The following is a 57,671-nucleotide window of genomic DNA, read 5'->3' on the forward strand; positions in this document are numbered from 1 at the left end:
CGGGGATCGGAATGCCCGAGCAGTGCCATGATCTCGAACAGGCTGGACCCATCTTCGCCCATCGCCGTGGCCACGCCATTTCGGCTGCCATGCTGTGAGTGGGTCACCCTCCCATTCAAATCGACAAGACCTGCCCGCTTGATCCACTTGCGGACGCGATTGTCGAGGCTTCCGGAGTTGGCAGAAGGCTTGCCATGTTCGGTCACAAGAAAGGTTTTACGGCTGAGATCATGGAGGTCGAGTTCACGGGCCAAGGCCTCCTGAACAGGAGCCGAGACCTTTTTCGATCCACGTTTCTGCGGCTGGTAGATTAGGAATGCGTCGCCTTCGATATCCTTCAGGTTCTTCTGTCCCAGGTGATGCATGTCCCCGATCCGCCCGGCGGTCGTGTCCGCTTCGCAGAACCAGAGGCGCGCCATGGTACCCGGTCCATGCGGCCGTAGGAATTACTCGATGTCTTCGGGTTCCCATGGCGTCGCGCCACCTCGGGAGCGATGGATATTCTCGACAGAAAACACGTCGGAACGAGCGTATTTTCCGCGCTCGTGACCCCAAGTATAGGCGGAACGAAGGGACTTGATGCAGTTATCCGCAGCCGCGGTCTTGCTTCAAAAGCTGTCCCGAAAATGAATGAAGGCTTTTCCCGACGAGTGCGGTGCAAATCTGTCTCGCTACGAAAGTGTTATTCGATTGTTTACTGCGCCAAACGACCGGGTTCGTCGAAAGTTTGTTGGATTTGATAGGGTTCGACTGGTCGGTGCCCGACTACAGCACCTTGTGCCGTTGCCAGAAATCTCTGGCCGTGAATAACCCGAATCGACGTTCGAAAGGGCCGCTGCACCTCTAGATCTCTCTCGGGCATTGCTGCGCAATATGGAAGCGAACAAACTGCCGTAGCTGAGGCGCGGAACGAGGCGCTACGCGCATAAGAATTCGTGGGTCGAGCCATCTGGCGACATTGGAGCGGATACCACCGTCGAAGCCGCGTCGAGACGTAGCCACACTGCGTCAAACTGCTGGGACACAGCCTCATGGCGCGGGATTTCGACCCACAGCTCGTTGAGCTCCAAATCCGACACGCCCTAACCGATTGTTAGTGGCTGGCTGCTACCAGTCTTTCATCCTTGTCGCCCGATCCATTGTGCCCATGTGAGTCGAAGCCAAATTCACCAGCCGGGCGCCCCTACTCTGGAATCCTTTATGCTGACTACACTACGGAACCTTTCCTCAAGCATCGTCATCAAAGTCCTGGGAATGCTGCTTTCGATTGGAGGCCTCACGGTCTTTGCTGTCTGGACCGGGTTCACACTCTTCGGCGAAACCTCCTTATCGCTCGACCGGTTTCACACCAAGCTGGTGCCGGCGATGAAGGAAAGCTCCGCCATCATCGAAACCAATGGCGAGCTCAACGAAGCACTTTCCGCCTTGCTGATCGCAGGTAGCGAAGAGGAGATACAGCAAGGCCTCGTGAGTGCCCGCGAACACATGAGCGCTCTGGAGCAATCCGTCGAGCATCTTGGCGGCGAGTTGAAAGACGCCTTCTTGTACAACATCGAGGAGGGATTGGAGCACATCGAGGAGTTGGCGGAAGCACGCAAGGTAGATCTCGCCTTCGATGAAGCCACGCTCGAAGGGTCGGATGCGCTCGGCATCGCGGTGTCGGAGGCAAACACGCACCTTGGACACGACGTCAAGGAGGCGTATCGCGCGGCCAGGACCGCTTCCGGCGACACCATTCAACCTCAGCTATTGCGTCTCGAACAAGCCACAAGTCTCGAACGCCTTATCGGCGAGATCCAGTCGGCTGTTCTCACGGGCGCATCCGCAGACGACGCAGCGGGCGTGGCCGGATCTCAGACTCGCGCCGATGAGATCATGGCAAGCATTTCGACCCTTTCGAAGAACTTCGTCCATGACGCTGACATCATGAGTGCACTCGGCGATATCAGCTCCAGCGTAGAGCAGGAAACCGGCATACTCGCGGCCCGAGGAACTGTGGTTGAAGCGCGAGCGGCCGCAGACGAGGCCGCAATAGAGGCTTCCGAACATGTGCGCGAGATTACCAATCTGGCACGCGATTTTGGCCGCGAGTCGATAGCCGATATCGAAAGTGCCAGCAGCTATCTCGAAGCCTCGTCCATTGACGGTCAGGACACGATGCTGAGCATTGCCTGGATCAGTATTGCGATCCTCGTGCTCGCCACTGCCGGAACGATCTTCCTGATCGTCCGCCCGCTCTATCGGGTGACGGCAGTAACCGAACGCCTCGCCACGGGCGATCTTGCCCCGGTCGAGGGCTTCAAGAACCCGCACGGCGAAATCGGCCGGATGGCAGCAGCGCTCAAGGTTTTCCGTAACGGCATGATCGAACGACAGCGGCTCGAAGAAGAGGAAAGACAGCGGGAGAAGGAAAACCGCGAACGCGCCCTTCGGGAGGAGCAGGAAGCCCATGAACGTGCCGAGGCCGAGCGCAACCGGCAGGCACAGGCTGAAGCCGAAGAACGCGAACGCGAGGCGAAGGCCAAGCAGGAGCGGGACATGTTGCGGGAGCAAGCTGAAGCTGAGCGCCGGGCCCGTGCCGCTGAACAGAAAAAAGTTGTCGACGCTCTTACGCGTTCGTTGAGCGCCATGTCGAGCGGCGATCTGAGTGTCCAGATCGACGAGGTGTTCCCGAAAGAATACGAGCAGCTTCGGCGGGACTTTAATGGAGCCGTTGGAAAGATCGCGACGTTGGTCGGTTCGATCATTGAGACCTCATTGGCCATCCGCAGTGACAGTGATGCATTGGACGAAGCCGCATCGGAAATGTCGCGGCGGACGGAATCCCAGGCGGCTTCGTTGGAGGAGACCGCAGCGGCAATCACCGAATTGACGGCCTCGGTGGAAAACTCGAGTACCGGGGCGAACAACGCTGCGGCCACGGTTGTCCGGGCCCGAGAGAAGTCCGAAACCGGTAGCCAAGTGGTTAGGCGCACCATAGATGCGATGTCCGCAATCGCGGAAAGCTCGAAGAAGATTTCTCAGATCACGAATGTCATTGACGACATTGCCTTCCAGACCAATCTGCTAGCACTCAATGCTGGCGTCGAAGCGGCGCGAGCGGGCGATGCGGGCCGTGGTTTCTCGGTCGTCGCATCCGAAGTGCGGGCACTTGCACAGCGCTCGTCGGATTCCGCTCGGGAGATTGGAGACCTGATTACCGCATCCACTCAGCAGGTCGATGACGGTGCCAAACTTGCCAATGATTCCGGTCGGGCGCTCGACGAAATCGGGAAGATGGTTCTGGATCTTAACGGGCTCGTGGAGTCTATCGCCGACACATCGGCTCAACAATCGACGAGCTTGGCAGAGATTTCCACCGCAGTGAACCGACTTGATCAGGTCACCCAGCAGAACGCGGCCATGTTCGAGGAAACCACCGCTGCAGTTGGCTCTCTCAAATCGCAGGCAGAGACACTGGAACAGAACACCGGCAGTTTCTCGTTGGTCGCCGACCACACCCGCCGAGCCCCTTCGGGGCGCCTTGTTGCAACGAAGCCGGCGCCCAAAACTGCGCTCGTCGCCAGTGCCGGCAAATCAGGCGCGGTGCCGAATCTCGATGAGGGGTGGGAGGACTTTTGAGTTCCGATCAGGCCGGCATCAGTTTGGAACGTCCCACAATTTGATGCCGGCCGGGAACTTCGTGGGATACCGTTGTTCCGACCCATTGATCCTTTCGTGCCGAACTCGGTTTGCCATGAAAGACCTCGATGCGAATTAAGGACCGCCGCCAATGGGTGTGTGACTGCCCCCTAAAACTGGGCCATTGTTTGTACCAAGAAAGGGGGAACGGTAGATGTCTCGGAAACGGTATTCGGACGAGGATGTCCTGAAGCTGCTGCGTGAGATCGAACTGAAGCTGGCGGATGGCAAGGACGTTCGAACGGCCTGTCGTACAGTCGGTGTCAGCGATGCGACTTACTACAACTGGCGGCGTCGGTTCGGCGGGATGGGCAAGTCGCAGTTGTCGGAGATGCGTAACCTTGAGAAAGAAAACGCCCGGCTCAAGAAGATCGTGGCGGAGTTGGAACTGGACAAGCTCATTCGCAAGGAAAGCCTGAACTACCTAAAGCCACGGGCCTGACGACGAGCCAACTTCGTCAGGCCGTCATTCACACTCGCCAGAAGCTCGCCACGTCGGAGCGCCGGACCTGCAGGGTGATCGGCCTGGCGCGAAGTTCCATGCAGTACAGGGCCATCGAAAAAGACGAGAACGCCCTGCGGTTGGCTATGATCCGACTGGCAAAGAGCTATGGCCGGTACGGCTACCGCAAGGTGGCCGAACTGCTTCGCGTCGAAGGCTGGCTTGTGAACCACAAGAAGGTGGAGCGCCTCTGGAGCGAAGAAGGCTTGCAACTTCCCCAGCGGCACAAGAAGAAGCGACGCCTGTATCACAAGGACAGCTCGATCATCCGGCTACGGCCAACGCACCGCAACCACGTCTGGAGCGTTGATCCTCGCCATTGTGGCTCGGGCCAATGGCGCTCCCGATGGCTCGATTCACGACAAGCTCAGCAATGGCCGCAGCTACAAGATGCTGACGGTCCTGGATGAATACACCCGGCAGGCGCTCGCAGTGGAGGTTCGCACCCGTATGGGCTCCGAGGATGTGCTGGAGGTCCTCTACGGCCTCTTCCTGCGTCACGGCAAACCTGAGTTTGTTCGCAGCGACAACGGCCCAGAGTTCGCATCAGAAGCGACACAGAGCTGGCTCGAAAAGGTCGGCATCAGACCCATCCGGATCTATCCAGGATCACCTTGGGAGAACGGCTACAATGAGCGCTTCAACGGCACTCTACGCAGAGAAGTCCTGGACGCCGAATGGTTCACAACAACCAGACAGGCTCAGGTCGTCATCAAAACTTTGGCTCAGAGAGTACAATCACACCCGACCACATCAGGCGCTCGGAATGCGTCCTCCGGTGCCCGAAACTCTACTTGAAAATGGCCCATAGAAATGGGGCTGGACACGTTGATCCAGTAATACCAACCGACCCGCGCCGCCCATTTCGGCCCCACCCCCTGATGGGCCCAGTCATAAACCGCGCCTTCGGCCGGGAAGGCCGTGCCAAGCTCGGAAACCACGAGCAGGTTGGGGATCAGGAACTACAGGATGATTACCGCCCACCAGCCGAACATGGAGGGGCCGACGGCGGCGGTGGCCGACACGCCGTCAAAGCCGACCATCCCCGATATCACGAAGAAGATGATGCCGAAAAGGCCGATGCCCTCGCCTGATGAACCCATGCCGTCTCTCCCTCGCCGATTGTTGTTCGACCTTGTTCCTTGCAGCAGCCTGTCCCGAACCATGCGTTCCCGTCGCCGCCGGTCGGCCACTTCCGCTCGCGGCACGCGCCGCTGACGGTCAGGCTCCGAAAACACAAGATGCCGGGCGCGGGCACCCGACATTTTCATTCGTTTGCTATGCGTTCCGGGCGATCATACCGCCGGGACATGCTGTGTGATGCAATGGACATTGCCGCCACCGAGCAGGATTTCGCGCGCCTGCACGCCTACGATCTCGAAATCCGGGAACGCCTCCTGCAGCACGTCCCGCGCCGGTCCGTCCCATTTCGGGTCCAGCAGCGGCAGGATGATCCGGCCATTGGTGATCAGGAAGTTGGCATAGGACCCGGCCATCCGCTCGCCAGCCTCGCGTTCCATTCCGTCGGACATGTCGATGCCGGCGGCCTCTTCTTCGGTGAAATAGAGCGGGCCGGGGATGTGGACCTTGTGGATCCTGAAGCTGCGGCCCTTCGCATCCGTGGCATTGGACAGGAACTCGTAGGCCCGCTGCGAGATCGCGTATTGCGGGTCGTCCTTGTCCTCGGTCCAGGACAGGATCACCTCGCCGGGGCGCACGACATGGATCAGGTTGTCGATATGGCCGTTGGTCTCGTCGCTATAGAGCCCCTCCGGCAGCCAGAGCACTTTTTCGACCCCGAGATTGTCCTTCAGCGCCTGCTCGATCTCCGCCTTGCTCATGTCGGCATTGCGCGACGGGTGCAGAAGGCATTCCTCGTTGGTAAACAGCGTGCCGTCGCCATCGGTGTGGATCGAACCGCCTTCGAGGATGATGCCCGCGCGGTAGCTGGCGTCGCGGTGAATCTCGCAGATCTTGCCCGCAACCTGGTCGTCACGGTCCCAGGGGAAATAGAGCCCGTCGACAAGACCGCCCCACGCATTGAAATCCCACTGGACGCCACGGCGCTCGCCCCTGCCATTGACGACATAGGTCGGGCCGATATCGCGCATCCAGCTGTCATTGGTCGACATCTCGACGACGCGGATATTGTCCGGCAGGCGGGACCGGGCATTGTCATATTGCGCTGCGGAGACCGTCATCGTGACGGGGGTCGCGCCGGCGATGGCCTTGGCCACCTCGACAAAGCAGCCTTGCGCCGGTTTGGCGCCGTTGCGCCAGTTATCCGGGCGCTCCGGCCAGGCCATCCAGATCTCGGAATGGGGCGCATCTTCGCCCGGCATGTGGAAGCCATCGGCGGCGGGCTTGGTATCGTGCACTTTGGCCATTGTTCTTATCCTGTTTGGAGAGAAGTGCCGCACCGGCCACCGTGACGGCGGCCGGGCGGAGTGTCAAATCACTCGGCGGGTGTCTCCGCCTCCATCTGGCTCATGCGCTTCTCGGCACCCGACAGCAGGTATTCGCCGACACCGATCGTGATCAGCACACCCGCAGCCACCGGCAACGTGTAGGCCCAGTCAACGACGCCCGAAAAGATCTCCGGGAAGATGAAGAGCAGCACGGCCTGCACAACGAAGAGGAAGGCGATGCCGGCCAGCAGGTATTGCACCAGCGAGCCAGCCGGGACCCTGAAGGGACGTTCCGTGCCGGTGTCGATGGCCCGCAGCCGCAGATAGGACGGGAACATGAACGGGTAGGGCAGCAGGAAGATGCAGCTCGAGAAGGCGAAGGCGGTCCAGAAGAGTTCGTCGCCCGTTGCCGAGCCCATCATGGTCAGGACCAGGCCGTAAAGCACGACCACGAAGGTGGATACGATGCCGGTGATGTTGTTGGCACCGGTGGGCGTGCGACACTGGGTGTCTTCCTTGGCGACGGCTGCGGGCAACTCGCCGGTGGTGGCGGCTTCCTGTGCAGCGCGGGAGGCGCCCATAGTCCAGGTCACCATGTTGGAAACGAAAGTGAACAGCGCCAGGATACCGACAGAATAGACCATGAAATTGCCGAAGGCGCCGGTGCCAAAGAGCTTCTGCAGCGGGCTCTGATGCAGAAATCGGTTGATATCGTGAGGTGACCCCAAATGGTGGTCTGGGTTGAATGCTAATGCATGATTGGTCTCTGATCTATCGGTATGAACGCCTCTGGCGCGGGCGGCCTGTAACCGAGTGAACTGTGCGGCCTGGCTGTGTTGTAGTGTTTCCACAAGCGGGCGTTTTTGCGAGGTGGAATGACGGCATCAGCTCCGCGATCCGTCCCTCTCATGCATGCAAACATGCACTGCCGGGCAGTGGATGGCATCGTGGCACTTTCGGGTGGCATATTCTGAACATAATTCCCGAGTTCGGAGTTTGAAAAAAGCTGAATGATCCACGGTCCAGTTTTCGGCATCAACCCGAAGCCATTTTCCAGACGGCTGCATACGGTCCATGCGTTTTCACCGATGAGCAACTCATCTCCGACTTCGAAGGCGGATACTCTGCGTTCGGTGGTCTGCCTTCACAATGATCGCAATCTTGGTGCCGTCTTTCAGAAATGCCCGAAAATCGAATAAATGGGTGCGGGCGACACCGTTCTGATCAACCCACTCGAACGGAACCTAGTTCTCAAAGTTCGCGACATCCCGCCGTCCATCGAGGATCAATGCGACCATCATTTCCGTGTGGCTTTCGACATCGATGATCCATTCGTCGCCGGATTCGCCGATATTCATCTGGCCGGTAAAATGCTCTCGACGGCCTTTCGCGACCTTGCGCAGGTACTTCTTGTGTTTGGGCGGCACCAGGGCGCCATAGTGAGTCATATACATCATGGACTGCCATGCTCCCAGCAGGCGAAGCCGGGCGAATTGCTCAGGCCGCCAGGGCGAACAACGCAGCACGAGGCGGGCGTTGTCCGTGGGTCAGTTCACATTCCGGTCCCGCGGCAGGTTGGCACCGACGATCCCGCCGCGCGCCTGCCGTCGGACAGGATATCCCGTGCCAGGGCGTCGATGCCCGGTCCGGCCAGCATGCGCCCGTGCCTCGTTACTCGAAAACTTGCTGGCGCACTTCGGCCGGACGTTCGATCCAGCGGCGTGCTCGGGGTGCCGTGTCGCCTGCGTGCAGTGCCTCCAACTCACGGTAGTTTTCGGCATCAGCCGTGGTTCGGCGCGCCATGTGCCGATGGTATTCCGCCCAGGTCGAGACGCGGTAGCTCTCATGCCAGAGCCCGGGATCGTTCAGGTCGCGATAGAGCGACCAGCCATTGGCGCCGTCGCGCAGCCGGATAACCCGCCGCGCCGCCATCACTTTCAGGAAGGCATCTGTGTTCTCGGACGGGATGCGGAATTCTACCGAGACCTTGATCGGCCCGCTCTGCATGGTGATGTCGAGTGCGGGCTCGGGCGGGGTGAAGCCCTCGAAGGGATCGAGGTTGCGCCCGTCCTCGTTTGGCAGCGGCATGACGAACCCGACGAGCGTACCCAGCAGGCAGAGCAAGGCCGCCGCGGTCAGCGCGGTCGGGATGTCGGTCTCGCTTGCCAGTCGACCCCAAACATAGCTGCCAAGCGTCATGCCGGAGAAGGTGAAGACCTGCAGGAGCGACATGATCCTCCCAAGCACCCAGCGTGGCGTGGAGAGCTGGGCCGCGACATTGAAAAGCGACATGGCAGATTGCCAGGCGCTGCCGCAGAGAAAGGCAGCCGCCCCTGTCAGCCAGACCGAGCCGGACATGCCGATGACGACGAGGCCCGTGGCCATCAGCGTGAAGGAGCCGCGCACGATCTTTTCGTTGGCAAGGTGCGCGCGCACATGGCGCATCGAGAGCGCCGAGGTCACCGCGCCCATGCCGAAGCTTGCCAGAAGTGTGCCGAAGGTTACCGCGGTGCCGTCCAGAAGCTGACGTGCCACCAAGGGCATGATTGCGAGTACCGCGACGGCCGAGAGGCCGAATATGGCGCCGCGGAACATGATCCGCAGGTGGTCGGCGGAGAGCGCGGCATAGCGCATGCCGGCCCTGAGCGCCGCGCCGATGGGCTCACGCGGCAATGGGTCCGGCGCCCGTTCCGGCTTCCATCCGGCAAGGACGAGCAGCACGGGCACATAGGTGATGGTGTTGACCACGAAGGCCGCAGCGGCACCGAAAACCGCCACGATCACGCCGCCGAGCGCCGGGCCGGCGCTTCGCATCAGGTTGAACCCCATGCCGTTGAGCATCACGGCCTGCGGCAGGTGCTCGCGCGGTACCAGATCTCCGACCGAGGCCTGCCAGGAGGGCAGGTGGATTGCCTGGCCGCAGCCGATGGCGAAAGTGAAGGCAAGCAGCCCCCAAGGGCCAAGCCCGCCGATCCAGGCCAGTGCGGCCAGCAGCGCGGATGCGACCAGCATGAAACCTTGGGCTGCGATCATGACGTTGCGACGTTCGTAGTTGTCGGCAAAGACGCCGCCCAGCAGCGACAGCACTGCCAGCGGCAGCGTCACTGAGCCTTGCACCAGTGCCACCATGACCGGCGCGTCGGAAAGCGAGGTCATCAGCCAGCCAGCGCCGACATTCTGGATAAGACCACCGAGATTGGAGGCGAGTGCTGCGAACCACAGCAGCCGGTAGGTCCGGAAGGTGAATGGCGCAAAGGTACCGCTGGCCATTGCCGCACTCCGTTTCAGGTCGGATTCCGTCCGGGCAGGCAACGCCGAGGGGCGGGGCTGCGTCGGGACACGCCGCAGTTGTGCGCCTGTTCCGGGCAAGGGACAAGCCCCGACCATTCGGGTTCCTGTGGCCCGCAGGTCATGTTTGGCCGATGCCTCATTCGCGGGCCTGGCAGCGTCACAAACCCTGAAACCGTTCTTTCGGACATGGAGGATTTGGGCACACTGCGCCTTCGACGAATGACGGTTCTGGGGAAGCTTCGCTTGGACGACTGAGAGGCTCGCGAATGGCTGCCCAGAGCCGGTTGCGACGATCTTCGAACTCGGTGCCGGGCGGCCAGTGCTGCTGCGCAAAGATTAACAGGGAGGGCGGACAGAAGGCATTCGCCGTGCATTGAACGAATGACGGCTTTACGGATGACGTTTGCGGTTTGCCGCTACGCGTTGAGGATTCGGCTACTATTCTGTCGAGAGCTTCCGATACGGATGCTCGGCGAACCAAGCGACCGTCTTTTGTGAGAGTGGCTGGACACGCAAAGAGAATGCCTTTGTCACCGCCACAAAACAGCCCACGTGCCGGCACTTTGCAAACACGCACGTTTGTGAACTGAGTAGCCAGTGCAAAGACAGCTTTTTCGAAGGAGCAGCAAGTGCAGGATTCAAAGGACCTCCATGATCAACTGAAGAGGCTTCACTTGCACCACGACGTCCATAACGACGGTGTCGTTGATACTGAAAGGGCGCGCCAGGCCTTGGAGCGGCACTTCAACGACCTGCCCTACATTGATCGCCGGGAAGACGGACAGGGCTATGGCGGGTACTACTACGTCAAGCGTTTCGATGCGCGAAACGATCCCGCTGCGTTGGCGTTGCTGGCACTCTACGACAGCGACGAGGAAGCCACTGCCTATCTGCTCCACGTCATTCGGGAGATGCCGCACCCGGTATCCCTGAATGCGCCAGGCTATTGGGACTCGCAGCGCCACCTCAGATTGAAGTTCTGGCTGCCGAAACTGCACGCAGCCTTTCCACCCGACGCCGCGGCGCGCGCGATGGGCAAGCTCTATCAGGCGCTTTTTGCATCCGCTCCAACCGACGAAATCATGACTGTTCTGGCCTTCGCCCTGGTTCATTTGCCGGAAGCTCCCGGAACGATCAACATGTTGCGCCACTTTGTCGGAGCTCTCCCGAAACGCCTCCCGCCCGACGGTTCGGGAACGTGGACGACAGACAAGGGAGTGATTTCGGACTACCTGAATGACCGCTACGAGAAGGGGCACCGGAATCTATGGCCGCTTATCCGCGATTTCTGGGCCGCCTTTCCTCTTCATCGCGATGCCGGCAACCTTGACAAGATGCATCGTCTTTGCCGGAACGAGCCGGAATACCACCGTCTGATCGACACGCTCGTTCGGAGGCTTCTGGCGACCAAGGACGCCCAGTTGGATGCAAGCATCGCCGAGTTCTTTCGTGCGTATTTGGTGTCGAACGTTGATGAAACCCCGTTCGACACCTTGCACGCCCTAACAAGGTTCACCGATGGGAAGCTCAGGGAGGCGGCGCTGTTCTGGCTGGCGATCCGGCGCCGTCATCGCGCTTCAACCTTTGGCGTTCTGATGGACATCGCCGAGGGCGGAAAAGATCTCCAATGGCGCCGGTTTGCTTTCAGGTTGGCGTTCGTCGAGTACCACGACAACGTTGATGCGGTTGGTCGGCTTGCCAGGGCGGCCCACAGAGAGAAGGAAGACAGGAGTGCCTTCATCGACGTGCTGAGCGGGGCCTCCTCCTTCGCGCCATTGCCAGATCTAACCAACGAACGCGCGAAGCAGGCTGCAAGAAACGGCAACGGTCCGAGATGGGCGCGAACCTTTTCCGAAACGTGCCGCAAGGCCGGGATTGATAGCGGAGTCAGACTTCCGACCGGCCCAAAACCGGCATTCAAGGAATTCTTGCTGGACATCATCACACAAAGCCTGCCCGGGATGGTGACGGGATTACTTGTCCATTTCACTCTCAGCCCGGGCGAGCGTGCTTCCCTAAGAAACATCGAATCCATCCAGGAATTCTTTAGAACTCAACGGGCAAAGCTTGAGGGAACTCCACGAAACGACGCTGGCGCCATAGTTTCGTGGATGGAAGACGCGTGGTGGGATGCCCTTTCTTGCTTCGGCTTCAAGGGCCACGCCACAGGCATTACGGACCAGGCATTCGGGCACCTGCTCCCTGAGGACATGTCGGAACCGGCGGAGCGGGTAAGAGAGTTCAGAAGTCGTCTGAAGGACCTCTGGAACCGGGCGTACGATCTGGTATCAGCCGATCCGGATCTAAGCGGTCTGAAGGAGATGGACACAGGAATAGTAATCGAAATTGCAGAACGAGCATTTTTCATCCTGCTGGGGAATCCCGGAAGCACCATTGAATTTGCGTTGAAACGTGCGGGCGAAGACGCGATCCAGAGTGTGGATTGGGATGAACTCTACGGGCAGGTTTGACAAGGTCGAAGCATTGACGCAAACCAGCCGCCAAGCGCTCCGAAACTTCCAAGCCTCGGCAGGCACAAGATTGGTAAATCCATGAGATGATCGCGTGGAGGCCGTACCAACGCTGCTTCCAGTCACCGGTCGTCGGCGATTGAGAAACTGGACCTGCCTTTCGACGGTGTGGCCCGGAATGACCGCAGTGGGCCGGTCGCGACGATCTTCGAACTCGGTGCCGGGCGGCCACTGCTGCTGCGCAACGATTTATAGGGGGGGGGCAGCCGGCATTCGCCGCTCCAGGCACTTAGGTCAGTTAAGCGGAGTCCTGAGAAACTGCTCCTGGTCGAATTATGAAGAGTTCAACGGCATCTTGGATGCTCTTCGCCAGCCCATCGCCCACGCCGCAAGATTAGAAAATATTCGACTCGCCGATGCACATTCTTTGCTTTGGCTGTTCTCGACCCTGTTGCGGATGGAAGCGAAGGGCGAGCATACCAACAGTGCGAGAGCCAGCGAGAGATATTTGGGCGCCCGCGAAAAACCGATCGCCGAGATCAAGTATTCTGTGGGCAAGACTGTTTTCAACTCGAACGATCAAGTGATCGAGACAAAGGTCAAGAACAAGGAACAGCGCATGCCCAACGCGGAACTGGACAAGCTCCTGCGCGAACTGCTGGAAGTTCAGGGCGAACGCTGCGCCATCACGGGCTTGCCGCTGCAATTCCGGGGGGCTCACTCAGACGATAACATGCTGCCATCCCTCGATCGCATCAACACCGGCGGGCACTATGAACGTGGCAATCTTCAGATTGTCTGTCGGTTCATCAACTTCTGCAAGCAGGCGGCCGATGATAGTGAGTTCCGGCGTCTGCGGAATGTGGTCCGCGGCATTGAAGTTTCCGTTTTCTGGCAACCAGAAGGTAACGCAGTGCCTACTAGCCAAGCGGGATTTACCGCCCCGCTCTCACCGTTCGCCGAACAATACCGCCTCGCGGCCAAGGTCGATGCCCTCCTCAAGTTAAAAGTCGGATGCTTAAAAGATCCGGTTTAAGCCGCAGGCGCTGGGAATTTCGATGGTCGGGGTATAGGAATTTCGGCAACCAGTTCCGGTCGGCACTTCGCTGCAAATGCGAGGTTTGATTCGGCGCAATCCGGCGGCCGATATCGATAGGCGTCAAACAGTTTCGGTTCGCGATCTGTTGCACTTCATCGCGCATCGGATGGCGGGTATTTCGTGGGGTAGGGTTTGACTGATTTGCAATTAGTTTTAATTACAACCACTTGCTGGTACAAGTGGTGGGCGACCCTGGAATCGAACCAGGCATGGGTCTCCCCGGCGGAGTTACAGTCCGCTGCCGCACCTTGCAGCACGTCGCCCGACGCTGGGCGGGGATAGCCAAGCCACCAGGCGGGGTCAACCGAAAAATGACAGAAATTCGCGTTCAGGGAGGCCTGGATGTGTGGCCCCACGCGCTAATGGCTCCGGACAGACCAGCGATCCCGGTGGGACAGTTGGATCACCACCCGAGTCAGCCTCAGGCAACGCCAGAGACGGGGGCCGCGCTGACAAGAGAGCGTCGTGTTTCATGGGAAGACCGCCAGACGTCTTTCGCCCAGAGCGAGACGCTTCCTGCCAATGCCGGCCGCCTCGGGCAGCGCCCAGGGACAAGTCGCTCTAGCAGGCACCGCCATCGCGCGCAGGGGCGCAATTTCCCGGATCTTCGGGGCGCCAGGGCAGACCGGCATTCTTCCAACCATTGACGGTCCGCTTGCCGGCCGTCGGCCCGCTCCGTGCACGGTCACCCTCATACCCATCGGTCACGGAATAGACCTGCCGGAAGCCGAGCTGCGCAATTGCGTTAGCCGCTTGGGCGCTGCGATTTCCTGAGCGGCAGATCACGACAATCGGCTGGTCCGCAGCGAGATTGTGGTCCGTCGCCAGCTTGACGATGCCGGGGTAGAAATCGGGATTGGAAATCAGCCCCTTCTTGCGGTCGACAATGGCCAGCGGGATCAGCGCATCGACCTCCTCGGCCAGCCCGGTCTCGGCGATCTCTTCGGGGGTGCGGACGTCGATCATGATCGCATCCGGGGTTTCGGCCAGATACTGAGCGGCCTCCTCCGCGGACAGATAGAGCCCGAGCTTCGTCTGCTTAGAGGCAGGAAGGTCGGCGGCCTGTGCCATCTGCAGGGAGAAGGCAGCGGCACAAAAGGCGATTGTCGAAAAAAACCGTTTCATCTTTCCCTCTCGGCTTTGTCACATTGTTGATAGCGCCGTTCGCCAGACTCGGAAACGCGACCTGATCGACTTCCCGGACTCGTGACCTGCCGTCATTCAGACTTGCAGCAAAGCTCGCGCCGCCGCCCGCGCCTGTTCGGTCACGACATCGCCGGCCAGCATACGCGCCAGTTCGTCAACCCGGGCCGAAGGGTCCAGCGCTGTGACCCGCGACAGGGTCATATCCCCGGCAACCCGCTTCTCGACCCGCCAGTGATGTCCGCCAAGCGCGGCCACTTGCGGCGAGTGGGTTACGACCAGAACCTGTGCGCCCTCGGCCAGCGCCTTGAGCCGCCGCCCGACCGCATCCGCTGTGGCTCCGCCGACACCGCGATCGATCTCGTCGAAGATCATCGTCACGCCGCCGGACTCGCCCATCAGGCAAACCTTGAGCGCCAACAGGAAGCGTGACAGCTCGCCGCCGGAGGCAATTTTTGCCAGCGGTCCGGCCGGCGCCCCGGGATTGGTGGCAACCGTAAAGCTGACCTCGTCGCGCCCCTCCGGCCCGGTCTGGCCGGACGAGATCTGAGTCGAGAAGACTGCCCGCTCCATCTTCAGCGGCGCCAGCTCCTCCGCCATTGCCAAATCCAACCGCGTTGCCGCCGCCCGACGGGTCTCGCTCAGCGCCTCGCAGGCCGCGAGATAGGCCGCATCGGCCGCCGCAGCAGCAGCCTCGAGCGACGAGAGCCCTTCGACACCGGCATCCAGCGCCTCAAGCGCCCCGGCCAGTTCAGCCGCCTTGGCAGGAAGGTCGTCGGGCAGAACCTTATATTTCCGGGCCATCTCGCGCAGCGCAAAAAGCCGCTCGGCCACGCGCTCCAATTCATGCGGATCAAAGGAGAGGCTGTCGAGACATTCCGCGATCTCTTGTTCCGCCTCCCCGAGCGCCTCCAGCGCCCGGGCCAACGCCTCGGCGCCCGCATCCAGACGCCCCTCGACATGCTCGGCCGCCCCGTCGAGCCAACGCATCGCGTCGGAAACCAACCCCTCGGCGCCCGCGCCAGAGATCGCCGCATGAGCCCGGGAGATGTCCTCCCGAACGCGCTCGGCGTTCTGCATCAGCCGACGTCGCGCATCGAGCTCCTCTTCCTCGCCCGGTTCCGGCGCCAGCGCGTCGAGCTCGGACACGGCGTGGCGCAGGAACTCCTCTTCCGCCCGCAGCGCCTCAAGCCGAGCCCGCGCCGCCGCGACGTCCGCGTGCGCGGCTTGCCGTGCGCGCCAGCCGGCCCGAACCTCGCGCAACTGCCCGGTGGCCCCGGCATATTCATCCAGCAAGATCCGGTGCCCACGCGGATTGAGCAAGCCGCGGTCATCGTGCTGCCCATGCAGCTCCACCAATGTCGCCGAAACCTGCCGCAACACCTCGCCCGAACAACGACGGTCGTTGATCCAGGCCGTCTTGCGCCCTTCGGCTGTGTTCACCCGCCGCAGGATCAGCTCGTCGCTTTCGGGGATGCCAGCCTCGCGCAACACGTCGCGGGCCGGATGCGCCGCTGGCAGATCGAACCAGGCGACAACTTCGCCCTGCCCTGCCCCGGCTCGCACAAGCTCCGCCCGTCCGCGCCATCCCAGAACGAATCCGAGCGAATCCAGCAGGATCGACTTCCCGGCCCCGGTCTCGCCGGTCAGCACATTCAGGCCGGGCTGAAATTCCAGCTCCAGCCGATCAATAATCAGAATGTCACGGATATCGAGCCCGCGCAGCATCCCGCACCCCTTCTCCGGGCGCACCCCGCGCCGTCAGCCCCTTCTAACGCGTCGGGCAGGCCAAAGGCCAGCAGGCGAAAGCGCCAAACAGGCAGGTTTCTCTTCATGAAGCGCCGCAAGGTCCAGCCGATGGCAAGCGCAAGACGGCGCCGCCCCGATCTGCCTAGAGCCACTGGCCCTTGACCATCTGGCGATGCACCTGCCTCAGCCAGTTGTCGCCCTTGGCCTGGGTCGTCAGCCCGCGCTGGACCAGAAGCTGGTAGGTGTCCTTGTACCAGACTGTCGACTGGTAGTTATAGGCAAGGATCGCGCCGGCGGTCTGCGCTTCGTCCTCGAGCCCCAGCGAGAGATAGGCCTCGACCAGACGGTGCAGGGCTTCAGCGGTGTGCGAGGTGGTCTGGAACTCCTCGACCACGACACGGAACCGGTTGATCGCCGCCGTGTGATGTTCCCGGCGCAGATAGAATCGCCCAATCTCCATCTCCTTGGCCGCGAGATGGTCGAAGGCGAGGTCGAATTTCAGAATCGCCGACTGCGCATATTCGCTGTCCGGATAGATCTCGATGACCTCGCGCAGCGACTGGAGCGCCTGATAGGTCAGGCCCTGGTCGCGCCCGACCTCGTCGATCTGATCATAATAGCTCAGCGCGAGGAGATACTGCGCATAGGCGGCATCCTCATCGGCCGGGTAGAAGTCGATATAGCGTTGGGCCGACGCGCGGCTGTTCTCGTAGTCACGATCACTGTGGAAGGCAAAAGCCTGCATGATCAGGGCCCGTTTCGCCCATTCCGAGTAGGGATAGAGACGTTCGATCTCTCCGAAGAGCTCCGCCGCATCGTCCGGGTCACCGTTCTCAAGGTCGTATTCGGCACGCTTGAAGATCTCTTCGGCCGTGAAGGTCTCCAGCGGAACCCCGCGACTCGCCGAAATGCCCTTCCGATCGCCGCAAGCGCTCAACATCGCTATGACGGCCAGAGCACCGACCAGCCGGATTGCCACACCACGCACCGCCATGCCTTGATACCCTTGCTCTCTCTTGCCCAGAGCCGGCCTGATTGGCCGGCAGTTGTCACCCTCTAGCACAGAAAAATCCGGTGCAAAACGCCCTGCACCGGATTTCCGTCACGCAATCGCGGGATGTTGTCAGGCCACAGCGCGGAGATCGGCGATACTGACGCCGACACCGGGCAATTTCCGTGCAGTTTCAGATGAGCACGCGACCCGTTCCAACGCGCCAGGCGTCGCGAAAAGCTTGCGCAGAAGCTTGTTTGTAACCGTGTGGCCGGCTCGGTTGCCGACATAACGGCCGAGAATCGGCGCGCCGGCAAGCGCCAGATCGCCAAGCGCATCGAGCATCTTGTGCCGCACCGGCTCGTCGCTATGCCGCAGGCCACCGGGCGTCACCACCTCGGCACCGTCAACCACGACCGCGTTGTCCATCGTGCCGCCAAGGGCCAGCCCATTGGCCCGCATCTTCTCGACATCAGACAGGCGGCAGAAGGTTCGGCTGTCGCAGAGCTCACGGACAAAGGCGCCATTGGCCATGTTCAGGCTGCGATGCTGGCGACCGATCACCGCGTCGGTGAAGTCGATCTCGAAGTCGATCTCCAGCCCCTCGGCCGGTTCCAGCCGTGCCCGCGCGTCGCCATCCACCAGCTCGACCGTTTCGCACACGCGAAGAACCGTCAGCGGTGCGTTCAGTCGCCGCAGGCCCGTCTTGAGGATCGCCGCGACGAAAGGCGCCGAGCTTCCGTCGAGAATCGGCACTTCCGGACCACTGACCTCGATCACTGCGTTGTGCACACCGAGACCGGACAAAGCCGCCATAACATGTTCGATCGTGGAAACCGTCACCCCATCCGCATTGACCAGCATCGTGCAAAGCGGCACATGCACCGTCGCATCCCACCGTGCCGGCAGCAGGTTATCGCCCTCGGAAATATCGCTGCGCCGGAAGGTGATGCCGTTATTGGCAGCGGCGGGCAACAGCGTGATACGCGCAGGACGGCCGGAATGCAGGCCCGAGCCGGTCAAGGTGGTGGCGGTGTTCAGCGTGGTTTGCACGTCGGGGTCTTTCTTATGTCTTGGCGGGGGCAGAGTCCCCGCATCCCGGACATACGAAGCCCGCCACATTTCCTCAATTCAAAGATTGTAACCGTGTGAAACATCGCCTTCTTGGAGATGAGCAAAACCCCGCCGATAGCGTCAATGGAAGAGCCTCACCACTGATAAGAAACAAAAAAAGGGCCGGAGGAACCGGCCCTTTTCGAAATCAGATGTTCGAAAATGTCAATTCGCCTGGCGCCGCAGGAAGGCGGGAATCTCGATCCGCTCCTGTTCAGGATCGACATCCTGCTCGTCTTCATAGGCCTGTGACGGGCTGGCCGTCTGCTGGCGCAACTGCGGCGGCTGCTGGCGCGGCGCGGTTGCGGGGCGCTCCGGAGTCTCGCTTCCGGACATCCTGTGGATCAGGTTGCCGATACCGAAACCGCGCTTCTCCGCGGACGGTTCTGCCGCCTTCTGGATCGCTGTTTCGACGCGCGGCGCGGAGGGGGCCGACGGGGCTGCCTTGCTGACCGCCGCTTGAAGGCGCTGGATGGCTTCCGGGCTCGGCGTACCGGCACGGCGGGGCTGTGGCGCGACATATTCCTCGGCCGGTTCCTCGACCGCATCGACCAGCGGAAGCGGCTCACGGGCGTCAGGTTGCTGGTAGGCCGGCGGCGGCAAGTCACCCTCGGCCTCTTCGATCACCTCGTCCTGCGCCGGTTTCGCGGCAAAGCCGGTGAACAGCGAAGGCTCTTCGGCAGCCTGGGCCATCTCGGTCTGGGCCGGGGTCTCGATCCGGGCGCTGGCAGCGGCGGGTTCGACCGGCGCAGCAGCCGTTTCGGCCTCAGCCGGTGCAGCGGCTGCGATGGCGCGCAGACCGGCGCGGCTGGGGCGCGGAATGTCGTGCTGAACTTCAGACGCATCGATGCCGGTCGCCACGACGGAGACGCGCATGCGGCCTTCCATCGCCGGATCCAGCGTCGAGCCGACGATGATATTGGCGTCCGGATCCACTTCCTCGCGGATGCGGTTGGCGGCTTCATCGAGTTCGAACAATGTCAGGTCGTCAGCACCGGTGATGTTGATCAGCACACCCTTCGCGCCGCGCAGCGAGATCTCGTCGAGCAGCGGGTTGGCGATGGCCTTCTCCGCGGCCTGGATGGCGCGATCTTCGCCTTCGGCCTCGCCGGTGCCCATCATCGCCTTGCCCATCTCGTCCATCACCGAGCGCACGTCGGCGAAGTCGAGATTGATCAGGCCCGGACGGACCATCAGGTCGGTCACGCCCTTGACGCCCTGATAGAGCACGTCATCGGCCAGGGAGAACGCCTCGGTGAAGGTCGTCTTCTCGTTGGCGAGCCGGAACAGGTTCTGGTTCGGGATGATGATCAGCGTGTCCACGACCTTCTGGAGCGACTCGACGCCCTCTTCGGCCTGGCGCATCCGCTTTGCGCCCTCGAACTGGAAGGGTTTGGTGACGACACCAACGGTCAGCACGCCAAGCTCGCGCGCGGCCTGAGCGATGATCGGAGCCGCACCCGTACCGGTGCCGCCACCCATGCCGGCGGTGATGAAGCACATGTGGGCACCGGCCAGGTGGTCGACGATCTCTTCGATGGTCTCTTCGGCAGCCGCCGCACCGACCGGAGGACGCGCGCCAGCGCCGAGGCCTTCGGTCACCTTCACACCCATCTGGATGCGGCTTTCGGCATTGCTCTGTTGGAGCGCCTGGGCGTCTGTGTTTGCCGTGACGAATTCAACACCTTCGAGTTGCTTCTCGATCATGTTGTTGACGGCGTTGCCGCCAGCACCGCCGACACCGAACACGGTGATACGGGGCTTGAGGTCGTCCTGCTCCTGGGGGATGCCGAGGTTCAAAGCCATGTCTTCTCCGCCTGTATTTGCGCCACCCTGTCCCCGGGTGACTTGCTGTCTGTCCCTATTGAGGCATTTTTGCCCCGATATTCGATTTGTTTCATTCGAGCATACGCCCTGGCCACGGTCGCGTCATCAGAAAATTGCAATAAACCCACAAAATATGGGAATTCCCTACCCGGGAAAGCGGATATTTGCTCGATATGGCCAGATATAGGGGGTGGCATCACAATCAGCACAAAAGCCTTGCAAAATATTCGAATTCTGCAAGGCGCTCGCGTGAATTTCGAGCCATGTCATTTATGTCTGGGCGGCTGCTCGGCCTGCCGAATGCCGGTTCGTCCCGGCCTTTTTTCGTGGTCGCGAATGTCGCACAGGCCTGACCGAACTTCCAGCCTTTTCCACACCCTGTGGAAAACTTTTTTCGGCCGTCCCGGAAAAAACGCGAAACCCGCCATCCGGGGGGATGGCGGGCACCGGTCTTGCTTCAGGTCGGTTTCAGAATTTCCAGCGAATGCCGGCCATGGTCGCGGACGCATCCTGGTAGGAAACGCCGGTATCGTCCTCGAGCGTATAGACTTCGTAGGCGAGGTAAGCTTCGAGATTCAGATCGGAGAAATACTGGACCGCGTGGACACCCCATTTCCCGGATTCAACGCCCTCGTAGGCTGTATCTCGACCTTCGTAGTAGTCGACGCCAAACCCGGTCGCGCCGACACTCACGAGATCCCGCGCCAACCACCCGGCCTTGGTATAGAAGAAGGTTCCACCAGTGCCGGGATCGCTGCCGCCGGCAATCGTGCCGTTCAACCCGGTAGGCAGGTGGATGGTCGACACCGCGCCGCTCCAGTATTCCGAGGTATCGGAATCGTCCTCGATCCAGCCGTAGCCAATGCTAGCCTTCAGGCCCCAATCGCCGAGCTTGTCATCAAAGCGCGCTGCAATGTCATAATAGGTGTTGTCGTTCTCGTCATCGAGCGCTTCCACGCCGTAGGACGTGGACAGGTAGAACCCCTTATCCCCATCCGTCCCACCGAAGCGCGGCGTGTCATAGCGGACGCGCAATCGCCGTGAGCCGTCCCATTTGCGGTGGCTTTGGGAAATCTTTACGTCGGACAGTTCCCCATCCTTGGTGCGGAAAAAATAGCCGCCTGCCGTATCGGCGACCGTCCGACTGGAAGCGATGGTTACCTCGGAGAGATTCGCGGAACTGGCGCCGTCCGTGGCCATTTCCCCTTGCCCGATCCAGAGAGCGCCCCAGCTATCGGAGTATTTCACCTCGATCTTGCGGAGCTTTGTCTTGTCCCATTCCCAGACCGGATCAAACTCCTGGCTGAATGCGGCTGAACTCGGCAGGCCAAGCGCGGTTTCGAAATTGAACCGCAGCGCCGCGCCATTGGCGAAATCCTGGTCGATGAAAATGCCGACCCGCGTGTTGGAATGCGCATTGTCGGTCAGGTTGGAATAGGTCTCCTCCCCATCGTCGAATCCGACCCAGGCAGGGGAAAGCTGTCCATAGGCGAGCACAGAGCCGCCGCCATCATTCTCATAGGCGAGCGGATTGGCGATCACCTGCGGGGCGATACCAAGAGCACCGACACATAATATGGCGAGACGGGAAACTGCAGGCATCTTTTCAATCCCTTCCTGACGAGTGGCCTTCCTTCCGTTGCAATCACGGCAGTGGAAGCGAGCGCAGGATAGGACAGTTCGCCTCAATCGGAGAGAGCGGCCCGAACGCGCCGCTCAGACTGTTGCGGATTCACCAGTTGTCGCGGAACCACTTCACCGCGCGCTTGAGCGAGCGGGCCGGGTACCGGTCGGCCGGCACGTCGAAATCCCACCACTCGTCTTGCGGATGCGCCGCGAAAAGGCACAGGCCGACAGCCGAGGAGAAGGCCGGTCCGGTCGCCGCCTGCGGCAAACCCTGCACCCGCAGCGGTCGGCCAAGCCGGACCTGCTGGCCGAGGATGCGCGAGGCCAGCCCGTCGAGACCGGGGATCTGGCTGCCGCCGCCCGTCAGCACGATCTGCTGCGCGGGAAGCTGGTCGAATCCCGCGCCGTCGAGCCGGACACGCACCTCTTCGAGGATCTCCTCGACACGCGGGCGCATGATCCCGATCAGCTCGGCGCGGCTGACAGTGCGCCGGTCCAACTCCCAGTCGCCGGTATCGCCGCCGATCTCGATCATCTCGCGATCATCCATCCCGGTGGCCATGACGCCGCCATAGAAGGTCTTGATCCGTTCCGCCACGTTCAACGGCACCTTCAACCCCTTGGAAATATCCTGGGTGATGTGGTCGCCGCCAATCCGCACGGAATCGGAGAAGATCATGTGCTTCTTGATGAAGATCGACACGCCGGTCGCCCCGCCGCCGAGATCGACACAGGCCGCGCCCAGCTCCTGCTCGTCTTCGACCAGCGCGGAAATACCGGACACATAAGAAGAGGAGGCAAGCCCCGCAAGTTCGAGATCGCACCGTTTGATGCAATACAGAAGGTTCTGGACCGCCGAGCTATCGACGGTCAGCAGGTGCATGTCGACCGCCAGCGAATTGCCCATCTGGCCGCGTGGATCGCTGAGGCCGGAACGGTGGTCGATGGCGAAATTGACCGGCTGCGCGTGCAGCACTTCCCGCTCGCGCCCGTAATCGGGCACGTCGCAGGCGGCGAGAACACGCGCGACGTCATTTTCCGTCACGATGCTGTCGGCCAACTCGGTCTGTCCGTCCAGCCCGTAGCTGCGCGGCCGCGCGCCGGCAAAACAGGCGATGACATGGTCGACGCGGACATTGGCCATCTTCTGCGCGGCCTGCACGGCGGTGCGAATGGCGCGCTCGGTCTCCTGCATGGCGTCGATCTCGCCGAAGGTGACACCGCGCGACCGAGTCGTTGCCGCGCCAATCACCCGGAAGCTCGACTGCCCGGCCAGCGAGCCGACACCGTCAGCGCCGAGAAACTTCTCGGAGCCGTCAAACCGAAGCACAAGGCACCCGATCTTCGAGGTGCCAACATCGAGGATCGCGATCACGCCGCGATCCATCGCCTGTTTGCGCATGCGGCGCATGCTGCGTTGGGTCTGGTACAGCTCGGTCATCTTGCCAGGTCTCCGGACTCTATGTCTCTTATCGTTTGCAGTTCATGGATGGCGTTCGTGTTCAGCCGCACCGTCGGGCGACGCGGATTTCGAAAGTCGACCACGGTTATGTCGCGTTGCAGCATGGATCGGCCCGCATTGAGCGCGATGAGCCGCTCCAAGGCCTCGACCGGTTCCGCCTCGGGCAGAAGCAAACGCTGACCGCGATCCAGAACAACGTCCCAACGGCGCTCGCCCATCCGGACCAGCCCGCGCAGGCGCGCCTTCAGCGGCGCAGCGGCCGCGATCAACTCCAACGCCTCCGGCACGGCCGCCTCCGCGCCGATCCCCGCGACCACCGGAAGATCCGGCCAATCCGCCCGCAGCGACGCGCCGGCCACCATGTGCCCGCCCGCGTCGAGCAGGGTTAGCCCGTCGGCATGGCGCCAAAGAACCGCCGGCTGCCGCTCCGTGATTTCCACGGCAAGGACACCGCCAGACCGGATCCGCAATGTGGCGCTGGCCACGGCATTGAACGCCTCGACATTCAGCCGCATCGCGTCGAGATCCATCTCGAAGCTCGACATCGGCAGTCGCAACGCCAATTCGTTGCGCACCGCCGCCGCGAGTTCCGGTGAAGCTCCCTCGACCGACATCACCTTGACCATGAATTCCGGCCGTTCCTCGATCGCCTCCCGCGCCTCGCGAACTGTATCGGTAATTTGCGTCACCCGCGCCTCGTCCGACACGTACCAGACAACTGCCCCGACCATCAGCATGGCCGGAACCCCGCTCCGAAGCGCACGCCGATAGAAAGGCGTCAGCATCCAGCGGTTCAGCCGGTAGGAAAACCGGGACGGCGCCGGGTCACGCGTGGACTGTGGCGGGGTCACCGATTGCACGATGCATCCTCCACCAGCCAGCGGCACAGAGCGCCAAAGGAGATCCCGACCGACGCCGCCTGTTCCGGCGAAAGCGAGGTCGGGGTCATCCCGGGTTGCGTATTGGTTTCGAGCAGGATCAGCCCGTCCAGCCCCTGCGCCTCATCCCAACGGAAATCGGTCCGCGAAATGCCGCGACAGCCAAGCGCCTCATGGGCACGCAGGGCGTAGTCCATGCAGGCGTCGAAAACCTCGGAGGGCAGATCGGCCGGCACCTCGTGGCGCGAACCGCCCGGCTTGTATTTCGCGTCGTAATCGTACCAGCCCTCGGTGATGATATCGGTCACCGTCAGCGCCCGGTCGCCCATCACGGTCGTGGTCAACTCGCGCCCCGGCGCGAAACTCTCGACCATCACCTCTTCAGGCATGGCATCGTCCAGCTTCGGCGGCCCGTTGGCCCCGTCATGCACGATATATACCCCGACCGACGATCCCTCGTTGTTCGGCTTCACGACATAGGGCGGCGCCATCACGTGGCGCATCCGCACCTCCGCCGCGCCAGCCAGAACGCTCTCGACCACCGGCAAGCCGGCCGCCTTGTAGGTCTCCTTGGAACGCTGCTTGTCCAGCGCCAGGGCCGATGCGAGGACGCCGGAATGGGTATAGGGGATGCGCATCCATTCGAGCATGCCCTGCACACAACCATCCTCGCCCCACCGCCCGTGCAGCGCATTGAACACGACGTCTGGCGCGGCCTCGATCAGGCGCGCCGCAAGGTCCGGACCGGCGTCCAGCTCGACAACATCAAATCCTTCGCCCCGTAGCGCAGCCGCGCATTCACGCCCGGTGGAGAGCGAAACCTCACGCTCCGCCGAAGGCCCTCCGAGAAGGACCGCTACCCTTTGGGATGCCCTGCTCGACATTCCCGCCTCTTTCCGGGCATTTAGCCCGATTTTTCATGTGAATTCCGCGACTGTCACGGTTTCACTGCCCATTTTTTCGGCTTATTGACGCCGGCGTCATTCCGGGGCCGGTTCACCGACCCTCATGATTTCCCATTCTAGCTCTATTCCGCTGTTTTGGTAAACCTTTTTCCTGACCTTTTCGCCAAGTCCCTCGAGTTCGGCGGCTGTTGCCTGCTTCGCGTTGAGAAGGAAATTCGGGTGTTTCTCGGACATTTGCGCGCCGCCGAGGCAGGCGCCACGCATGCCGGCATCGTCGATCACCTTCCAGGCCTTCAAATCATGGCTATCATCTGCCTTGCCGGTTGAGCTGAACCCGGCCGGATTTCGGAAAGTGGAGCCAGCGGAGCGATCCTTCGTGGGCTGCGTCGCGTCCCGGCGCGCAATCTGGTCTGCCATCCGCGCGGCAAGCGCCTCCGGATCGCACGGCGCGGCCTTGAACCGGGCCGAGACAATCACCCAGCCGCGCGGCAACTGCGTGGAGCGATATTCAAAATCCAACATATCGGGTGTGAGCTGGACGAGGATCCCCTCGCGCGAGACCGCTTCCGCCTCGACCAGGTGGTCTGCGACATACGCACCGTAACAGCCCGCATTCATTCGAACTGCCCCCCCAATCGCGCCCGGAATCGTCCGAAGAAAGGTCAGATCCAGTCCCGCTTCAGCCGCCTTGCGCGCAACATGGGCGTCCAGCGCCGCCGCGCCGGCTATCACGATCCCTTCATCACAGGCGATCTGATTGAATCCACGCCCCAGCCGGATCACTACGCCGCGAATACCGCCATCCCGCACGATGAGGTTCGACCCCACCCCCATGGGAAAGACGGGCACATCCGCGTCAAGCGCCGCCAGAAAGCCGCAAAGGTCCTCGCGATCAGCCGGCTGGAAGAGCCACTCGGCCGGTCCGCCGACGCGCAACCAGGTCAGGCTGTCCAGCGGACGGTTGCGGGTCAGCGTTCCGCGGATATCGATAGCGTCGGGCTGGGGCATGGCGGCCTCCGGGGCGGTCAGGTGGTTTCTTCTCCGAACAGCCCTTTCGCCCATCGCCAGAGATAAATCAACGGCCAGCGCAGGATCGAGGCACCGGCCAGCAGGACGAACAGCCCGATCAATGGCCCGTTCTGCCAGGTCACGAAGCCAAGCAACGGGATCCCGATGGCAATCAGCCCATAGGCTTGCGGCCAGTGCTGGCGGCGCGAGGGCAGCATGGCGATCAGCGTGGCCGCCACGACCCAAAGACAAGCAAGGATCAGAGAGAGGTTCACGGTGCTGCGCTATGGACGCCGCTCAGCGCCTCTTCGCGCGAGCGCCCGATCAGGCGCAGCACAAGGTAGCGCAGCGGTTTGCGGAACATCGACACCACCGCCACGGCCGCGAGCGACAGCGGCAGCAGGCCATAGGTCGCGCCGATCTGCCAGATCAGCACGACGGCGCAGAGCAGCAGCGCGATACCCGGCAGGTATTGATAGCGCAGCGGCAGCATGGCAACCGCCGCGGCCGCCAGCACCCAGAGACATGCAAGGATCAGGACGCTCATCTGTTTCCTCCCCGATCCGGCCGCAAGGGGCCGGGAGTTGCAATCATTCCTGCAGGCGGTCCGGCAGGGCATTGGCCCAGGCGCTGATCGTGCCGGCGCCGAGGCAGACCACCATGTCGCCCGGCTGGGTCTGTTCGCGCACAAGCCGCACGAGGTCATCTTCGCTCAGGAGCGCCCGAGCGTGGCGGTGCCCGTGGCGGATCAGACCCGCGACCAGCGCATCCCGGTCCGCGCCCTCGATGGGCGCCTCGCCCGCGGCGAAGACCTCGGCAATGCCAACCACGTCCGCCTCGTTGAAGCAGGCGCAGAAGTCATCGAAGAGGCTCGCGAGCCGCGAGTATCGATGCGGTTGGTGCACGGCGATCACGCGGCCCTCGCTGGCCTGTCGCGCCGCCTTGAGCACCGCCGCGATCTCGACCGGGTGATGGCCGTAATCGTCGATGATGGTCACACCGTTGACTTCGCCTACCTTGGTAAACCGTCGGTTAACGCCGCCGAAATTGGCCAGTGCTTCGCGGATTTCGTCGGCCTTCATGCCGAGATGGCGGGCCACGGCGATGGCAGACAGGGCGTTGGAGACGTTGTGATCGCCCGGCATCGGCAGGGTGCAGCCCTCGATGACCATGTCGTCGCCTTTCAGCTCGACATCGAAATGCGCGATGCCCGCTTTGTAGTGCAGGTTGACCGCGCGGACATCGGCCTGGGCGTTGAACCCGTAAGTGACGATGCGGCGATCGGAGATCCTGCCGACAAGCGCCTGTACCTCGGGGTGATCCGTGCAGCAGATGGCAACGCCGTAGAAGGGGATATTCTCGACGAAAGTCTTGAAGCCTTCGCGCAGGTTCTCGATCGTGCCCCAATGTTCCATATGCTCGGGGTCGATATTGGTGATGATCGCGACGGTGGCCGGAAGGCGGTTGAACGTGCCGTCGCTCTCGTCGGCCTCGACGACCATCCATTCGCCCTGCCCGGCCCGCGCATTGGAGCCATAGGCGTGGATGATGCCGCCATTGATCACCGTCGGGTCGATGCCGCCAGCGTCCAGAAGGGTGGCGACCATGGTGGTGGTCGTCGTCTTGCCATGGGTGCCGGCGATGGCGATGTTCGACTTCAGGCGCATCAACTCGGCCAGCATCTCGGCGCGCCGCACGACCGGCAGCCCGCGCAGGCGCGCACCGTCAAGCTCGGGATTGCCCGGCTTGATCGCCGAAGAGATGACGACCACCTCCGCCCCTTCGAGGTTCTCGGCGACCTGGCCTATGAAAACCTTCGCGCCGAGGCGCTCAAGTCGCTCGGTGATCTTCGACGGCTTCAGGTCCGACCCCTGGACGGAATAACCGTGGTTCAGCAGAACCTCGGCGATGCCGGACATGCCGATGCCGCCAATGCCGACAAAATGGATCGGCCCGACATCGGTGGGGAGTTTGGTGACTGCTGCGTTCATGGCTTGCTTCCGTCCGTCAATTCTTCTCTGCGTCGCCGGCATGTCCGGAGAGGGTTTCGACCATCTCGACAAGGCGTTCCGTGGCATCCGGCCGACCCTGGGTAAGGGCATTCAAGGCCATCTGCATCGCGGCTTTCGGGGTTTCCAGGATCGCGCGTATCTGCTCGGAAAGTGTCTCGACTTCAAGCCGGGATTCCGGGATCACGACGGCGGCTTCCGCCTCGGCCAGACCGCGCGCATTGGCCGTCTGGTGGTCTCCGGCGGCAACCGCATAAGGCACCAGGATCGCGGGACGGCCAATGACCGCGATATCGGCGACCGAGGACGCTCCGGATCGGGAAATGACAAGCTGCGCCTCGGACATCCTGCGCGGAACATCGACGAAGAACGGCTGCACATCGGCTGAGATCGCGTGCTCTGCGTAATAGGTTGCGACCCGCTCCTCATCCTCCCCGCGCGCCTGATGGGACACGCGAAGATGTTGCAAAAGGTTCATCGGCAAGGCAGCAATGGCGGGCGGGACGATATCGGACAGGATCCGCGCGCCCTGGCTTCCGCCAATGACAAGCAGTTCCATCGGATAGTCGCCCGGCGCGATATACCCCGCGCCAGCCCGCTCCATGACCGCGCTGCGCACTGGGTTGCCGGTATGCACAGCCTCGACGCCGTCGGGCAAGCTGGTCGGCCATGTCCCGCAGGCAACCGCATTCACCCGTTTGACGAAGACCTCGTTGACCCGCCCAAGCACGCCATTCTGCTCATGGATCATGCGCGGCAGACGCAGAAGCCAGGCCGCGGACATGGCGGGGATGGTCGGATAACCGCCGAAGCCGACGACAATGGCCGGTTTCTCGCGCAGCATACGAAAGCTTGCGCCGATGACGCCACCAAGGATGCGAAACGGGACCAGCGCCTTCGCAAGCAACCCGCCGCGCGCGAAGGTTGCCGAGCCGACCTCGACGATCTCAACCGCATCGGGAAAGCCGCCCGCGTAGCGCGCGCCACGCGCATCGGTCGAAAGCCGGACACGCCAGCCGCGCAACAGCAGCGCTTCAGCCAGCGCCTGGGCGGGGAACATGTGCCCGCCCGTGCCGCCAGCCGCGATGATGATCAGAGGTTGGGCCATCAGTGCCCCCTGCGTTGGAAGACGTCCGCAATTTCGCCCTGCGGGCGGGTCCGGGTAAATGCCAGAAGCATGCCGACTGCAATCCCCCCCGCGATCAGCGAAGAGCCGCCATAGGACACGAAGGGCAACGTCATTCCTTTTGCCGGCAAGAGACGCACCGCGACGCCCATATTGATCATCGCCTGAACACCGAACATGCAGACCAGCCCGGTCCCGGCGAGCCGGATGAACGGGTCACGCTCGCGCATGAGGCGGAAGAGCGAGCGGACGACAACTACGGTGTAAAGCAGGATGATGAACAGGACGAGCACGAGCCCGTATTCCTCTGCCGCAACGGCGATGATGAAATCGGTATGCGCGTCCGGCAGCGACCATTTCACCTGCCCCTCCCCGACACCGACCCCGAAGAAGCCACCCTCCTGAATTGCATTGGTCGCATAGCCAAGCTGGGTGCGCGGGTCGATCTCCGGGTTGAGAAAGCCGTCGATCCGGCGGGCGAAATGCTCCGACGCCCCATAGGCGAAGAAACCGAACCCGACCACGCCGCCTGCAATGCAGAGCAGCAGCACGATCGGTGCCCCGGCGACGAAATACATCACGCCCCAGGCAAACATCGTCAGCGCCGCCTGCCCGAAATCGGGCTGCATGGCGAGCAGGCCGACAATGGTGCACACGAGCAGGAAGGAGAAAGACTTGCCCGGGGGGCCGCCAACCTCCTGGCTCGCCGCCATCAGCCAGCCCGCGAAGACGACGAAGACCGGCTTGAGAAACTCCGAGGGTTGGACCGAGGCAAAGCCGAAGGAGTACCAGCGCACCGCCCCCTTGCCGAAATCGGTCCCGAAGAAGGGCAGCAGCGCCAGCGAGATGAAGGCGGCAATGAAGCCAAGCACCGCAAGGCGTCGAACCAGTGCCGGCGACATCATCGAGGTCAGCAGCATCGTGACGATGGCCAGCCCGCCAAAGAAAAGCTGTCGCTCGACATAATGGAACGATCCCAGCCCGTTACGCGCCGCCAGCGGTGGCGACGCAGCCAGCCCCAGCAGCAGCCCGACGCCAAAGAGCATCAGGATTGCTGACATCGTCCACTTGTCGACCGTACGCCACCACCGCGGGAGAACAGGCTCCCCCGCGCGCATGGGCGCGGTACCATAGACCATCTCTGTCATGGAATATCCGCCACACTGCCTCATCTGCCCGGTTTTCCGGGTCTCACCGGCCAGTCTACGCGCCCGCTGGCTTTTTTTCCAGCCAAATGACGTAAATGCCGGGATTTCCTGGCCGGGACTTGCGGGCCAACGCGGCGCATGCTCTGAGACCGGCATGAAAATCGACACCTTGATCCTTGGCGCCGGCGCGGCCGGCCTCTTCTGTGCCGCGCAAGGCCCCGGCCGTTGCCTCGTCGTGGATCACGCGAAAGCGCCGGGCGAGAAGATCCGGATTTCGGGCGGCGGGCGCTGCAATTTCACCAATCTCCATGCCGGGCCGGAGAATTTCCTCTCCGCCAATCCGCATTTCTGCAAATCGGCGCTGAGCCGCTACACGCAGTGGGATTTCCTCGATCTCGTCCAGCGCCACGGCATCGGCTGGCATGAGAAGACCCTCGGGCAACTCTTCTGCGATGACAGCGCAAAACAGATCATCGAGATGCTTTTGGCTGAATGCCGCACGGCCGGCGCCGAGATCTGGCTGCAGACCGAGATCGGCGAGATCTCCCATTCCGATGGCCGTTTTCGCTGCCAGTTGACCCGGAATGGCAAGGTCATCGAAGTTGAGAGCCGCGCGCTTGTCGTCGCCACGGGTGGCAAGTCGATCCCGAAGATGGGCGCCACCGGGCTCGCCTACCGCATCGCCGAGCGCTTCGGCCTCGACCAGACCGAGACCCGCCCGGCGCTTGTCCCGCTCACCTTCGGCGGTCCGACCCTCGAACATCTCAAATCCCTCGCGGGCCTGTCCTGCGACGCCGAGATCACCTGCAACGGCACAGGGTTCCGCGAAGCGCTGCTCTTCACCCATCGCGGTCTCTCCGGCCCCGCCATCCTGCAGATCTCCTCTTTCTGGCGCGAGGGCGATGCGCTCTCCATGCGCCTGCGTCCCGATGTCGACTTCTATGAAACCCTCCGCGCCCGCCGCCAGATCGACGGCCGCAAGTCCCTCTCCCGGCACCTCTCGGAGCATCTTCCAAGTCGCCTCGCCACCCTCATTGCCGAGCAGAGCGGCCTCACCGGCAACCTCGCTGACCAATCGGACAAAGCCCTTCAGCACCTCGTCAGTCATCTGACCGACTGGCAACTCACGCCCACAGGCAGCGAAGGCTACCGAACAGCCGAAGTTACCCTCGGCGGCATCGACACGGACGAACTCTCGTCCCGAACCATGGAAGCCAGGAAATGCCCCGGCCTCTACTTCATCGGCGAATGCGTTGATGTGACCGGCTGGCTCGGCGGCTACAATTTCCAATGGGCCTGGTCCAGCGCCCATGCCACCGCCACAGCCATCGCCGCGACGTGATCGGCAGCGGTAAAGCTAAAAGCAGTTGCGGCCCGAAGGGCTCATGAAGAATGCGCCGTAGGCGCGCAATCGAACAGCCGGCCCTACCCTTCCAGGATCGCCCTGACCCGTTGCATGAAGTCCTCACCGCGGGTCTCGAAACTGTTATACTGATCGAAACTCGCGGCTGCCGGTGCCAACAGGACCGTCTCGCCCGGTTGCGCCTCCGCGACGGCCCGCGCGACCGCCACCTCCATCGTGCCACAGATCTCGCAGTCGACCCCTTCGCCCAGCCCGAGCGCGAAATGCTCCGCCTCGCGGCCGATCACATAGGCCTTGGCTACGTTGCCAAGATACGGATGGAGCGCCGCCAACCCGCCGTCCTTCTCCAACCCTCCACAGATCCAGCGGATATTTTGGAAGGCCTGCAAGGCCTGAACCGCGCTGTCGACATTGGTCGCCTTGGAATCGTTGACGAAGGCCACGCCCCCCTTCTCGCCCACATGTTGACTGCGATGTGGCAAGCCAGGATAGCTCGCCAGCCCTGCCTCGATCACGCGCGGTGCGATTCCGAAGGAGCGCAGCACCGCATAGGCCGCGCAAGCATTCTGGTGGTTATGCGCACCGGGGAGGCCACGCACGCCACGCAAGTCAATCGAAGCCGCCTGCCGCCCCTTGCGGTACTCGGCCAGAAACCCTTTCCGTGCGAAGACATTCCAGCCCGGTCCGGAGAGTTTGCGCCCAGAGGAAACGCGTATCACCCTGTCGTCAGCGGCCCCTTCGGTGAGTTGCCCGGCGAGGAAGCGCCCCTCGGGCTCGTCCACACCAACCACCGCCCGGTCCGGACCGCCTTCGGAAAAGAGTCGACGCTTGGCGGCGAAATACCCGCCATAGCCGCCATGACGGTCGAGATGATCCGGCGAGAGATTGGTGAAGACGGCCACATCCGGGGTCAACGACCGGGCGAGATCCGTCTGGTAGGAGCTCAGTTCGATCACGACGACGCCGCCATCCTCGGGCGGGTCGATATCGAGCACGCCGCGGCCGATATTGCCAGCGAGCTGAACAGATCGGCCTGCGGCTTCCAGCAAATGGGCGATGAGCGCCGAGGTTGTGGATTTCCCGTTCGAGCCGGTGACGGCAATGACCTTCGGGATGGTGTCGAAGCGATCCCAATCGCCAATGGCAAGAGAGCGGAAGAAGAGGCCGATGTCATTGTCGACCGGCACGCCGGCGTCGAGTGCTGCGGCGATTGCCTTGTGAGGGGCCGGATAGAGATGCGGGATGCCGGGCGATGTGACGAGCAAGCTGACACCGTCAAGCCCGCCCGGACGGGAGACATCACGCAGCTCGAACCCCTCTTCCTCGGCGCGCCCGCGCCCGGAGGCACCGTCGTCCCAACAGAGCGGGTGACCGCCACCGGCTGCAATGGCGCGTGCGGCGGCGAGGCCGGACCGGCCCAGACCGAGCACGGCGATCTTCTGTCCTTCGACGCCGCGAACCGGTATCATCGTGTATCTCCTGTCGTTATCGAGGGCTTGCCCGCGAGCAGAGCTCGACGGGCGGTGGCGCGCGCAAGCGCGCGCAGTCGGGTGGAAAGGCCAAGGCCCGCTACCACGGGATTTCCTTGCGGCGACGGAAGAACCCGCCGGTCGGGCCGTTCTCAGGCAACATCGCGAGCCAGAGCGCGGTGTCCGCCCCCTCCTCGACACTGAGGCGCGCGCCCTCGCCGCCCATGCGGGTCCGCACCCAGCCAGGGCACATGGCATTGATCTTGACACAATCCGGCAGGTCGCGGGCCAACGCCTTGGTCTGTGCATTGAGCGCCGCCTTCGCGATGCCGTAGGCGTTCGGCCCGCCAAGGCCCTCAGAAAAGGCGCCCCAGCCGGAAGAGAGGTTGACGATGCGCCCGAAGCCCCGCGCGGCCATACCGGGCGCAAGCGCGAGAGTGAGACGAAAGGGTCCGTCAACCATCACCGCCATGGCATCGAAATAGCCCTGCGGGTTCTCCAAAAGCGAGCCTTGAGGCAGGATCCCAGCATTGTTGACGAGGATGTCGAACCTGGCGCCGTCAAACTGGCGCAGCGTGTCGGGGCGCAGCAGGTCAGCCATCGCCCAATCGCAGCCAAGCGCGGCTGCCGCCTCGGCGCCTTCTGCCCGGCCGCGCGCTGTAATGGTGACTCCGCAACCTTTCGCAACGAGTCCCGCCGCGATGGCGCGCCCGATGCCACGATTTCCACCAGTTACCAGAGCGGCCTTGGCCATTTTCCTGCCCTCCGAGCCTGATGCCTCAGCGGATCTTCAGCGTCGCAAGGCCGATCAGACCAAGGATCAGCGAGATGATCCAGAAGCGGATAACGATCTGCGGCTCTGCCCAGCCGCGCTTCTCGAAATGATGGTGGATCGGAGCCATGAGGAAAACCCTCTTCCCGGTGCGCTTGAAATAAGCGACCTGGATGATGACCGACAGCGCCTCAGCGACGAACAGACCGCCGACAATGGCCAGCACGATCTCGTGTTTGGTCGAAACCGCGATGGCACCGAGCGCGCCGCCAAGCGCGAGGCTGCCGGTATCGCCCATGAAGACGGCCGCAGGCGGCGCGTTGTACCACAGGAAGCCAAGCCCGCCGCCAATCAGCCCTGCCACGAAGATGATCAACTCACCAGTGCCGGGAACGTAGTGCAGGCCAAGATATTCGGTGAAGTCCGAGCGGCCGACGAAATAGGCGATGATGCCCAGCGTGCCGGCGGCAATCATCACTGGCATGATGGCCAGCCCGTCCAGCCCGTCTGTGAGGTTCACCGCATTGGCTGCGCCCACGATGACGATCATGGCAAAGGGGATAAAAAGGAAGCCCATGTTTATCAGGGCATCCTTGAAGACCGGCAGGGCGAGTTGGTTGGTCAGATCCGCCGGATGAAACCAGGCGGCGATGCCGCTGGCAATGGCGGCAATCACAAAGCCGAGGCCGAGGCGAACCCGGCCGGGAACACCCGCCGTGTTGTTCTTCGAGACCTTGGCATAATCATCCGCGAAGCCGATGGCACCGAAGCCAATCGTCACCATCAGGACAATCCAGACGTAAGGATTGTCGAGCCGCGCCCAGAGCAGCGTCGAGAAGACGACCGCGCCGAGGATCAACACCCCGCCCATGGTCGGTGTCCCGGCCTTGACGAAATGCCCCTCCGGACCGTCTTCCCGGATCGGCTGGCCCTTGCCCTGCTTGCGGCGCAGCAGGTCGATCAGTGGTCGACCGAACAGGAAGCCGAAGATCAGCGCCGTGAAAAACGCCGCGCCGGTGCGGAAGGTGATATACCGGAACAGGTTGAAGACGTCGCCGCCATCGGAAAAATTCGTCAGCCAATAGAGCATTTGCTCTGCCTCTTTTTATTTGCCGGGCTCCGATTGGCCCAGTTTTCGGATGGCGTCAACGACCCGCGCCAGACGGATGCCCAGCGAGCCCTTGACGAGCACGATGTCGCCGGGGGCGACGCATTCATGAAATTTTGCGGCCATCTCGGTGCTTTCCTCGCACCACCTGCCCTGCTGGCGTGCGGGCAGCGCCTCCCAGAGCGCGCGGGACCGGGGGCCGACGCAATGGACCTGCGCGATGCCCGCCATGGCGGGATGGTCGGCCAGGGCCGCGTGCAGTTCAATCTCGCTTGCACCCAGCTCCAGCATATCGCCAAGAATGGCGATGCGGCGGCCCTTGGGCGCTGTCGTGGCCAGCATGTCCAGTGCTGCGCCGACAGAGGCCGGGTTGGCATTGTAGCTGTCGTCGATGAGATCGAACCCGACCTCCTCGACCGGATCGAGCAGAATGGTCTCGCGCGCACCGCGCCCCTCGAACGGCAGCCAGAGGCCGAGATCATGGGCCGCAATGGCAAGATCGGCCCCAACCGCACTCGCGGCCGCCAACGCGCCCAGACCGTTCATCGCAAAATGCCGTCCCGGGGTTTGCAGCTTGAACACAACCGGATGCGACGCGCCGTTCGGGCCGGAGATACGCGCCTGGACCATGGTCTGGCCGTCCTGCTGGAGCACATGGATCAGTTCGGCATCGATGCCTTTTTCGCCGAAGCCCATGATATCGGCGCCCTTGGCGCGGGCGGCATCGAAGAGAAGAGGGCTCGTGTCAAGGTCGGCATTCAGGATGGCCGGGCCGCCGGGACGGAGCCCCTCGAGGATCGTGGCCTTCTCGCGGGCGATCCCCTCGACATTTTCGAAGGCTTCGAGATGGGCCGGGGCGACGATGGTGACCATGGCAGCATCGAGATCCGCGAGCTTCGCCAGCGGGGCGATCTCGCCGGGATGGTTCATGCCGATCTCGATCACCGCATAGTCGGCATCGGCCGGCATGCGGGCGAGCGTGAGCGGAACGCCCCAGTGGTTGTTGTAGCTCTTCTCGGCGGCATGGGTCTTGCCTTGGCGGCTGAGGATCGCGCGCAGCATCTCCTTGGTCGACGTCTTGCCAACGGAGCCGGTGATACCAATCACCTTCGCCTTCGTCCGTGCCCGGGCGGCAACGCCAAGCGCTTCCAGCCCCTCGAGAACATCTTCTACGATCAGCAGCGGCGCATCCTCCGACACGCCCTCCGGCACGCGATCGACCAGCGCGGCGGCGGCACCCGCCTCCAGCGCCTGGGCCACGAAGTCATGGCCATCGCGCACATCCTTGAGCGCCACAAAGAGTGCGCCGGGTTCGAGCGTGCGGGTGTCGATGGAGACGGAGCTCGCCTGCCAGGGCGTGGGCGCGCGGCCCCCGGTGGCGGCGGCTGCGTCTTCGGAGGTCCAGAGAATATCGCTCATGTCAGATGTCCGTCCAGCGCGGCCACGGCAACCGAGGCCTGTTCAACGTCGTCAAAAGGATAGACCACATCCCCCACAGTCTGCCCCGTCTCGTGCCCCTTGCCGGCGATCAGCAGCGCGTCGCCCGGCCCGAGCGCATCCACGCCGCGCAGGATCGCCTCGGCGCGGTCGCCCACTTCGGTCGCCTCGGGGCAGCCGGCCTTGACCATGGCGCGGATGGCCGCCGGGTCCTCGGAGCGGGGATTGTCGTCCGTAACGATGCCGAGATCTGCCTGCTCGGCCACCGCTTCGCCCATCAACACGCGCTTGGACATGTCCCGATCGCCGCCCGCGCCGAAGACACAGACAAGCCGGCCCATGACATGCGGGCGCAGCGCCTTGAGCGCGGTGGCCAATGCGTCGGGCGTATGGGCGTAATCGACGAAGACCGGCGCGCCATTGTCCCGTGTGGCGGCAAGTTGCATGCGACCGCGCACGCCGGTGAGCTGCGGCAGGGCGTCGAAGACCTCCTGCGGCTCGCACCCGGCAGCGATCGCGAGGCCCGCGGCGACGAGCACGTTCTCGGACTGGAAGCCGCCAATCAGTTTCAACCGTGTCTGATGCGGCAAGCCGTTCCAGGAGAATCGGAGATCCTGCCCGGTATTGTCGAACCGCAATCCGAGCAGACGCAAATGGGTGTCCTCGCCGCGCCCGGTGCGGATCACTTCCTGGCCCGCGGACTCGGCGACCTCTGCCATCCGGGCGCCATAGGGGCCATCGGTCTGGATCACTGCGACGCCGTCATCGTCGAGCACACGAGAGAAGAGCCCCGCCTTCGCGGAGAAATAGTCTTCAAAATCATCGTGATAGTCGAGATGATCTTGGGTGAGATTGGTAAATCCGGCCGCCGCAAGGTGCACACCGTCGAGCCGTTTCTGCGCCAACCCGTGCGAAGAGGCCTCCATCGCGGCATGGGTGATGCCTTCGGCAACAGCGCCGGCCAGCGTGCTGTGCAACGTGATCGGCTCCGGCGTGGTATGGGCGAGCGGCGCTTCCCAGGCGCCCTCGACGCCGGTCGTGCCGAGATTGATCGCCGAGAAGCCGAGCGCCTCCCAGATCTGTCTCGTAAAGCTGGCCACAGAGGTCTTTCCGTTGGTGCCGGTCACGGCGACCATCACCTCCGGCTGCGCCGCGAACCAGAGCGCGCAGGCGCCGGACAGGGCCGCGCGGGGATCCTCGACCACGACAAGCGCGGTCGGGCTTGCGCCCAACTCGGCCTGTGCAATGCGCGCGCCCTCGGCATCGGTCAGGATGGCCCCGGCCTCCATGCGCAGCGCGTATTGGATGAACTCGCCGCCATGGACCTTGGTCCCCGGCAGCGCAGCGAAGAGAAAGCCCGGCTCGACCTGGCGACTGTCCACCGCAAGCCCGGTGATCCGCGCTTCGGCCCCGCCCTGGGCGGTCAGCCCAAGCTCGGCCAGCGATTTCGTGGCGATCTCACTCATGCCTGCCCCCTTCGTTCTGACGCGCCCATGGGACGCGCAAATTCTGCCGCCCCTTTTGGTCGCTTTTGGCCACGGGGTCTACCGGTACTATTGCTGGTGCGAAGCCTTGACGACCTGCGGCTCTTCGCCCGGCTCCGGACCGGGACGCAGACCGAGAAGTGGCGCAGTGCGGCGGATCATTTCCGCGGCGACCGGCACGGCGGTCCAGCCGGCGGTGCGGCGCGGCTGGGTGCCGGAGGTCTCGACCGGCTCGTCAAAGGTCACGATCAGCACATATTTGGGGTCATGAGCGGGGAAGACGGAGGCGAAGGTGGCGATGACCTTGTCCTTGTAATAGCCGCCCTTCGGCTTCGGCTTGTCCGCCGTGCCCGTCTTGCCGCCGACCGCATAGCCCGGCACTTCGCCGAAGCTCGCCGTGCCGCGCTTGACAACCTGGCGCAACATGGTGCGCGCGGCTTTGGAGGCGCCCTCGGAAACGATGCGCTCGCCCGTCTGCGGGCTGTCCTGGCGCAGCAGCGTCGGGCGCACCCGGGTGCCGCCATTGAGCAGCGAAGCGTAGCCAGCGGCGAGATGTACGGGCGAGGAACTCAGCCCGTGCCCATAAGAGATCGTAATTGTCGAGATCTCGGACCACTTGGCCGGCAGAAGCGGCTTGCCGGTCGGCGCCTCGACCATTTCCAGCTCGGTCGGCTCGAGAAAGCCCATCGACCCGAGGAACTCCCGTTGCCGTTCGGCTCCGATGGCCAGTGCCATCTTGGCCGTGCCGACATTGGAGCTTTTGACGATGACATCCTCCACCGTGATCGTGCCGTAGGACTTGCCCTTGAACTCCTTGATCTTGAACTTGCCCCACCGCATCGGCGCATGGGCTTCGATCATGGTATGTGCATTGACGAGACCAAGATCGATGGCCTGCGCGGCGGTGAAGATCTTGAAGACGGAGCCAAGCTCATAGACACCCTGCACCGCGCGATTGAAGAGCGGGCTGTCACCGGCATCGCCGGTGGCCAGCGGACGGGGGCGATCGTTCGGATCGAAGTCGGGCAACGAGACAAGCGACAGGATCTCGCCGGTCTCGACATCCATCATCACGGAGCTCGCACCCTTGGCATTGAGCAGGTGCATACCGCCCTGCAACACTTCCCGGGCGGCGGCTTGCACCGTCAGGTCGAGCGAGAGCTGAAGCGGTGCGCCATTGTTGACCGGATCTCGAAGCCAGGCATCGAACGCCTTTTCGACCCCGGCCACCCCGACCACTTCGGCCGAATGCACACCCTCACGGCCGAAGCTGGCGCCGCCGAGCACGTGAGCGGCGAGCTTGCCGTTGGGGTAAAGACGCATTTCGCGCGGGCCGAAGAGGAGGCCCGGCTCGCCGATATCGTGAACGGCCTGCATTTGCTCGGGGCTGAGTTTCTTCTTCACCCAGAGGAATTTGCGGTCGCCGGTGAAGTCCTTCTTGAGCGTCTCCGGATCCAGATCGGGGAAGATCAGCGCCAGCTCCTCGGCCGCACGGTTCGGCTCGACCATGTCTCGGGTCTGGGCATAGAGCGAATGGGTCGAGAGATTGGTGGCCAAGATCCGCCCGTTACGGTCAACGATATTGGCGCGCGAGGCGATGATCGCCGTTCCGGTCGCGGCGGCGCGGGGCTCTGTCGCCTCGGAGGCGGCCAGTGTGCCCATCCGCGTCCCGATCACAGCGAAGGCGCAGAAGAAGAAGAGCGCGAGCACGAGCAGCCGACCTTCGGCGCAACGGCGCGTCCGATCGCGGTCGCCCTCATGGCGCTTGCGCAGGTTCTCGCGCTCGATGACATCGGGATTCTCGCCTTTTTCGCGCGCCGAGAGGACGCTGGCGATAGGGCGGAGCGGGGTGCGGGGCGTTTCTTTCATCTCGGTCACGGGAATTGTCCCTCCCCGTCAAGCTGGCCACGGACTTCGATGGGATCGGTGATCGGCAGCACGGGCGGCGGCGGGAAAGCCACCTGCTCGACCGCGCCGAACTGCTCCGGTTCCAGCGGTAACAGACCCAGTCGATCGAAATTGATCTCGGCCAGTTCAGCGAGCCGCTCGGGGCGGTTCAGATAGGCCCATTCGGCATTGAGAATGGCGAGGCTCTGGCGCAACTCGCCAATCTCGCGCTTGACCTTGGCGGATTGCTTCAGCGCGGCCTGGGTCTGGTAATTCTCCTGATAGGCCCAGAAAGCGAGCCCCATCACGCCAAGCGCGGCGCAGAGATAAAGAAATGTCTTCACGGCGTTTCCTTCCACCAGTCTTTCGGGCCAGGGAGGCCCATGGAAGTTCTGTCGAGCGGGGTAATTGGGGCGCCCGTGCGTTCCGCGAGGCGCAGCTTGGCGGAGCGGGCGCGCGGGTTGGCGGCGATCTCCTCGTCCGAGGGGCCGATAGGCTTGCGGGAGAGCAGACGGAATTGCGCGATCTGTTCCTCGACCTCGGGCGCATAGCGATTGGCCTGGGGCTTGCTGCCGGAGCGGGCCTGAAGGAAGCGTTTGACGACGCGGTCCTCCAGCGAATGGAAGGTGACAACGGCCAGCTTGCCGCCCGGCTTCAGCGCGCGCTCAGCGGCCTCCAGCCCGACGATCAGCTCCCCGAATTCGTCATTGACCGCGATGCGGATGGCCTGGAAGGCGCGGGTCGCGGGGTGGATCTGGCCCGGGCGCGGGCGCGGCAAGCAGGAGGCGACAGCCTCGGCCAGTTGCAGCGTGTTCTCGAAGGGGCGCACGGCGATGAGCGTGCGGGCGATGCGGCGCGAGGCACGCTCTTCACCATAGTGATAGAGGATGTCCGCCAGTTCGGACTCGCTCGCCGTGTTGACGAGATCCGCCGCAGACGGACCGCCAGCCTCCATGCGCATGTCGAGCGGGCCTTCGCGCAGGAAGGAAAAGCCGCGCTCCGCCTGGTCGAGCTGCATCGAGGAGACACCGAGATCGAGCACGACACCGTCGAGCGGCTCGCCCGCATGCAGGTCCATCTCGGAAAAGCGCCCCTGCACGAGACGAAGCCGGTCGCCGAATTCGTCCTTGAGCGGAGCGGCGAGTTCCAGCGCCGTAGGATCGCGGTCCACCCCGATCACGGTGTCGGCGCCGGCCTCCAGCAGTCGGCGCGTGTAACCGCCCGCGCCGAATGTCCCGTCCAGCCAGAGGCCGGACAGAGGCGAAACAGCCTTGATCAGCGGATCGATCAGAACGGAAATATGAGGGGCTACGCTTTCTGGAGGACGAGAGGCGGCCATGGCTCAGACCCCCCCACCATCCAGCAGGACCAGCGGGTCCATATCTTCGGGAAGCTCGTCAAGCTGCGCCTCGGTCTGCGGCTCGACCTCGCCCTCGTAGGTCTCGGGGTTCCAGATGTGGAAAGTGTCATGGGCGGCGACAAAAAGCGCATCGCCCTCAAGGCCGATCTTCTCGCGAATCCAGTTCGGAATCAGCATGCGTCCATTGTCGTCGACCACGACAGGATGTGTCTGGGCGCTGAAATAGGCTTCCATCATGCGGCGGTCTTTCGTGCCGCGCTTGAGCGCGCCGATCTTGGCATCGACCTCGTCGATCGCCTCCATCGTGTAGCATTCAAGGTATCCGAAGCGTTTGGCGGTGCCGTAATGGATCACCAGGTTGGGCTGCAGGCCATCGGTCCAGTCCGGGTCGGAGGCTTCAAGCACACGGCGGAAATTGGCCGGGACGGAGACCCTGCCCTTTCCATCCACCTTGTGGCGGCCCTGACCTCTGAACACTCGCGCCACTTTGAGCGCTCCTTGCTGCCTCGTCCGTTTTTCGTCCCCTGGAATGAAAACGGCGGATCAGACTGCTGCCACTGTCTGATCCGCCGCCCTCGTCCCATTACTGGGTATGTCCGATCGCGCGTGCCACCTGGGGGGATGTCTGCTCGCTCACGCGTCGGATCTCTTGTCGTTTCGATGAATGCGGGTGCCTGTATGAAACCTGACTTTGGGAAGTTCCGGGGTCTTTGTTGCCCCTTGTAAGCCCGTCCTCATCGTGTGGGATCTTTATGCATGACCACTACATGGAAATCAACACCACATTATCCCACTTCAGCCCAACGTTGCCTCCACACTGTTGCTTGACGGGGCATCGAGACCGCCTTCTCCGCAATAATTAGCGGAACGAGAAAAATGTGACACCAGATATGGACAGCCACGCATTAACGAAAAAAATTCAAAGAAGGTCATCCGTGTCGTCCAAACGGCCCCAAAACAGCTCTCCGGGGGCCGATGGACCATGAATTCCCATACGAATCAAGGCTGGAGCGCGAGTCCGATTCGGATTGCCGCAGTCCGGAAACAGCGGAGTGTCACGATTTCCCATGATGATCGAAGCAGTGACAGCCGCCACCAGGCTCGACAGGCCGCTACAGCCCGGAGCGCGTCCCGGGCGTCGAAGCGCCCGGGACTATTTTCAGAAATGCGTCAGGCCATACCGCCGCCGACAAGCCGCGCGGCCAGCGCCGCATAGGCCTCGGCCGCGGATCCGTCTTCCAGCGCGACCGGTCGGCCGGAATCGCCCGCAAGCCGGGTCTCAAGCTCCAGCGGCAGCGCCCCGAGGAATGGCACATCCAGCTTTTGCGCTTCGGCCGCCACGCCGCCATGACCGAAGAGATGCGCCTCATGCCCGCAATTGGGACATATATAAGTAGACATGTTCTCGATCAGCCCGAGCAGCGGCACGTTCAGCTTGGAGAACATGTCGATGGCCCGACGCGCATCGAGCAGCGCCACATCCTGCGGCGTCGAGACCACGATCGCGCCTGTGGTCCGGTATTTCTGTCCAAGCGTGAGCTGCACATCGCCCGTCCCCGGCGGCAGGTCGATGATCAACACGTCCAGTTCGCCCCAGGCGACATCGCCAAGCATCTGCTGCAGCGCCCCCATCAGCATCGGCCCGCGCCAGATCACGGCCTCGGCCTCCTTGAGCAGAGAGCCCATGGACATCAGAGTAACGCCATGCGCGTACAGCGGCTCGATCACCTTGCCGTCCGGAGAGGCCGGACGCTTGGTTGTGCCCATCATGCGCGGCTGGGACGGGCCATATATATCGGCGTCGAGCAATCCGACCCGCCGCCCCTGCTGCGCCAGCGCAACGGCGAGATTGGCCGAAACAGTCGATTTTCCGACCCCGCCCTTGCCGGACCCAACAAGAAGGATGCGTCCGATCCCGGGCACGGTCTGCGGCCCCGACGGCTGGGCAGTGGGATGGCGCCCCACCTTCAGGTTCGGCGGCGCACCTGCCGGCGCCGCAGTCCCGGGCTTCGCGGCAGAATGCGCCGTGAGCACCGCCGAGGCGCCGGAAACGCCTTCAAGCCGCGCGACGACACCCTCAGCGGCCTGCCGAACCGGCTCCAACGACCGCGCGGCGTCAGCCGACTCGGCCTCGATCACGAAACTGACCCGTCCGGACGAATCGACATTTACCGCTCGCACAAGGTCGCGTGAGACAAGATCGCCACCATCCGGCAAATTCACTGCCCCGAGCGCCTTGACAACTTCTTCCCGCGTCACCGCCATTTTCCTACCTACCTTCCGGAATTCCGTGCCCCCACACCTATCGCGCGACGCTCCGAGCGCAAGTGGGGTTCCGGTGCCGCATAAAAATGTAGCAACTCGCCCTGCAAAAGGTCAGCAGAACGTATGCAAATGCTGCATAGCGGCATTGAGGCCGGGGGCGATTGCGAAAACCGACCTCATCCTTATTTTGATTATCACCGAGGGCGCTAACACAAACCAAGTCAGGCGCTAACGAGATATAAACCTCGCCTCGGGTAAGATGGTAAACGACGCCGGGATGATCCGGGCACAGATGAGAAAGGAGACGGCCATGACTCAGAAAGCTGAAGACAACCGCTCCGCGAGCTGGATGACCGCCGCTTTTCGCGGCGCCCGCGCTCGCCTCGATCGCAGCCGGACCTATCACCGGGCACTGAACGAGTTGTCGGCCCTGACCGATGGCGAGCTTCGCGAACTGGGCCTCAGCCGGGAGATGATCCGGCCAGTGGCACAACAGGCCGCACACGCGGCATAGGAAATAGAGTTTCAGAAACCCGTCCTCCTCCCTGGGTTCTCTGATACGGCGGCAGCCTCCTCCTCCTCCCTGAGGCTGCCGCCACAAGATACCGCCCGATAGGGCAGAGATACGAAGCCAGACGGCCCCTCCTCCTCCCTGGGTCACGGTTTCGGCGGCGGCACCCTCCTCCCTGGTGTCCCCGCAACTTACACGGCCGGTTGACCCGGCGCGCCACGAAGGCGCAGCGACACACAGTTCCGAAGATCCGTCCTCCTCCCTGGGTCTTTCGGTTTCGCGGCGACACCAACCTCCTCCCTGGTGTCGCCGCACCCTAATTCCGCCGGCCAGCCCGGCACGCGCCTCGCGGTGCAGAAACACAGAGTTCCGAAGATCCGTCCTCCTCCCTGGGTCTTTCGGTTACGCGGCGACATCAACCTCCTCCCTGATGTCGCCGCACCTTCTTCGCCGGATCTTCCGGCACGCGCTGAATGGCGCGGTTCCAGATCAGGATGCCCCACCTCCTCCCTGGGTATTCTGTCTTATCGGCGGCGACACCTTCCTCCTCCCTGGTGTCGCCGCCATTTTTGTATCTGCTCTCGGAATTGGAGTTCCTGTCTCGCGTCGGCGATGCGCCGCGAGATGAATATCCAATTAACGCTAACAGCATAGCTCGGAGCAAAAAACGCATAGCCGGTTTGACCATTCTCGGAATTGTAGGCGGCGCGAAAACCCATAAGTTATAGCCCAACGAGAGCGCTAACAGCTTACGACGAAGCGCTTCGAAACCCGGCTCGGGATGGCCCTGAGCAATCCGAAGGAAGATGAAAATGGAAATCGCTGCCACCACCAACCGCGTTGAAACCGGCCTCCAGGCTTCCGGACTCGTCGGCATGGTCGAGGGCCTGCGGACCAAGCTGCGTCAAGTTGCGGCCTACCACCAGACCATGAGCGAACTGAAAGCACTGGACGAGCGCGACCTGCGTGATCTCGGCCTGAGCCGCGCAATGTTCCCCGAGCTTGCCCGCGAGGCGGCCCGCACGGTCTGACCCAACCGAATTCTGCGGCCCTTCTCCTCCCTCTTGAGGCCAGCAGACAAAAGCGGCGACACCCTCCTCCCGGTGTCGCCGCTTTTCTATTTTGGAGGGATCGAACAAGACGCCTGGTTTCGCACAGGACGGAGAGTCGCCGCGTCTGCGCCTGCCCTTGGTGTGTCGGCGCATGCAGGTGGCAAGCGATCCGCCGGGACAGACACGGCTCCGGCAAGGCCGGCCTAGGCCCCTGCTCGGTGCCCATCAATGCCACGGCCCGACGTCCGCAACCTGTTCAAAACCGTCTCAAGCCAGGAACCCCACGGCCTCGCCGGACGCCGCTTCGGCCAGGCAATCAAAGGCATAGCGCGCCACCGATCGGAAGCAGACAAGCGTGAACGCGCCGGCCTCGTCTATCCAGAATGCCGCCGGAACCTGCGCCAGCCGGGTGCGGCGCAGGTCTCCGGGTCCGAAGGCGGCCGGCGACAGGTCCACCGGGCAGAGCCGGGCCAGCACCTCGCGCGCGCCAGGGCCTTCGAGGCGGAAACTGGCGCGCGCATCGGAGACGTCGACCGCGAGGTGATGCACGCCGGCCAGTTTCTCCTCAAGCGCGGCGACGATCTCGCCCGTCTGGGCGTAGGGCACCAGCAGCAGCAGCTCGTCCGGAGACATCCAGCCAACCGCCGCGTCACCCGCATGCTCGATCCCGCGTGTGCCGGACATCGCGCAGCCCGTGACAGCTTCCACTGCCGGGGCCAGCTCCGAAAGCGTGCCTCGCAGCGTCACCATTCCCTGGATCGTGCGTTCTTCGACCTGGGCCACCGGACCCGCGCTGCTTGCCCCGCCAAGGGCCGTGACGGCTTCAGACATCCTGTTTCTCCCCTTCCGGGTCAAAGAAGACCGGGCTGACGATTCTCGCCTCAACCACGCTCTCATCGGTGGCCACGAAGCGAAGCACCTCGCCCATCCGGTCCGGCCCGTGATGGACAAGCCCCATGGCAATCCCCTTGCCAAGCGTCGGGGACAGATAGGTCGAGGTCACCCGCCCGACCGTGTTGCGCTGGCCGTTGGCATTGTTGCCCTCACCGACGGCATAGGCGCCATCGGGAAGAACCGAGCCGTCCAGCGTCTCCAGCCCCACGAGCTTCCAGCGGTCCGGGCTGACCATATGCGTGCGCTCCTGCGCCCGCTTGCCGAGATAGTCGTCCTTCTTCTTCGAGATCGCCCAGCCGAGGCCGAGATCCTGCGGGATGACCGTCCCATCCGTCTCGTCGCCGATCATGATGAAACCCTTCTCAGCCCGCATGATATGCAGCGCCTCGGTGCCATAGGGCGTGATCGACCATTCGCGCCCAGCAGACAGCAGCTTGCTCCAAAGCGCCATCGCCTCGCCCGCCGGTACGGCGATCTCGTAGGACAGCTCGCCGGAGAAGGAGATGCGATAGATCCGCGCCTTGATGCCGTCCAGCTCGCCTTCGGCCCAGCCCATGAAGGGCAGCGCCTCTTTCGAGACATCCATGCCGCCGAGCTTCTCCAGCAGCCTGCGCGCATTGGGGCCGACCACGGCGATCTGGCCCGATTGCTCGGTGACATTGGCGACATAGACCTTCCAGTCCCACCACTCGCATTGCAGCCAGTCTTCCATCCAGCCATGAATGCGGTCTGCGCCCCCGGAGGTTGTGTGGCAGAGGAAGGTCTCCGCGTCGATCCGCGCCACCACGCCGTCATCGGAAAGAAAGCCGTTCTCGTTGCACATCAGCCCGTAGCGACACTTGCCTGGTTTCAGAGTCGACATCTTGTTTGTGTAGAGCATGTCCACGAAGCGGCCGGCATCTGGTCCCTTGACGATGATCTTGCCGAGCGTGGAGGCGTCCAGCAGGCCCAGCGAGTTGCGGGTCGCGAGCACTTCGCGCGCGACCGCCTCGTCATGGCTCTCGCCTTGCTTGGGGTAGCAATAGGGGCGGCGCCAATGGCCGACCGGCTCCCAATAGGCGCCGTTCCTTTCGTGCCACTCGTGCATCGGCGTGCGGCGCAGCGGCTGGAAGGTCGCCCCGCGCGCCTCGCCGGCGATGGAGCCGAAGGAGATCGGCTGGTAGGGCGGGCGGAAGGTCGTGGTGCCGACCTGCGGGATCTCGGCGTTCAGGCTGTCGGCGAGGATGGCCAGGCCGTTGATATTGGAGAGCTTGCCCTGGTCATTGGCCATGCCGAGCGTGGTGTAGCGCTTGGTCAGCTCGACGCTTTCATAGCCTTCCTTGGCGGCGAGCTGGATGTCCGCGACCTTCACGTCGTTCTGGAAGTCGAGGAACATCTTCGCGCGCAGTTCGGGCAGCGCCTGTTCCGGCATTACCCAGACCGGCTTCATCGGCACTTCCTCGGCATCCACCGCCTGCGCCGCGCTTGCCGTTACGGCATAGCCCGCCGCGCCGCAGGCTTCCGCCGCATTGCTGGCCGCGTCCGTGAGTACGGACCCCGTGCCCATTGCGCCCGAAGCAGCGCCCGCCGTGGTGACAAAGGGTTTGCCGTCTGCACCGGTCGGCGCGCGCGACGGATCGGGATAGAAATGCGCGTTCTCGTCGGACCAGGTGAGCTTGCCGCCGCAATGGGACCAGAGATGGACCACGGGGGACCAGCCGCCGGACATGGCGACCGCGTCGCATTTGACCGGCGCGCCGGCGCCCCCCGTGCCATTGGCGCGGCAGAGCATGACGCCTTCGACCCGCTTCTTGCCCTTCACTTTCATGATCGCCGCGCCGCATTCGACCGCAACGCCGCGCCGCATGGCTTCGCGGGCCAGCGGGCCGTCATTGCGATCGCGGGCATCGACGACGATGGGCACTTCCAGCCCGGCATCGATCAGCGCGAGCACGGTGCGATAGGCGTCGTCGTTGTTGGTGACCACGACGACCTTCTCGCCGGGGGCAACGCCGTAATTCACGACGTAGTCGCGCATTGCGGAGGCGAGCATCACGCCGGGCACGTCATTGCCGGCAAAGCTCAGCGGGCGCTCGATGGCGCCAGTGGCGGTGACGATCTGCTTGGCGCGGATCTTCCAGAGCCGGTGCCGGATCGCGCCATCGCCCGGCATGTGGTCGGAGACACGCTCATATCCGAGCGCATAGCCATGATCGAAGACACCGGCCCCCATGGTGCGGGTGCGCAGGGTGACGTTTTCCATCGCCTCAAGGGTGGCCAGGGTCTCGGCAATCCAGCGCTCGGCCGGCTTGCCATCGATCTCGTAGCCATCGACTGGCGCGCGCCCGCCCCAATGCGGGGTCTGTTCCAGAAGCAGCACGCGGGCGCCGGACTGGCCGGCGGTCAGGGCGGCTTGGAGGCCGGCGATACCGCCGCCGAGGATGAGCACGTCCACGAAGGCGTGGAAATGCTCGTACCTGTCGGCATCCGGCTCCTGCGGCGGGCGGCCGGAGGCGGCGGCGCTGCGGATGACCGGCTCGTAGACGTGTTTCCAGAAGGCGCGCGGCCACAGGAAGGTCTTGTAGTAGAAGCCCGCCGGCATGAAGGCGGACATCCAGCCATTCACCGCCATCGCGTCGAATCCGAGCGAGGGCCAGGCGTTTTGCGGCATCGCTGTGAGGCCGTCGAAGAGCTCGGTGGTGGTGGCGCGCTGGTCGGGTTCGAACCGAGCGCCCTGGCCGAGGCCGACAAGGGCATTGGGCTCTTCCGCTCCGCTGGCGACGATGCCGCGCGGGCGGTGGTATTTGTAGGAGCGGTTGACCAGCGTCGTGCCGGCGCCGAGCAGCGCCGAGGCGAGCGTGTCGCCCGCGTAGCCTTCGAGCCTGTTGCTGTCGAAGACGAAGCCGAGGGGCTTGGCGCGGTCGATCAGGCGGCCGCCCTGTTCAAGGCGTTTGCTCATGGACGTCCCTCCCATCCCGGAATGCGCGCGCGGATCTTCTCGACGATCTCGGCGGGCGGCTCGGTGGTTTGTGCTTCATAGGTGCCGAAGACTTCCAGCGTCGTGGTCGAGCGGGCGGCGAGGAACCACTTGCCGCAGCCATTGGCGTGGCGCCAGCGCTCGAAATGCACACCTTTCGGGTTCGCGCGCTCGAAGAGATAGGCTTCGAATTCCGCGTCCGAGGCGCCGGGGCCGTGGCGCTTGAGATGCGCCTCGCCGCCGGGGGCCAGCTCGGTTTCGTCGCAATCGATGCCGCAACAGGGGCAGTGGAGGATCAGCATGTCTTCATCCTTTTGGCGGCAGGCTGGCAGCATTGAACAGGGACAGCTCCACGAGGGCGCGTCGCAGCGTGTCATCGGTGAAGGCGCCGTCGTCGATCTCGACCATCCCGCCCATTTTTCGTCCGGTGAAGGAGAGCGGCTCGGCGCCAAGCTCCAGCGCCGCCGCCTCGCGCTCCTTGCCGACCCGGAACATGGCGCCGTCCTTCAGGACGCCGCAGACCATGTTGCCGTTCAGCAGGAAACAGAGCCCTCCGAACATCTTCTTCTCCGAGAGGCCGGGCTCGATCCCGAGGTCGGCGCGCATGGTTTCGGCGAGCTGTTCAGAATAGGCCATCCAAGCGGCCTCCCCGGAAAGCGTGGAGGGCGACCAGACCGGGATGCGTTCGACCTCGGGAGGGCGTTCGCGCCGCTGGTGGTTGGCAATTTATGGTGCAACCCACTGTGACGTTGGCCCGTTTTGCTAGGTTGCAAAACGCCCTCCCTGGGGAGAGGTCGGGCGTGGCCCGGGCTGGTCGCCCGGGCCGGCAAGCCGATAGGGCGTGCCCATACTGAACTACGGCAGGAACAGCGCAAGCTTTTGGGATAGCGACCATCCTCAATGCGCCACTCCCGCGGCAACGCTCTCGTCGATGAACCGGCCTTCGCGGAAGCGGTCCAGGCCGAATTCGGCGGCCAGTGGCCCCGGCTCGCCCTTGGCGACCAGCTCCGCCATCGCCCAGCCGGAGCCGGGGATGGACTTGAACCCGCCCGTGCCCCAGCCGGCATTGATGAAGCAATTGCCGAGCGGGGTCCTGGAGATCACCGGCGAACGGTCGCCCGTCATGTCGACGATTCCGCCCCACATCCGCATCATCTTCAGACGCGAGATCATCGGGAAGGTCTCGACCAGGGCGCGCACCGTCTCCTCGATATGGTGGAAGGAGCCGCGCTGGGTGTAGTTATTGTAACCATCCGCGCCGCCGCCGATCACCATCTCGCCCTTGTCCGACTGGCTCATATAGCCATGCACCGTGTTGGCCATGACCACGCAATCCATGCAGGGCTTGATCGGCTCCGAGACCAGCGCCTGAAGCGCCACCGACTCGATGGGCAGGCGGAAGCCGGCCATGTCCGCGAGTTGCCCCGAATGCCCCGCCACGACGATGGCGAGCTTGTCACAATCGATATCGCCCTTGTTGGTCGAGACGCCCGAAACCACGCCCTTTTCGGAGCGCACGCCGGTCACTTCGCATTTCTGGATGATGTCCATCCCCATCGCGGAACAGGCCCGCGCATAGCCCCAGGCGATCGCGTCATGGCGCGCCGAGCCCGCGCGCGGCTGCCAGAGCGCGCCGAGGACGGGGTAGCGCGGGCCGTCGAGATTGATGATCGGGACAATCTCCTTGACGCGGGCGGGCGTGATGAACTCCGTCTCCACGCCTTGCAACACATTCGCGTGTGCGGTGCGCTGATAGCCACGTATCTCGTGCTGGGTCTGCGCCAGCATCATCACGCCGCGGGGGCTGAACATGGCGTTGTAGTTGAGATCCTGACTGAAGGTCTCGTAGAGGCTGCGCGATTTCTCGTAGATCGCGGCGGAGGGGTCCTGCAGGTAATTCGAACGGATGATGGTCGTGTTCCGCCCCGTGTTGCCGCCGCCGAGCCAGCCCTTTTCCAGCACCGCGATGTCGCGGATTCCGTAATTCTTTCCAAGGTAATAGGCGGTGGCGAGCCCGTGGCCGCCGGCGCCGATCACGATCACCTTGTACTTCTTTTTCGGCTCCGGCGAGCGCCAGGCGCGCTCCCAGCCGGCATGGTGGCGGAAGGCTTCGCGGGCGATGGCAAAGGCGGAATAACGGCGCATGGGCGGTCCTCGTCCTGGGCAGCGGCGGGCGCCTTGCGGCACCCCGGGCACGGTAATCTTTTTGGGATCGATTCAGAAAGCACATCCGCCCGCCTGCGGCATCTTGCGTGCGGGAAACGACCTTGTGATCGGCCCCGGGGCCAGCTGGATCGCGGGAAGGGCTTTGCCCTGCCCAAGGATACGGATAGAGGTGTAATCCGACGCTTAAAAATCGACCAACCCATGGCTGGCCGCCGGGAGGGCTTATGACATTCTGGATAGTCTCTGGGGCTTTCGCTCTGATTTCCGCGCTGTGGATCGGCTGGACGCTGCTGCGACCGCGTGTGGATTCGGAGGGGCCGGACGCTCTCGATCTGCCGGTCTATCGCGACCAGCTCAAAGCGGTGGAGAAGGATCTGGCGCGCGGTGTCGTTGCCGAGGACGAAGCGGAGCGGCTGCGCACCGAGATCAAGCGACGTATCCTCGAGGCGGACAAGGCGGGCGGGGCAGAGACCCGTGTGGCGCCGAGAGCGCTGAGCTTCGGCGTTGCTGCGCTTGGCGGAGTTGCCGTGATCGGTGGCGCCTTCCTGATCTACGAGGCGATTGGCGCGCCGGGCTATGGCGACCAGCCGCTCTCCAAACGCCTGGCCGACGCCGAGCAGGCGCGCCGGGACCGCCCGAGCCAGGCCGAATACGAGGCAAACATCCCGCCCAGCCCGACGCCAGAGATCGACCCGCAATATGCCGAGTTGATCGAGAAGCTGCGGGAAGCGGTCGTCGAGCGCCCCGAAGAGCTTGAAGGCTGGGTGCTGCTGGCACGCAACGAGGCGCAGCTGGGCAACCTGCCCGCCGCCCATACCGCGCAAGCCAAGGTGATCGAGCTCAAGGGAGACGGCGCGACGAGCCAGGACTATACGAGCTATGCCGCGATGCTGATCCAGGCCGCTGGCGGTGTGGTCTCGCAGGAGGCCGACCGGGCGCTGAACGGCGCGCTGGAGTTGGATCCGAAGAATCCCATCGCACGCTACTATGCCGGGCTGATGCACCTGCAGACGGGCCGTCCGGACCAGGCCTTCGCATTCTGGGAGCCACTGCTGCGCGAGGGGCCGCCATCGGCGCCCTGGATCCCGATCATCCGCGCGCGGCTGGAAAGCGTCGCCTATATGGCCGGGATGCTGGACTATCAGCTGCCGCCCGAGGCGGCGATGGGCGCGAATCCGCACGGGGCCGGCGGGCCCTCCATCGAGGAAATGGAAGCGGCTCAGGACATGTCGGAGGAAGACCGCCAGGACATGATTCAAGGGATGGTCGATCAGCTCGGTCGCCGCATGGCCGAGGAAGGTGGGCCGCCCTCGGACTGGGCCAAGCTGATCCGGGCGCATGGCGTTCTGGGCAATACCGAGCGTGCCGGCCTGATCTGGTCCGAGGCGCAGCGGACATTCTCTTCGGAGGCCGACCTGGCGCCGATCCGCCAGGCCGCAGCCTTTGCCGGGGTGGAAGAGGTCGGGCCCAATGGCGCGGGGCCGTCGGATGAGGACATCAAGGCGGCGGCTGAGATGTCGCCCGAGGACCGAGAGACGATGATCCGCAGCATGGTTGAACAGCTCGGCGACCGGCTGGCGACAGAAGGTGGCCCGCCGCGAGACTGGGCGCGGATGATCTCTTCGCTGGGTGTGCTCGGCGAACAGGACTGGGCCGCGGCGATCTGGGGCGAGGCGCAGGAGCGCTTCACAGACCCCGAGCACCTGGCCATCGTGCGCGAGGCCGCAGTGGCCATCGGTCTGGAGCCGGCGCAGTGATCTGCGAGGACCTTGAAGATTTCGCCGCCGCCCTGCCCTCCATGCGCTCCATCGCCGGACTGGATCTGGGCACAGCGACCATCGGCGTCGCCCTCTCGGACCGGCTCCTGAGCACGGCAACGCCCGCGGAAACGATCCGGCGGAAGAAATTCGGCCTGGATGCCGAAACGCTGCTGGCGCTGCTGGCGACGCGCGAGGCAGGTGGCATCGTGCTCGGCTTGCCGCGCAACATGGATGGAAGCGAAGGCCCGCGCTGCCAGTCGACCCGCGCCTTCGCCCGCAACCTGGAGAAGCTGACGGATTTGCCGATCACCTTCTGGGACGAGCGGTTGTCCACCGTGGCCGCCGAAAGAGCGCTCCTGGAGGCGGATACGTCGCGAAAGCGTCGCGCCGAGGTGATCGACCATGTCGCTGCCGGGTTTATCCTGCAAGGAGCGCTGGACAGGCTGGGGCATATGAGGCGGTCGCTATGAAAGATGACGATCTCTGGAAACGGGACGAGGTGGCCTCGCCCTGCAACAAGGTCTGCGTGATCCACCCGGAGGCGCGGATTTGCGCCGGCTGCTATCGGACGATGGACGAGATCGCCAGCTGGGGCCGACTCTCGGCTCAGGCGCGCACCGACCTGATCGAGGAATTGCCTTCTCGGGCGGGCCTCCTGAAACAACGGCGCGGCGGGCGCAAGGCACGACGCGCTGACGGATGAGTGGGTGCTGATCAGCATTGAGAGGCCCGTTTCCCGCAAAGAGCCGCAAAGGGCCGTTGGGGTTACGCACTGATTGGCACGGAATCAAGCCGAAGGCGCCGTGCCAGCACCTGCCCGTCCCGGCGGGCTGGCGCTGGCACGGCTTGGGTTGCGCTTCCTTGCCCGCGCAGCGAGCGTCCGGTCCGTCCGCACATTGCGTCGCCCGCCGGCCAAACCGTGCTCAGATCTCGATCGAAACCGGCTCCAGGGCAGCGTCAAGCACCTCTAGCCCGGCCCCCTTCCCGGCCGCGCCTTCGCTGAGAACGCGCCGCCAACCGCGCGCGCCGGGCTTGCCCGCAAACAGCCCCAGCATATGCCGCGTGACCTGATGCAGGCGTCCCCCAGCCTCCAGATGACGGGCGATATAGGGACGCATCCGCGCCACGACCTCGCGCGCCTCAAGCGGCTCGCTCTCTTCGCCAAAGATGCGCCGATCCGCGTCGAGCAGGATGTCGGCTGGCTGATGGTAGGCCGCCCGCCCGATCATGACGCCATCCATCCCGGCCGCAAGCTGCTCCTCGGCAGCGTCCAGGGTCGCGATTCCGCCATTGATCGACAGGTGCATATCCGGAAATTCGCGCTTCATCGCCTGGACCAACGCATAGTCCAGCGGCGGAATATCCCGGTTCTCCTTCGGACTGAGCCCCTGCAGCCAGGCTTTGCGGGCATGGACCGTCACATGGGTTATCCCGGCTCCCCGAAGGGCTTCAAGAAATGCCGGCAAAACCTCTTCCGGGACCTGGTCATCCACGCCGATCCGACATTTCGCGGTGACCGGTATCGAAACGGCGTCCCGCATCTGTGACAGGCAATCGGCGACAAGCTCCGGCTCCCGCATCAGGACTGCCCCGAACCGTCCCGACTGGACCCGATCCGAGGGGCATCCGAGATTCAGGTTGATCTCGTCATACCCGGCTTGCTCCCCCATCCGCGCCGCCTGCGCCAGTTCCCGCGCATCGGAGCCCCCGAGTTGCAAAGCCACGGGCGCTTCGGCCAAATCGAAATCCAGAAGATGCAGCGCACCGCCACGGACAAGAGCCGGAGCGGTCACCATTTCCGTGTAGAGGAGAGTCCGAGCCGACATCACACGATGAAACGATCGGCAATGGCGGTCCGTCCAGTCGAGCATCGGTGCAACGGAGAGTTTCATATCACTGTTCAATTGTTTCCGGCCAGCTTGGCCCTCCCAACGCCATCAGAAGGACATGGCGCACAAAACACTCTCTGAGCGGAGTGTGCCTTTCCCCGGTCGGCCTATTCTACGGGCTCTCTAACCTGTATGCCAAGCGCGGTACATCGGTTCAGGATGGCAATCGAAACCGTCAGCCTCCACGGGATCGAGCAATCTGCCACGGTCAATCGAAATGGAATTTCTCCGGCAACTGGCACAACTCCGAAAGGGGGGTCGGTTGGGAGAAGAGGTAGCCCTGCCCGAAGGCGCAGCCCGCATCCCGAAGAGCACGCGCCTGCTCCGGGCTCTCAATGCCTTCCGCGACAGAAATGGCACCCATCCGCCTCGAAAAGCCGAGAATCGACTCGCACAGCGCTGCAGCGCGCGCGTTTTCCGACACGTCACGCACGAACTCCCGATCAATCTTCAAGAAGTCGAAATCATGCGAGAGATAGTAGAGCAGTGAGGTGTGGCCCGCTCCGAAATCGTCCAGCGCGATCTGGGCCCCGGCCGTTCGCAGCGAAGCAAGCCGCGCCACCATCGTAGGCGCCGGGTCGAGAAGAGCGCTTTCGGTGATCTCCAGAACCAAGCCGGCCGCCCCGCCCGTCGTCTTCCGGATCAATGCGCGCCACTCTTCCATCCGCGCTTCGCTGGCGCGCGCAAGCTGATGGGGCGAGACATTCACACAGACACCGAACTCCGCTCCGAAACGCGCCCGCAGCTCGGGAAGATCCGCGCAGCACTTGCGCAAGACCCAGTCCCCGACCGCGTCGATCATCTGTGCCTCTTCCGCCAGGGGGACGAAGCGATCCGGGCCAAGCAGGCCAAGCTGCGGATGTTGCCACCGTACCAAGGCTTCCACTTTGGCCAGCCGTCCGGATGCCAGCTCCACGACCGGCTGATAGAGCACGAGAAGTTCGCCATTCTCGAGCCCCTTCTGCAGTTCGTCCAGCAAGTGGAGCCTGTCATGGGCGCGACGGCCGATCTCCGGCGTATAGAGCACCGACCGATTGCCGCCCTGGGCCTTGGCAACGAAGCGCGCCTGATCCGCAGCCGTTATCAGCCCGGCCGCGTCCGACGCGTGGTCCGGGGAGAAGGCGACCCCCATCGAAAGGCCGATCTGGGCGCTGCCGCGATCCAGCTCGACCGGTTGCTCGACCGCTTGCTGCAGGCGATGAAGCACGCCCTCGACGCGCTGCGCCGCATCCGGTCCCTCCAGCATGAGCGCGAATTCGTCGCCGGAATGACGGGCGAGCAGATCCTGCTCGCCAACCAGATCTTCCAGGCGGCGGGACAATTCGCGCAGGACAGCATCGCCGGCGGCATGACCATAGCGGTCATTGACCTGCTTGAGGTGGTCAATATCGAGGAAGATCAGCGCCAGCCCGGCAGCGGCCGTATCTGTTCCGGCGGACATGGTATTCGCAACCCGGCGCAACAGGCTCTGCCGATTTGGCAACCCAGTGAGGGAGTCGAGTTCGGACCGCCGCCGGATCTCTTCGTCCGCCTGACGCGCGAAACTGAGGTCGCGCGCAAGCACGACGAACCTGGTCGGTCGACCGGACGCTGTATCGAGGATCGCCGTGACGATGGTCCAGGTCGGATAGGTCGTTCCGTCCCGCCGGCGAAACGCAACCTCGCCATTCCACCGGGGCGGCCCCGGAAGGCGAGAGCGGCTCCCCTCCTCGATCGCCGCGCGAATGGCCGGCCGGTCCTCGTCGGCCAGCAAGTCGCCGAGGTCCTTGCCGACGAGATCCGTCTGGGTCCAGCGGCACTCGCGCTCGACCGCCGGATTGACCGCTTCGATCCGGCCAGCCCCATCGCACAGGATCATCCCCTCGGTGCTGCTCTGGAACAGCACCGTCATGAGGTCGCGCATCCGTCCCGCCTCGGTGCGATCGGAAATATCCGCGATACTGATGCGCACCAGGCTCCCCGTTTCGGAGGGAAGAGCGGCGAGGTTGATCTCGCAGGGAATCTCGATTTCGGCCGCGTCGCGGAGCACCCATTCGAAACGCGGCGCCCCGCCATCGACCGCATCCTGCATGAGAGCCTGAACGATCGCATTGGAAAGCGGCCTGTCTCCCTGAACCGGCGCGCTGACATCGAAGAGCCCTTTGCGCCCGGAAAGCGCTGCGTTCTTCATGTCCAGAATTTGCTCCGCACGCGGGTTCACCAGTTCGAAACACCCGGTTTCGACATTCTGGATCATGATTCCCTCAGGTGCGTGCCGGACAAGCGCATCAAGCTGTTCCTGGCGTTTGCGGACAGCGGCAATTGCCTGTTGAGTCTGCCCCCGCAAGGTCGCCGTCATCCAGATGATATAGATCGAGACCGCGACCAGCCCGGTCGCCAGAACCAGCCAGTTGCGCAGATCCCCATTCATCTCGTCAAGCGGTGTGACAGGGTGCAGCCAACCAAGGACGAAACCTAGACCAATCGTCAGCAAGACCACCAGCTGGAACACCAGCAACCCGATCGCGACCCGGAGCCCCGCGAACATGGCCGCCATCACGCTCCCAGCCATGAAACAGGTAAAGGCTGGCGCGGAGAGGCCGAACTGGACAAGCCCTGTCACCGGAAGCAGCAGGAGCGCGGCATGAACGGTGGGCGTCCAGGCGGCCTGCTGTAAATGTCCGGGCAGAAGACTGGCCACCAGAAGCCCAAGGCCGACAAGGAGTTGCAGCCCCCGGACCGGGCTCAGACCGAATTGGGCGACACGGAACAGGACCAGGACTAGAACGATCATCGGCAGGAGGGCCATCAGCCGTGGAACGGACCGAAACGGGCTCGTGGCCGTCCTGTCCTCCGCCTGGGCATATCTGCCCACCGGCAAT

General features: G+C 63.4%; 50 protein-coding genes, 1 tRNA gene and 3 pseudogenes (1 of these 54 running past the window's edge). 14 read left to right on the plus strand and 40 right to left on the minus strand.

Annotated elements, in window-relative coordinates; all coding sequences use genetic code 11:
* Positions 1–419 (minus strand): site-specific integrase (locus tag R3X27_RS07820; RefSeq protein WP_317708288.1); only part of this gene is annotated, 419 nt, incomplete at its 3' end.
* Positions 420–640: 221 nt separating this feature from the next.
* On the opposite strand from R3X27_RS07820, the pseudogene R3X27_RS07825 reads away from it, so the two are divergent.
* The 6 genes and pseudogenes from R3X27_RS07825 to R3X27_RS25640 all read left to right on the plus strand — a co-directional run.
* Positions 641–1,097: pseudogene (locus R3X27_RS07825) on the plus strand (transposase); the annotation flags it as partial.
* Between the two features lie 103 nt (positions 1,098–1,200).
* Complete coding sequence (locus R3X27_RS07830) at positions 1,201–3,621, plus strand: methyl-accepting chemotaxis protein (RefSeq protein ID WP_317708289.1); 2,421 nt, start codon at positions 1,201–1,203, stop codon at positions 3,619–3,621.
* A gap of 214 nt (positions 3,622–3,835) precedes the next feature.
* A complete protein-coding gene (locus R3X27_RS07835) occupies positions 3,836–4,123 on the plus strand; it encodes a transposase (protein WP_317708290.1) in 288 nt (95 codons plus the stop codon).
* A 74-nt stretch (positions 4,124–4,197) separates the two neighbouring features.
* On the plus strand, positions 4,198–4,593 hold the full coding sequence (locus R3X27_RS07840; RefSeq protein WP_317708291.1) for an IS3 family transposase: 396 nt from the start codon (positions 4,198–4,200) through the stop codon (positions 4,591–4,593).
* Positions 4,574–4,861: pseudogene (locus R3X27_RS07845) on the plus strand (DDE-type integrase/transposase/recombinase); the annotation flags it as partial. The gene R3X27_RS07840 and the pseudogene R3X27_RS07845, both read left to right, overlap by 20 nt.
* Positions 4,815–4,994 carry an integrase core domain-containing protein gene (locus R3X27_RS25640; protein WP_411572474.1) on the plus strand — a complete coding sequence of 60 codons (180 nt, stop codon included), beginning with the start codon at positions 4,815–4,817 and terminating at the stop codon, positions 4,992–4,994. The pseudogene R3X27_RS07845 and the gene R3X27_RS25640, both read left to right, overlap by 47 nt.
* Before the next feature lie 151 nt (positions 4,995–5,145).
* Here the strand turns inward: R3X27_RS25640 and R3X27_RS07850 are convergent, their stop codons facing one another.
* The 6 genes and pseudogenes from R3X27_RS07850 to R3X27_RS07875 all read right to left on the minus strand — a co-directional run bounded on the left by R3X27_RS07850 (position 5,146) and on the right by R3X27_RS07875 (position 9,861).
* Entirely contained in the window at positions 5,146–5,286 is a 141-nt protein-coding gene (locus tag R3X27_RS07850) for a hypothetical protein (protein WP_317708293.1), read from the minus strand.
* A gap of 192 nt (positions 5,287–5,478) precedes the next feature.
* The gene (gene aguA / locus R3X27_RS07855) at positions 5,479–6,570 is read right to left on the minus strand and encodes an agmatine deiminase (protein ID WP_317708294.1); all 1,092 of its coding nucleotides are present in this window, start codon (positions 6,568–6,570) and stop codon (positions 5,479–5,481) included.
* A 68-nt stretch (positions 6,571–6,638) separates the two neighbouring features.
* A complete protein-coding gene (locus tag R3X27_RS07860; RefSeq protein ID WP_317708295.1) occupies positions 6,639–7,319 on the minus strand; it encodes an amino acid permease in 681 nt (226 codons plus the stop codon).
* 20 nt (positions 7,320–7,339) lie between these two features.
* Positions 7,340–7,441, minus strand: a pseudogene (locus R3X27_RS07865) (integrase core domain-containing protein); the annotation flags it as partial.
* Between the two features lie 394 nt (positions 7,442–7,835).
* Entirely contained in the window at positions 7,836–8,048 is a 213-nt protein-coding gene (locus tag R3X27_RS07870; protein ID WP_317708296.1) for a hypothetical protein, read from the minus strand.
* Positions 8,049–8,262: 214 nt separating this feature from the next.
* Entirely contained in the window at positions 8,263–9,861 is a 1,599-nt protein-coding gene (locus R3X27_RS07875) for an MFS transporter (protein WP_317708297.1), read from the minus strand.
* Positions 9,862–10,511: 650 nt separating this feature from the next.
* Between R3X27_RS07875 and R3X27_RS07880 the strand changes: the two genes are divergently transcribed.
* Both R3X27_RS07880 and R3X27_RS07885 read left to right on the plus strand, forming a co-directional pair.
* Complete coding sequence (locus R3X27_RS07880) at positions 10,512–12,353, plus strand: hypothetical protein (RefSeq protein ID WP_317708298.1); 1,842 nt, start codon at positions 10,512–10,514, stop codon at positions 12,351–12,353.
* 355 nt (positions 12,354–12,708) lie between these two features.
* A complete protein-coding gene (locus R3X27_RS07885) occupies positions 12,709–13,389 on the plus strand; it encodes a hypothetical protein (RefSeq protein WP_317708299.1) in 681 nt (226 codons plus the stop codon).
* Between the two features lie 243 nt (positions 13,390–13,632).
* On the opposite strand, the gene R3X27_RS07890 is transcribed toward R3X27_RS07885, so the two are convergent.
* The 16 genes from R3X27_RS07890 to R3X27_RS07965 form a co-directional block, all read right to left on the minus strand.
* Positions 13,633–13,716, minus strand: a tRNA-Tyr gene (locus R3X27_RS07890).
* A gap of 297 nt (positions 13,717–14,013) precedes the next feature.
* Positions 14,014–14,577 (minus strand): rhodanese-like domain-containing protein, encoded by a 564-nt coding sequence (locus tag R3X27_RS07895; RefSeq protein ID WP_317708300.1) that lies wholly within the window; start codon positions 14,575–14,577, stop codon positions 14,014–14,016.
* 96 nt (positions 14,578–14,673) lie between these two features.
* Positions 14,674–16,323, minus strand: coding sequence for a DNA repair protein RecN (recN, locus tag R3X27_RS07900; protein ID WP_317708301.1), 1,650 nt, complete (start codon positions 16,321–16,323; stop codon positions 14,674–14,676).
* A gap of 163 nt (positions 16,324–16,486) precedes the next feature.
* Entirely contained in the window at positions 16,487–17,338 is an 852-nt protein-coding gene (locus R3X27_RS07905; RefSeq protein ID WP_317708302.1) for an outer membrane protein assembly factor BamD, read from the minus strand.
* Between the two features lie 129 nt (positions 17,339–17,467).
* On the minus strand, positions 17,468–18,388 hold the full coding sequence (gene lpxC / locus R3X27_RS07910; RefSeq protein ID WP_317708303.1) for a UDP-3-O-acyl-N-acetylglucosamine deacetylase: 921 nt from the start codon (positions 18,386–18,388) through the stop codon (positions 17,468–17,470).
* Positions 18,389–18,613: 225 nt separating this feature from the next.
* A complete protein-coding gene (ftsZ, locus tag R3X27_RS07915) occupies positions 18,614–20,254 on the minus strand; it encodes a cell division protein FtsZ (RefSeq protein ID WP_317708304.1) in 1,641 nt (546 codons plus the stop codon).
* Between the two features lie 489 nt (positions 20,255–20,743).
* Entirely contained in the window at positions 20,744–21,877 is a 1,134-nt protein-coding gene (locus tag R3X27_RS07920; RefSeq protein WP_317708305.1) for a porin, read from the minus strand.
* Positions 21,878–22,007: 130 nt separating this feature from the next.
* Positions 22,008–23,342: a cell division protein FtsA gene (ftsA, locus tag R3X27_RS07925; RefSeq protein ID WP_317708306.1), complete on the minus strand. Its 1,335-nt coding sequence runs from the start codon at positions 23,340–23,342 to the stop codon at positions 22,008–22,010.
* A complete protein-coding gene (locus R3X27_RS07930) occupies positions 23,339–24,223 on the minus strand; it encodes a cell division protein FtsQ/DivIB (RefSeq protein ID WP_317708307.1) in 885 nt (294 codons plus the stop codon). Before R3X27_RS07930 ends, ftsA begins: the two co-directional genes overlap by 4 nt.
* Entirely contained in the window at positions 24,211–25,125 is a 915-nt protein-coding gene (locus tag R3X27_RS07935) for a D-alanine--D-alanine ligase (RefSeq protein WP_317708308.1), read from the minus strand. The genes R3X27_RS07930 and R3X27_RS07935 overlap by 13 nt, the downstream gene beginning before the upstream one ends.
* Before the next feature lie 96 nt (positions 25,126–25,221).
* On the minus strand, positions 25,222–26,154 hold the full coding sequence (gene murB, locus R3X27_RS07940; RefSeq protein ID WP_317708309.1) for a UDP-N-acetylmuramate dehydrogenase: 933 nt from the start codon (positions 26,152–26,154) through the stop codon (positions 25,222–25,224).
* Positions 26,155–26,171: 17 nt separating this feature from the next.
* Positions 26,172–26,429, minus strand: a complete 258-nt coding sequence (locus R3X27_RS07945) for a DUF2484 family protein (RefSeq protein ID WP_317708310.1) — start codon at positions 26,427–26,429, stop codon at positions 26,172–26,174.
* A complete protein-coding gene (locus R3X27_RS07950) occupies positions 26,426–26,701 on the minus strand; it encodes a DUF2484 family protein (RefSeq protein ID WP_317708311.1) in 276 nt (91 codons plus the stop codon). The genes R3X27_RS07945 and R3X27_RS07950 overlap by 4 nt, the downstream gene beginning before the upstream one ends.
* A gap of 43 nt (positions 26,702–26,744) precedes the next feature.
* The gene (murC, locus tag R3X27_RS07955) at positions 26,745–28,145 is read right to left on the minus strand and encodes a UDP-N-acetylmuramate--L-alanine ligase (RefSeq protein ID WP_317708312.1); all 1,401 of its coding nucleotides are present in this window, start codon (positions 28,143–28,145) and stop codon (positions 26,745–26,747) included.
* Positions 28,146–28,161: 16 nt separating this feature from the next.
* Positions 28,162–29,271 carry a UDP-N-acetylglucosamine--N-acetylmuramyl-(pentapeptide) pyrophosphoryl-undecaprenol N-acetylglucosamine transferase gene (locus R3X27_RS07960; protein WP_317708313.1) on the minus strand — a complete coding sequence of 370 codons (1,110 nt, stop codon included), beginning with the start codon at positions 29,269–29,271 and terminating at the stop codon, positions 28,162–28,164.
* Positions 29,271–30,437 carry a putative peptidoglycan glycosyltransferase FtsW gene (locus R3X27_RS07965; protein WP_317708314.1) on the minus strand — a complete coding sequence of 389 codons (1,167 nt, stop codon included), beginning with the start codon at positions 30,435–30,437 and terminating at the stop codon, positions 29,271–29,273. The genes R3X27_RS07960 and R3X27_RS07965 overlap by 1 nt, the downstream gene beginning before the upstream one ends.
* A gap of 154 nt (positions 30,438–30,591) precedes the next feature.
* Here R3X27_RS07965 and R3X27_RS07970 point away from each other — a divergent pair, with 154 nt between their 5' ends.
* Positions 30,592–31,779, plus strand: a complete 1,188-nt coding sequence (locus tag R3X27_RS07970; protein ID WP_317708315.1) for an NAD(P)/FAD-dependent oxidoreductase — start codon at positions 30,592–30,594, stop codon at positions 31,777–31,779.
* Between the two features lie 83 nt (positions 31,780–31,862).
* Here R3X27_RS07970 and murD read toward each other — a convergent pair whose 3' ends face one another.
* From murD to R3X27_RS08020, 10 genes are all read right to left on the minus strand, one after another.
* Positions 31,863–33,269 (minus strand): UDP-N-acetylmuramoyl-L-alanine--D-glutamate ligase, encoded by a 1,407-nt coding sequence (murD, locus tag R3X27_RS07975; RefSeq protein WP_317708316.1) that lies wholly within the window; start codon positions 33,267–33,269, stop codon positions 31,863–31,865.
* Positions 33,270–33,369: 100 nt separating this feature from the next.
* A complete protein-coding gene (locus R3X27_RS07980; protein WP_317708317.1) occupies positions 33,370–34,023 on the minus strand; it encodes an SDR family NAD(P)-dependent oxidoreductase in 654 nt (217 codons plus the stop codon).
* A 25-nt stretch (positions 34,024–34,048) separates the two neighbouring features.
* Positions 34,049–35,131 carry a phospho-N-acetylmuramoyl-pentapeptide-transferase gene (gene mraY / locus R3X27_RS07985; protein ID WP_317708318.1) on the minus strand — a complete coding sequence of 361 codons (1,083 nt, stop codon included), beginning with the start codon at positions 35,129–35,131 and terminating at the stop codon, positions 34,049–34,051.
* A 15-nt stretch (positions 35,132–35,146) separates the two neighbouring features.
* Positions 35,147–36,568, minus strand: coding sequence for a UDP-N-acetylmuramoyl-tripeptide--D-alanyl-D-alanine ligase (locus R3X27_RS07990; RefSeq protein WP_317708319.1), 1,422 nt, complete (start codon positions 36,566–36,568; stop codon positions 35,147–35,149).
* Complete coding sequence (locus R3X27_RS07995; RefSeq protein ID WP_317708320.1) at positions 36,565–38,052, minus strand: UDP-N-acetylmuramoyl-L-alanyl-D-glutamate--2,6-diaminopimelate ligase; 1,488 nt, start codon at positions 38,050–38,052, stop codon at positions 36,565–36,567. Before R3X27_RS07995 ends, R3X27_RS07990 begins: the two co-directional genes overlap by 4 nt.
* 87 nt (positions 38,053–38,139) lie before the next feature.
* On the minus strand, positions 38,140–39,939 hold the full coding sequence (locus R3X27_RS08000) for a penicillin-binding protein 2 (RefSeq protein WP_317708475.1): 1,800 nt from the start codon (positions 39,937–39,939) through the stop codon (positions 38,140–38,142).
* Positions 39,940–39,944: 5 nt separating this feature from the next.
* Positions 39,945–40,301 (minus strand): cell division protein FtsL, encoded by a 357-nt coding sequence (locus R3X27_RS08005; RefSeq protein ID WP_317708321.1) that lies wholly within the window; start codon positions 40,299–40,301, stop codon positions 39,945–39,947.
* A complete protein-coding gene (rsmH, locus tag R3X27_RS08010; RefSeq protein ID WP_317708322.1) occupies positions 40,298–41,296 on the minus strand; it encodes a 16S rRNA (cytosine(1402)-N(4))-methyltransferase RsmH in 999 nt (332 codons plus the stop codon). The genes R3X27_RS08005 and rsmH overlap by 4 nt, the downstream gene beginning before the upstream one ends.
* Positions 41,297–41,299: 3 nt before the next feature.
* Positions 41,300–41,803: a division/cell wall cluster transcriptional repressor MraZ gene (gene mraZ / locus R3X27_RS08015; RefSeq protein ID WP_317708323.1), complete on the minus strand. Its 504-nt coding sequence runs from the start codon at positions 41,801–41,803 to the stop codon at positions 41,300–41,302.
* Positions 41,804–42,487: 684 nt separating this feature from the next.
* Positions 42,488–43,582 carry an Mrp/NBP35 family ATP-binding protein gene (locus R3X27_RS08020; protein WP_317708324.1) on the minus strand — a complete coding sequence of 365 codons (1,095 nt, stop codon included), beginning with the start codon at positions 43,580–43,582 and terminating at the stop codon, positions 42,488–42,490.
* A gap of 310 nt (positions 43,583–43,892) precedes the next feature.
* Here R3X27_RS08020 and R3X27_RS08025 point away from each other — a divergent pair, with 310 nt between their 5' ends.
* Both R3X27_RS08025 and R3X27_RS08030 read left to right on the plus strand, forming a co-directional pair.
* Positions 43,893–44,096 carry a DUF1127 domain-containing protein gene (locus R3X27_RS08025; RefSeq protein ID WP_317708325.1) on the plus strand — a complete coding sequence of 68 codons (204 nt, stop codon included), beginning with the start codon at positions 43,893–43,895 and terminating at the stop codon, positions 44,094–44,096.
* 809 nt (positions 44,097–44,905) lie between these two features.
* Positions 44,906–45,124, plus strand: coding sequence for a DUF1127 domain-containing protein (locus tag R3X27_RS08030; RefSeq protein WP_317708326.1), 219 nt, complete (start codon positions 44,906–44,908; stop codon positions 45,122–45,124).
* Positions 45,125–45,412: 288 nt separating this feature from the next.
* Here R3X27_RS08030 and R3X27_RS08035 read toward each other — a convergent pair whose 3' ends face one another.
* The 5 genes from R3X27_RS08035 to R3X27_RS08055 all read right to left on the minus strand — a co-directional run bounded on the left by R3X27_RS08035 (position 45,413) and on the right by R3X27_RS08055 (position 51,140).
* Complete coding sequence (locus R3X27_RS08035; protein WP_317708327.1) at positions 45,413–45,976, minus strand: sarcosine oxidase subunit gamma; 564 nt, start codon at positions 45,974–45,976, stop codon at positions 45,413–45,415.
* Positions 45,969–48,977, minus strand: coding sequence for a sarcosine oxidase subunit alpha family protein (locus R3X27_RS08040; protein WP_317708328.1), 3,009 nt, complete (start codon positions 48,975–48,977; stop codon positions 45,969–45,971). Before R3X27_RS08040 ends, R3X27_RS08035 begins: the two co-directional genes overlap by 8 nt.
* A complete protein-coding gene (locus tag R3X27_RS08045; protein WP_317708329.1) occupies positions 48,974–49,297 on the minus strand; it encodes a sarcosine oxidase subunit delta in 324 nt (107 codons plus the stop codon). Before R3X27_RS08045 ends, R3X27_RS08040 begins: the two co-directional genes overlap by 4 nt.
* A 4-nt stretch (positions 49,298–49,301) precedes the next feature.
* Positions 49,302–49,631 (minus strand): TfoX/Sxy family protein, encoded by a 330-nt coding sequence (locus R3X27_RS08050; RefSeq protein ID WP_317708330.1) that lies wholly within the window; start codon positions 49,629–49,631, stop codon positions 49,302–49,304.
* Positions 49,632–49,892: 261 nt separating this feature from the next.
* On the minus strand, positions 49,893–51,140 hold the full coding sequence (locus R3X27_RS08055; protein ID WP_317708331.1) for a sarcosine oxidase subunit beta family protein: 1,248 nt from the start codon (positions 51,138–51,140) through the stop codon (positions 49,893–49,895).
* A 245-nt stretch (positions 51,141–51,385) separates the two neighbouring features.
* Between R3X27_RS08055 and ccmI the strand changes: the two genes are divergently transcribed.
* The 3 genes from ccmI to R3X27_RS08070 are packed head-to-tail and all read left to right on the plus strand — an operon-like array spanning position 51,386 to position 53,624.
* On the plus strand, positions 51,386–52,918 hold the full coding sequence (gene ccmI / locus R3X27_RS08060) for a c-type cytochrome biogenesis protein CcmI (RefSeq protein WP_317708332.1): 1,533 nt from the start codon (positions 51,386–51,388) through the stop codon (positions 52,916–52,918).
* Positions 52,915–53,391, plus strand: coding sequence for a Holliday junction resolvase RuvX (ruvX, locus tag R3X27_RS08065; RefSeq protein WP_317708333.1), 477 nt, complete (start codon positions 52,915–52,917; stop codon positions 53,389–53,391). Before ccmI ends, ruvX begins: the two co-directional genes overlap by 4 nt.
* A complete protein-coding gene (locus tag R3X27_RS08070) occupies positions 53,388–53,624 on the plus strand; it encodes a DUF1289 domain-containing protein (RefSeq protein ID WP_317708334.1) in 237 nt (78 codons plus the stop codon). Before ruvX ends, R3X27_RS08070 begins: the two co-directional genes overlap by 4 nt.
* Before the next feature lie 220 nt (positions 53,625–53,844).
* Here R3X27_RS08070 and dusA read toward each other — a convergent pair whose 3' ends face one another.
* Positions 53,845–54,825, minus strand: a complete 981-nt coding sequence (gene dusA, locus R3X27_RS08075) for a tRNA dihydrouridine(20/20a) synthase DusA (RefSeq protein ID WP_317708335.1) — start codon at positions 54,823–54,825, stop codon at positions 53,845–53,847.
* Positions 54,826–55,018: 193 nt separating this feature from the next.
* Positions 55,019–57,671: the 3' portion of an EAL domain-containing protein gene (locus R3X27_RS08080; protein ID WP_317708336.1), read on the minus strand. Its footprint extends 11 nt past the window's final position; only the last 2,653 of its 2,664 coding nucleotides appear in the window; its start codon lies beyond the right edge, outside the window; the stop codon is at positions 55,019–55,021.

This window comes from Tropicimonas sp. TH_r6 (assembly GCF_033101155.1).
Classification (GTDB): Bacteria; Pseudomonadota; Alphaproteobacteria; order Rhodobacterales; family Rhodobacteraceae; genus Tropicimonas.

Coding starts and splice junctions, on each gene's coding strand:
- R3X27_RS07830 (WP_317708289.1), top strand. CDS start 1,201: ATGCTGACTACACTACGGAACCTTTCCTCAAGCATCGTCATCAAAGTC.
- R3X27_RS07835 (WP_317708290.1), top strand. CDS start 3,836: ATGTCTCGGAAACGGTATTCGGACGAGGATGTCCTGAAGCTGCTGCGT.
- R3X27_RS25640 (WP_411572474.1), top strand. CDS start 4,815: ATGAGCGCTTCAACGGCACTCTACGCAGAGAAGTCCTGGACGCCGAAT.
- R3X27_RS07850 (WP_317708293.1), bottom strand. CDS start 5,286: ATGGGTTCATCAGGCGAGGGCATCGGCCTTTTCGGCATCATCTTCTTC.
- aguA (WP_317708294.1), bottom strand. CDS start 6,570: ATGGCCAAAGTGCACGATACCAAGCCCGCCGCCGATGGCTTCCACATG.
- R3X27_RS07870 (WP_317708296.1), bottom strand. CDS start 8,048: ATGATGTATATGACTCACTATGGCGCCCTGGTGCCGCCCAAACACAAG.
- R3X27_RS07875 (WP_317708297.1), bottom strand. CDS start 9,861: ATGGCCAGCGGTACCTTTGCGCCATTCACCTTCCGGACCTACCGGCTG.
- R3X27_RS07895 (WP_317708300.1), bottom strand. CDS start 14,577: ATGAAACGGTTTTTTTCGACAATCGCCTTTTGTGCCGCTGCCTTCTCC.
- recN (WP_317708301.1), bottom strand. CDS start 16,323: ATGCTGCGCGGGCTCGATATCCGTGACATTCTGATTATTGATCGGCTG.
- R3X27_RS07905 (WP_317708302.1), bottom strand. CDS start 17,338: ATGGCGGTGCGTGGTGTGGCAATCCGGCTGGTCGGTGCTCTGGCCGTC.
- ftsZ (WP_317708304.1), bottom strand. CDS start 20,254: ATGGCTTTGAACCTCGGCATCCCCCAGGAGCAGGACGACCTCAAGCCC.
- R3X27_RS07920 (WP_317708305.1), bottom strand. CDS start 21,877: ATGCCTGCAGTTTCCCGTCTCGCCATATTATGTGTCGGTGCTCTTGGT.
- ftsA (WP_317708306.1), bottom strand. CDS start 23,342: ATGACCGAGCTGTACCAGACCCAACGCAGCATGCGCCGCATGCGCAAA.
- R3X27_RS07935 (WP_317708308.1), bottom strand. CDS start 25,125: ATGTCGAGCAGGGCATCCCAAAGGGTAGCGGTCCTTCTCGGAGGGCCT.
- murB (WP_317708309.1), bottom strand. CDS start 26,154: ATGCCCCAGCCCGACGCTATCGATATCCGCGGAACGCTGACCCGCAAC.
- R3X27_RS07950 (WP_317708311.1), bottom strand. CDS start 26,701: ATGAGCGTCCTGATCCTTGCATGTCTCTGGGTGCTGGCGGCCGCGGCG.
- murC (WP_317708312.1), bottom strand. CDS start 28,145: ATGAACGCAGCAGTCACCAAACTCCCCACCGATGTCGGGCCGATCCAT.
- R3X27_RS07960 (WP_317708313.1), bottom strand. CDS start 29,271: ATGGCCCAACCTCTGATCATCATCGCGGCTGGCGGCACGGGCGGGCAC.
- R3X27_RS07965 (WP_317708314.1), bottom strand. CDS start 30,437: ATGACAGAGATGGTCTATGGTACCGCGCCCATGCGCGCGGGGGAGCCT.
- R3X27_RS07970 (WP_317708315.1), top strand. CDS start 30,592: ATGAAAATCGACACCTTGATCCTTGGCGCCGGCGCGGCCGGCCTCTTC.
- murD (WP_317708316.1), bottom strand. CDS start 33,269: ATGATACCGGTTCGCGGCGTCGAAGGACAGAAGATCGCCGTGCTCGGT.
- R3X27_RS07980 (WP_317708317.1), bottom strand. CDS start 34,023: ATGGCCAAGGCCGCTCTGGTAACTGGTGGAAATCGTGGCATCGGGCGC.
- mraY (WP_317708318.1), bottom strand. CDS start 35,131: ATGCTCTATTGGCTGACGAATTTTTCCGATGGCGGCGACGTCTTCAAC.
- R3X27_RS07990 (WP_317708319.1), bottom strand. CDS start 36,568: ATGAGCGATATTCTCTGGACCTCCGAAGACGCAGCCGCCGCCACCGGG.
- R3X27_RS07995 (WP_317708320.1), bottom strand. CDS start 38,052: ATGAGTGAGATCGCCACGAAATCGCTGGCCGAGCTTGGGCTGACCGCC.
- R3X27_RS08000 (WP_317708475.1), bottom strand. CDS start 39,939: ATGAAAGAAACGCCCCGCACCCCGCTCCGCCCTATCGCCAGCGTCCTC.
- rsmH (WP_317708322.1), bottom strand. CDS start 41,296: ATGGCCGCCTCTCGTCCTCCAGAAAGCGTAGCCCCTCATATTTCCGTT.
- R3X27_RS08020 (WP_317708324.1), bottom strand. CDS start 43,582: ATGGCGGTGACGCGGGAAGAAGTTGTCAAGGCGCTCGGGGCAGTGAAT.
- R3X27_RS08025 (WP_317708325.1), top strand. CDS start 43,893: ATGACTCAGAAAGCTGAAGACAACCGCTCCGCGAGCTGGATGACCGCC.
- R3X27_RS08030 (WP_317708326.1), top strand. CDS start 44,906: ATGGAAATCGCTGCCACCACCAACCGCGTTGAAACCGGCCTCCAGGCT.
- R3X27_RS08035 (WP_317708327.1), bottom strand. CDS start 45,976: ATGTCTGAAGCCGTCACGGCCCTTGGCGGGGCAAGCAGCGCGGGTCCG.
- R3X27_RS08040 (WP_317708328.1), bottom strand. CDS start 48,977: ATGAGCAAACGCCTTGAACAGGGCGGCCGCCTGATCGACCGCGCCAAG.
- R3X27_RS08045 (WP_317708329.1), bottom strand. CDS start 49,297: ATGCTGATCCTCCACTGCCCCTGTTGCGGCATCGATTGCGACGAAACC.
- R3X27_RS08050 (WP_317708330.1), bottom strand. CDS start 49,631: ATGGCCTATTCTGAACAGCTCGCCGAAACCATGCGCGCCGACCTCGGG.
- R3X27_RS08055 (WP_317708331.1), bottom strand. CDS start 51,140: ATGCGCCGTTATTCCGCCTTTGCCATCGCCCGCGAAGCCTTCCGCCAC.
- ccmI (WP_317708332.1), top strand. CDS start 51,386: ATGACATTCTGGATAGTCTCTGGGGCTTTCGCTCTGATTTCCGCGCTG.
- R3X27_RS08070 (WP_317708334.1), top strand. CDS start 53,388: ATGAAAGATGACGATCTCTGGAAACGGGACGAGGTGGCCTCGCCCTGC.